The following is a 57,132-nucleotide window of genomic DNA, read 5'->3' as shown; positions in this document are numbered from 1 at the left end:
TCCCGGTCGCCGCGGTCCTCGCCGTGCTGCTGCTCTTCCTGGTCAGGCCCCCGCTGCTGCGGCTGCTCAAGCGCGGCGGCGATCCGACGCCGACCGGAGCCGACGCGCTGCTCGGCCTCGCCGGCAGTGTCGTCATCGCCGGGCCCGGCCCCGGCCAGGTGAAGCTCGTCAACGGCGAGACGTGGACGCTCAAGCTGTCCCCGCTCGTCGAATCCCGTCCGCTCGGTCTCGGCGAACGTGTCGTCGTCACCGCCATCGAGGGCGCGACCGCGGTCGTCGTCCCCGCCGAAAGGAGCTCCTCGTGAACACCGCAGCAGTCGTGACCACGGTGATCATCGCGGTCATCGTGCTCTTCGCCCTGGTGGTGCTGTTCAAGGCCATCCGCATCGTCCCGCAGGCCACGGCCGGGGTCGTCGAGCGCCTGGGCAAGTACCACCGCACCCTCCTCCCGGGCCTCAACCTGGTGATCCCCTTCATCGACCGGGTCCGCCCGTCCGTCGACCTGCGCGAGCAGGTCGTCTCCTTCCCGCCGCAGCCCGTCATCACCGAGGACAACCTGGTCGTCTCGATCGACACGGTCGTCTACTTCCAGGTGACCGACGCCCGGGCCGCGACCTACGAGATCGCCAACTACCTCGGCGCCGTCGAGCAGCTCACCACCACCACGCTCCGCAACGTGGTCGGCGGGCTGAACCTCGAGGAGGCGCTGACCTCCCGCGACAACATCAACGGCCAGCTGCGCATCGTCCTCGACGAGGCCACCGGCAAATGGGGCATCCGCGTCGGACGCGTCGAGCTCAAGGCGATCGACCCGCCGATCTCCATCCAGGACTCGATGGAGAAGCAGATGCGCGCCGAACGCGACCGCCGCGCGGTGATCCTCACCGCCGAGGGCACGAAGCAGTCGCAGATCCTGAACGCGGAGGGACACCGCCAGGCGGCGATCCTCGCGGCCGAGGGTGATGCGAAGGCCGCGGTCCTCCGCGCCGAGGGTGAGGCGAAGGCGATCACCACCGTCTTCTCCGCCATCCACGAGGGCCGCCCGGACAACGAGCTGCTCGCCTACGAGTACCTGCAGATGCTGCCCAAGATCGCGGAGGGCAGCGCCAACAAGCTCTGGATCGTGCCGAGCGAGCTCACCGAGGCGCTCAAGGGCATGGGCCAGGCGTTCGGCAAGAACTCCCCGACCCGTCCGGAGCGTGGGCAGGACGGCTCGGGCATGACTCCCCCGGCCCCGTCCTTCTAGGACGCCTGCACCATGACGACCACGCGGCCGCCGTTCCTCTCGGGACGGCGGCCGCGCGTCATCGCCCACCGCGGCTTCGCCCCCGGCGCCGAGGGCAACACCCTGGAGTCGTTCGAGCGCGCTCTCGCCGCGGGCGCCGACCTGCTCGAGACCGACGTCCGCGCCTCGCTCGACGGCGTCGCGGTGCTCGTGCACGACGAGGAGGTCGCGGACGAGCGCGGTGTCCGCCATCGGATCGAGACCACCCGCTGGGAGGAGCTGGCCGAGCTCGTCCTGCCCTCCGGGGAGAGGCTGCTCCCCCTCGCCGAGGCGCTCCGCCTGCTCCCGCACGCCCGCTTCAACATCGACGTCAAGGCGAGGACGGCCGTCGTCCCGGTGGTCGAGGCGGTCCGGGCCGCGGGTGCGCGGGACCGCGTGCTGATCACCTCCTTCTCGGAGTCGCGGCGCCGCGCGGCCGTGCGACGGCTCCCGGGGGTCGCGACCTCCGCCTCCGCCCCCCGCTTCGTCGCCGCCCTCGTCGGCGCGCACCTCGGGTCCCCGTCCCTCGTCCGGCGGGCGCTCCGCGGCATCGACGCCCTCCAGGTCCCCGAGCGCGCGGCCGGACTGCGGGTCACCGCGCCCCGGATCCTCGCCCGGCTGCGGATCACCGGCGCCGAGATCCACCTCTGGACGATCAACGATCCGCGGCGGATGCGCGCCCTCCTCGACCTCGGCGTCGACGGCCTCGTGACCGACCGGACCGACCTCGCCCGCCTCGCCGTGGACGGGATTCCGGGCCGCGACGACGACAGCCCGGAGCACGCCGGAAAAGCCCCGCTCACCTGACGATCCTCTGGCAAACGGGGGCCTCTCCGGACCACCCCCAGGTCCGCGGTCGACACTTGTCGGAGCACAGCGAGAGGAGACCACACAATGGCAGATCGAAGCTTGCGCGGGATGAGGCTCGGCTCACAGAGCCTGCAGAGCGAAGAAGGCGTCGTCTTCTCACCGCGATCGACGTTCACGTACCACTGCTCGGATTGCGGCCACGACACCGACATGGTGTTCTCGGCCGACGCCGAAGCGCCCGAGACCTGGGAGTGCCGCAACTGCGGCCACGAGGCCGTGCTGCTGGTGGATTCGAAGCCCGTCGTCGTCGACCGGGGCGAGCAGAAGGCACCGCGCACCCACTGGGACATGCTGCTGGAGCGCCGCACCCGTGCGGAACTCGAGGAGCTGCTCGAGGAGCGCCTCGCCTACCTCCGCGCCCGTCGCGGAGAGCACAAGATCGGCGCATAGCGCCCCAGGGTCCTGCTCGGCCGGCGTCCTCGCCGGCCGGCGGACCCTTCTTCGTACCCGGACGCGGTTCGCGCGCTAGCGCCGACGCCGCGGCGTGCGCGTCCGCAGCACGAACGACACCAGCCCGATGAGACTCGCGGCGAGGAAGTACCAGCCGAGGTTCCGCGCCCAGACCAGAGCCGGGGTCGTGACCGAGGCGAGCGGCACCTCGTCCACCATCGCACCCGGCTCGAACCACTCCAGCGAGTCGATCGTCGAGCCGTCGGGCGCGATGATCGCGCTCGTGCCGACCGTCGAGATGTTGACCACGCTGCGGCCCGTCTCGATCGCCCGCAGCCGCGCGATCGCCAGCTGCTGGACGCTCTCGTCCGTCCGCCCGAAGTCGGCGTTGTTGGTCTGCGCGAGCACCAGCTGCGCCCCGCCGTCGACCATGGCGTTCGTCAGTGAGTCGTCCGAGATGTCGAAGCAGATCGCGATGCCGGCCAGGATCCCGTTGATGTCGAAGACGTTCGAGCGGGTGCCGATCGAGTAGTCGCGACTGACCAGGTCGACCAGGTCGGGCGCGAACATCCGCCAGAAGGCGCGGTCCGGCATGTACTCGGCGAACGGCACCGGGTGCACCTTGTCGTAGATCTGGGTCGCGCCCTCCCCCGCCTTCCAGAGCAGCGAGCTGTTGTAGAAGACGTCGTCGGAGGGGTTCGTGATCGTCCCGACGATGAAGGGCGCGTCCATCCGGCTGCTGAGGTAGTCGAGGACGGCGGCCGACTGCGCGTTCCGCGTCGGATCGACGTCGACGCCGTTCTCCGGCCAGACCACCATGTCGACGTCCTCGTCGATGATCGGCAGCGTCGCGGAGGTGTGGTCCTCGAGGATCTCCCCGCGGTAGCTCTGCGAGAACAGACCCGCATCGGAGTCGCCCTGCACCGCAGCGATCCGCGTCGTCCCCTCGGTCGGCGCGGGCCAGGCCGGGAAGACGAGCGCGACGATCGAGAAGCCGGCGACGACGGCCGCGCGGCCCGAGGCCGGAACCGACGTCGTCCGCACCGCCTGCGCCAGCGTCGCCGCGAGGAACGCCACCACGAAGCTCAGGCCCGAGAAGCCGATCCAGGCGGCGAGGTCCGCGAGCGGCCCCATCGACTGCGAGAGCGCGAGCCGCCCCCAGGCGAACCCGCCGTACGGCCACTGGATCGTGATCGTCTCGCGGCCCACCCAGAGCGCGGCGACCAGCGCGGGCAGCCCGATCATCCGGCCGAGCGGACCGGTCCAGACCCGCTGGCCTCGCGTCAGCAGCATCGCCGTCAGCCCGGAGGAGAGCGCGAAGAAGATCGCCTGCAGCCCGGCCAGCGCCGCCCACGGAACGAGGCCGAGGTAGAGCGTCAGCCACTGGATGTGCACACCCCAGAAGACCGCGCCGCCGACCAGGCCAACCAGCGCGCCGCTCCAGAAGCCGCGGCCGGCCAGCGCGAAGAGGATCGCGGCGGTGCCGACGATCGCGAGCGGCCAGACGTCGGAGTCGGGGAAGCCGCGGTCGAGGGTCGCCCCGCCGAGAGCCGCGAGCGGGATCGCCAGCCATAGCGGTGCCGTGCGCCCGGTGGGCGCCGAGATCACCGCCCTCATGCGACCGTCGAGTAGGCGACGATGCCGTGCCGGACGAGCTCGAGCGCGGCGCGGGCGGCGCGCCCGACCTTGCCCTCGGCCACGAGCGAGAGCTGGTCGAGCAGGTCGATCGTCTGCTTCGCCCAGCGGACGAAGTCGCCGGCGGCCATGTCGGACTCGCGGAGGACCGCGTCGAGGGGCATCCCGCGCGCCCACATGTTCATCGGCAGCGCCAGGCTGGTCGAGATCGGGTTGCTGCCCGGGAGCCGGTGGTCGCGCTCGACGTCGTCGAGCTTCGCCCACAGCAGCTGCGTCTTCTCGAGCGCCTCGGGGAAGGTGCCGCGCGGGAGGTGCTTCTCGCCGAGGGTGCCCTCCTCGCGGCGGGGCTCGAAGACCAGGCAGCACGCCATCGCGGCGAGACCGGCCGGGTCGAGCTCGGTCCAGGCCTGCTTGCGCAGGCACTCGGCCACGAGCAGGTCGCGGTCGCCGTAGATGCGCTTGAGCGTCCGGCCGTTGGGAGTGAGGGACAGCTCGCCGGCCTCGTCGAGCCGGAAGTAGCCGAGCTCCCTCAGCACGTCCGTGATCCGGTCGAAGATGCGGGCGACCGCACCGGTCCGCGAGCGGATCTGCCGCTCGATCTCGTCGGTCTCCTTGCGCAGCTTCCACCAGCGCTCCGCCCAGCGGGCGTGCTGCTCGCGATCTGAGCAGGCGTGGCAGGGGTGCGCCTTCATCCGGCGGCGCAGATCGCTGAGCTGCCCCTGCCGCTTCTCGCGCTCGCTGTGCGACGCGGACTCGCCGCGGACGGCGCCGCGGCGCTCCAGCTCGCCGATCTCGCGGCGGATCGCGGCGTACTGCTCGAAGTCGCCGAGGTGGCACTGCATCGCGGCGACGTAGCCCTCGAGTGACGACTCCTGCTGGCGGACCCGGCGTGCCAGGTCGACGACGGAGCGGTCGGCCTGGAACTGCGCGAACGAGGACTCGAGGATCTCGCGCGTGCGAGCTCGGCCGAACTGGTCGATCAGGTTGGCCGCCATGTTGTAGCTGGGACGGAAGGACGAGTTGAGCGGGTAGGTGCGGCGCGAGGCGAGCGAGGCGACGGCCTGGGGGTTCATCCCGCCGCGCCACTGGATCACCGAGTGGCCCTCGACGTCGATCCCGCGGCGGCCGGCGCGACCGGTCAGCTGGGTGTACTCACCCGGCGTGATGGGCACGCGGGCCTCGCCGTTGAACTTCTCGAGCTTCTCGAGCACGACGGTGCGCGCGGGCATGTTGATGCCGAGCGCGAGCGTCTCGGTGGCGAAGACCACGCGGACCAGGCGGCGGAGGAACAGCTCCTCGACGACCTCCTTGAACGCGGGCAGCATGCCGGCGTGGTGCGCGGCGACGCCGCGCTGCAGCCCGTCGAGCCACTCCCAGTAGCCGAGGACCGCGAGGTCCTCGTCGCGGATCGTCCGGCAGCGCTCCTCGACGATCGCGCGGATCTCGTCGCGCTCGTGCCGCTCGGTGAGCCGGACGCCCGAGCGCAGCACCTGGCGGACGGCCTGGTCGCAGCCGTTCCGGCTGAAGACGAAGAAGATGGCGGGCAGCAGGTTCTTGCCGCGCAGGATCTCGACGACCTCGGAGCGCGGGACGAGGTCCTCGGTCCGCGTCTCGTGGAAGCGACCGCCGCCGCCACCGCGTCCGCGCCCGGAGCCGCGACCGCCGCGCTCGACGCGGGTGCCGCCCTGCGCGAGGCGCGCCAGCTCGGGATTCACGCGGTTGGTCGCCGCGCGCCCGGACGAGTCGAAGAGATCGAGCAGCTTGCCGCCGACGAGGACGTGCTGGTCGAGCGGCACCGGCCGCTCCTCGGAGACGATGACCTCGGTCTCGCCGCGGACGGTCTGCAGCCAGTCGCCGAACTCCTCGGCGTTCGACACGGTCGCGCTGAGCGAGACCAGCCGGACCGACTGCGGGAGGTGGATGATGACCTCCTCCCAGACCGCGCCGCGGAAGCGGTCGGCGAGGTAGTGCACCTCGTCCATTACGACGTAGGCGAGGTCGCGGAGCAGGTCGGAGTCCGCGTAGAGCATGTTGCGGAGCACCTCGGTCGTCATCACGACGATCCGGGCGCGCGCGTTGACGTTCGAATCGCCGGTGAGCAGGCCGACCTCGGACGCTCCGTAGTCCTCGACGAACTCCTGGAACTTCTGGTTGCTGAGCGCCTTCATCGGCGTCGTGTAGAAGACCTTGGCGTTCGGATCCTGCATCGCCAGGTGGATGGCGAACTCGGCGACCGCCGTCTTGCCGGCGCCGGTCGGTGCGGCGACGAGGACGCTCCGCCCGTCGTCGAGCGCGCTGCAGGCCTCGTACTGGAAGGGGTCGAGGTCGAACGCGAGGGTCGAGCGGAACGCCTCGACCCTCGCGTGGCCCTGTCGTGTGCGGAACGCCGCGAAGCGCTCGGCGGGAGTGGCGCCGGTCACGCCGGCAGGTCGGAGGGGCTGCCGTCGAAGACGATCTGCCGCTTGGCGACGCGCCTGTCGTGCAGGAGCGCGATGCCGCAGGCGGCGAAGAACAGGATCGTGATCGGGATCGCCAGCAGGAACATCGAGATCGGGTCCGCCGCCGGGGTGGCGATGGCCGTGAAGAGCACGATCACCATGATGGCGACGCGCCACGACTTGATCATCAGCGAGCCGGGCAGGATGCCGACGAAGTTCAGCAGCACCAGGAAGACCGGCAGCACGAAGGCGATGCCGACGACCAGCACGAGCTTGAGCACGAAGTCGTAGTACGTCTTCGCGCTCAGCACGCTCGCCGCGTCCGAGCCGGTGAAGCTCGTCAGCAGCTCGACGATGTGCGGGAAGACGAACCAGCCCGAGGCGCAGCCCGCGAAGAACAGCGGGATCGCGGTGAGGATGAAGCCCAGGCCGTAGCGGACCTCCTTGCCGGTCAGACCGGGGACGAGGAACGCCCAGATCTGGAACAGCCAGACCGGGCTCGCGATCACGATGCCGATGGTCATCGCGATCTGGAGCTTGAGGTCGAACGCGCCGGTGATCGTCTCGAAGTTGAGGACCGCGGTCTTGTTCTGATCGCGGGCGACCTCGGCGATCGGGGCCTTGAGGGCCTCGAGCACCCAGTCCGAGAGGAACCAGCCGGCGACACAGCAGACCGCGATCGCGATCGCCGCGATGAAGAGCCGGTTGCGAAGCTCGATCAGGTGGGACCCGAGGGACATGCGTCCCTCGGGGTTCTTCCCCGCTCGCTTCGTCCGTGGCTTCTTCGCTGCCACGGAGGTCATTACTTGAGCGGGGACTCGGGCGGCAGCGTCGTGCCGGTGCCGGTGGTCGTACCCGTGGCGGATCCCGTGGCGGTGGTCGAGCCCGAGGCCGTAGTCGAGTCCGTCGCGTCCTTGCGCTCGGTCCCGTCCTCGTCCTTCATGGTCTTGACCTCGCTCTTGAAGATGCGCATCGACTGCCCGACGCTGCGCGCGAGCTGAGGAAGCTTGGGCGCACCGAAGAGGAGGAGGATGACGGCGAGGATGATGAGGAGGTGCCACCCCTGGAGGCCAGCGAACATTGCAGTCTCACTTCACTTGTCGGTTGCGGTGTACCAGGAGCCTACCCCGTTCGACCCGGAGTGACCGGCGATCCTCGGCCCTCTCCCGGCGGGCGTCCCGGCGGGACTCGTGGCCGCGGCGGACCTCGTCGCGATCGGCGAAGAGCGAGGACGGCGGCCGGGTCGACGCCTCAGCGGCCTCCGGCACCTGCAGGGCGTCGAGCTTCGCGGTGATCTCCTCCAGCTGGCCGAGCAGCAGCCGGCCCTTCCGCCAGTAGGACAGCCCGAACAGCACGAGCACCGCCAGGGCGGCGATCGCGAGGGCGAGCCAGATCAGGATCCAGGACCACCAGGTCACGGGGTCTCCTCTCCGTTGGCCGTCAGCGCGGCGCGGGTCCACTCGGCGACGGCGGTGCGCGCTGCCTCGGGTGCGACGACGGTCACGAGCCCGGGCAGCGAGGCGACGAGGCGGGTGAGGCCGGCGAGGTGCGCGACGCGGATCCGGACGAGCACTCCCGGGCCCTCGTCTCCGGCGGGAACCGACGGGAACTCGGCGTCCGCAGCGTAGTCGCCCAGCAGCGCGACCGAGCCCGGGGCGACCCGGAGGTCGATCAGGAGGTCGGAGGCGGACGCCTCGAACAGCCGGTCGGGCAGCGTGACCTCGTTGCGGCGGCGGACGATCGGCGTCCCGGTGTCGGTGAGCGCGCGCATCCGGTCCACGCGGAAGGTGCGGACGCCCTCGCGCAGGTGGTCCCAGCCGCGCAGGTACCAGTCGCGGTCGACCGACTCCAGCAGGAATGGATCGACGAGGCGCGACTCCGTCTCGCCGCGGGCGCTGCGGTAGTCGAAGGCGAGCTGCGTCCCGCTCGCGAGCGAGGTGCGGATCGTGGCGAGCGAGGCGTCGGCGCCCACGCCGCGGGCGACCGCGACGGCGGTCGGGGCCGAGGAGGCGCCGCGGGCGAGCTTGCCCATCAGCGAGGCGATGCGGTCGTTGCCCTGGTTCTCGGGCAGGGCGGCCAGGTACTGCATCCCGGCGATGAGCGCCGCGGCCTCGCGCGCCGAGAAGCGCGGCGAGTCGTCGATGGCGACCTGCTGAGTGAGGACGATGTGGTCGTTCTCCTCGAAGTCGTCCCAGCTGATGTCGAAGAGGTCGTTGGACTGGTACTGCGAGGTCTCACCCGGGATGCCGGAGACGGCGATCAAGCGGACGGCGCGGCGGACCTCGTCCTCGGCGATCTCGAAGTGCGCGGCGACCTCGGCCACGCTCACCCGGCCGCGATCGAGCAGGTACGGGACGAGCGAGAGAAGGACGGCCAGGCGGTCCCGCGCCTGGAGCGAACGGGGCCTAGCCACGGGCGGCTCCCCCGTGCTCACCGGCGGAGTGGTTGCCGGCGGAGTGGTCGCTGAGGGAGCGGCGCAGGCGGTCGACGACCTTGCGGCGCAGCGGCTCCGGCTCGAGGACGACGACCTCGGGGCCGTAGCCGGCGAGCTCGTCCGCGAGGACGTCGGCGTCGGTGAAGTGCAGGCGCAGCAGGTCGGTGCCCTCCCCCGCCGCCTCGGCGCGCACGCCGAACCGGAGTGCCGCGTCGGAGTCCGGCGCGACCTGCAGGAGGGCGGTGCTGCGGGCGAGGATCTCGTCGAGCTGGGCGAGGGCGGTGGCGGCGTGGTCGCCCGGCTCGGCCGGGGCGGTGCGGCCGGTGGTCGCGACGGGTCCGACGATGCGGGAGAGGAGGAAGGTGCGGGTGCCCTCGGCGGTCTCGTCCCAGCCGTGCAGGTGCCAGCGGCCCTGGTGGTTCACGAGCGCACGCGGACGGACGGTGCGCGTCCGCGGCTCGTCGCCACCGGGCTTGAGGTAGGGGAAGCGGACGACCTGGCCGCGGTCGAGCGCCGCGTTGAGCGGCTCGAAGGAGGCCTCGCGCACCCGGATCGAGGGGCTGATGCCGATCACCGGGTCGACCGAGTCGACGCCGAGCGAGCGCAGCTTGATCAGGGCGCGGCGCGACTCCGCGGAGAGCGTGCCCTCGCGCCAGACCGCGCCGGCGAGGCGCAGCAGCGCCATCTCCTCCTGGTCGAAGGAGAGGTCGGCGGGGAGGTCGTAGCTGCGCTTGGCGATCCGGTAGCGGACCGTCTGGGTGTTGCCCGGGTCGCCGGGGGCGTCGACGGTCTCGATCGGGATCCCGAGCTCGCGCAGATCGTCCTTGTCGCGCTCGAACTGCCGCTCGAGCGAGGCACGGTCGCCCGGATCGGAACGCTGCCGATAGCCCTGCACCGTGGAGAGCACGTCGGCCTTCGTCAGCCCGTTCTCGGCGGCCACGAGCGCCAGCACCAGGTTGAACAGACGCTCCTCGGCCGGGATGCGGCTCGAGGTCGAAGCGTCGGCGGGCACGCCCTCCAGTCTAGGGCCGGGCCCCGCCGCCCCCGACGAGCCCCGAGCAGAGCACATGGCCGCGCCCGATCATGCTGGTCGAGTAGCCCCGCAGGGGCGTATCGAGACCCACGCCCTCAGCCCTGACAGCGCCGGATCTCGATACGCCCGCTCCGCGGGCTACTCGATCAGCAGAGGAGAGCCACACCCCGACCATGCTGGTCGAGTAGCCCCGCAGGGGCGTATCGAGACCCCGCCCCCGCCAGAAGGCCGCGCCTGCAGACCCGGCTCCGGGCAGAAGGTGATCCCGACGCGCCCCCACAGCGGGCTGCTCGATCAGCGAGGACCGAGCAGCGCGCTCAGTTGATCGCGAGGACGTCCGCCACGAAGACGATGGTCGAATCGGGGCTGATGCCGCTGGACTGCGGCGGGTTGTCCCCGTAGCCGTCCTCGGGCGGGATGATCGCGATGACCTGGGAGCCGACCGGCTGGCCGATCAGGGCCTTGGCGAAGCCGGGGATGACGCCGCCCTGGCCCTCGGTCGCGACGAAGGTCGCCGGGGCGCCCTTCTGCCAGCTGGAGTCGAAGATCTTGCCGTCGGCCCAGAGCCAGCCGGTGTACTGCACGACGACGGTGTCGCCGTCCTCGACGACCGCGCCGTCGCCCTTCTTGAGCTGGGCGATCTCGAGCGTCGTGGGCGCGTCGCCCGAGGGCTTGGCCAGACCGGGGACGCCGTCGGGGTCCAGCGTCACGGCGGGGAAGCCGTTCGGGACGGGCTGGGCCTCGCCGTTCGCGCGGGCCAGCGACGCCTTCTCGATGTCCGCGACGAGCACGAGGGTGTCGTCGGCCGAGATGCCGAGCTGGGCGGAGGAGTCGCCGAAGCCGTCCTCCGGGGCGATCGCGATCGCGACGCGTGAGCCGACCTGGCTGCAGAGCAGACCCTGGTTGAGGCCGACGAGCCCGGCGCCGCCCACCGTGAAGGTGGCCGTGCTCGCTCCGTCGTAGGGCGAGGCCTCGAGGACCGAGCCGTCGGCGCCGTTGACCAGCGTGTAGTCGATCGTGACGAGCTGGCCCTTCTCGAGCGGGTCGCCGGAGCCCTCGATCAGCGTGCTGACCTGGGTGCCGTCCGCCTTCAGCGGTGAGGGCACCGTCACGTCGGGCTGCTCGCCGAAGTCGCCGGTCGCCTTCACGGCCGACGACGAGGCGCCGGACGAGTAGGGGGCGTCGCAGTCGGCATTCGACGAGGACGCGGAGCATCCGGTCAGGGCGGCGACGATGCCGATGCCGGCGATGAGCGCGGTGGTCCTGCGCACGGGTCCTCGTTTCACGAAGTGGGAGTGGTGGGGCCCGAGTGCGAGACGATCGGGACGGCGGCTCGGCCCGGGGACCGGAAAGCCGGGATCAGCTTAGACGATGCCCTCGTCGTCGCCGGAGCCGGGCGCGGCACCGCCGTCGCCGTCCGCGTCGGCCTCGCCGAAGCCCCGCGCCCTCGAGAGCTCGGCGCTGGTGGCCGACTCCCGCACCCGCTTCCGCAGGCTCTTCGGGCTGACGGCCCGCTCTCCGAGCGCGCCGGGAGTCCAGGCCTCGACGTCCTCGTCGCTGAAGTCCGTCTTGGACGGGCGGCGCTTGAGCTCCGGCAGGACCGCACCGGGCGCGAGGCGACGGGCGGTGATCAGGAAGCCGGTGTGGCCGATCATCCGGTGGTCGGGGCGGACGGCGAGGCCCTCGACGTGCCAGCCGCGGACCATGGTCTCGTTCGACGCCGGGTTGGTGAACAGCCCCGACGCGCGGATCGCCTCGGCGACGCGCGAGAGCTGGGTGACGGTCGCGACGTAGCAGAGCAGGACGCCGCCGGGCGTGAGCGCGTCGGCGGCGACGTCGAGGCACTCCCAGGGCGCGAGCATGTCGAGGACGACGCGGTCGGCCTCGCCGGGGGCGACGGCGCCGGGCAGCTCCTCGACGAGGTCGCCGACGGTGACGCTCCAGTTGTCGGGCGTGTAGCCGAGGAAGGTCTCGATGTTGGCGCGGGCCACGTCCGCGAACTCCTCGCGGCGCTCGAAGGAGGAGAGCCGGCCGCCCGGGCCGATCGCGCGCAGCAGCCAGAGCGAGAGCGCACCGGAGCCGACGCCCGCCTCGACGACGCGGGCGCCGGGGAAGACGTCAGCGAGCGCGAGGATCTGCGCGGCGTCCTTCGGGTAGACGATCGCCGCTCCGCGCGGCATCGACATCACGAAGTCGGCGAGCAGCGGGCGGAGGGCGAGGTGCTCGACGCCGACGGTGTTGACGACGACGGAGCCATCGGGCAGCCCGATGACCGTGTCGTGCTCGATCCCGCCGCGGTGGGTGTGGAAGACCTTGCCCGGAACGAGGGTGATGGTGTTCATCCGCCCCTTCGGCCCGGTCAGCTGCACGCGGTCGCCCGCGCGGAAGGGTCCGGAATGCTGCAGTGCCTCACCGGTCATCGGCGGGCCTCCGTCTCGGTCGTGAGCGCGCGGGAGCGGTGCTCGGAGGACACCAGCGCGAGGTCCGCGACGGTTCGGCCCGCGAGGGTGGGCCAGAGGGAATAGGGGGCGTCGGCGTCGAGCTCGAGCTGGTGCGGCACGCCGATCGCGGCGGCGCCCGAGGCGACCGCGGAGGCGAGGCCGGCGTGCGAGTCCTCGATGGCGACGCAGGCGTCCACCTCGACGCCCAGGGTGCGCGCGGCGAGGAGGTAGGCCTCGGGGTGCGGCTTGCTCTGCTCGACCATGTCGCCGCTGACGACGGTGGCGAAGGCGGGGAACGGGAGGCGGTCGACGACGGCGTACGCCATCCGGCCGATCGACATCGTGACGAGCGCCTGCGGCACGCCCGCCTCGCGGACGGCGGCGAGCAGCTCGAGCGCGCCGGGGCGCCACGGGATGCTCTCGGCGAGCTGCGCGACGACCTCGTCGGTCATCCGGTCGATGATCGCCTCGATGGAGAGGTCGACGCCCTTGCCCTGCAGGATGCGGGCGGAGGCGGGGAGGCCGGAGCCGACCAGGCTCATCGCGTCCTCGTGCGTCCAGACGCCGCCGAAGGAGGCGACCAGCGCGTGCTCGGACGCCATCCAGTAGGGCTCCGTGTCGACGAGCGTGCCGTCCATGTCCCAGAGGACCGCGGCGGGAGCGCCCTCCGGGAGCGGGGGCTGCGGCCGGGACACGGGGAGGGAGGTGTCGGAAGTCACGAGCGACCATCGTACCGGCAGCCCCGATCGGGCCGACCGTACGCGCACAGCGGAAAGACGCGGGCCGGACGGAGGGGTCCGGGGCCGGGTCCTATCCTTGACGAACGGGTTCAGCGCACGCAGCGCTCCCCGGACATCGAGCCGAACACGGAGACCTCGCCTATGAACGTGATCAAGGGGAACGTCCTCGTCGTCGCCTTCGAGGGCTGGAACGACGCGGGCGACGCGGCCAGCGGAGCGGTTCGCCTGGTGAAGGACGCGGGCGAGTTCGTGCCCCTCTTCTCGGTCGACGCCGAGCAGTACTACGACTTCCAGTACACCCGCCCGATGCTGTCGATCGGCGAGGACGGCCGCCGCAGCCTCTCCTGGCCCGGCACCCAGATCTTCGGCCCGGCCGACACCTCGGTGGACGCGGAGAGCGCCCTCTACGTGATGATCGGCACCGAGCCCTCGCGCAGCTGGAAGAGCTTCGCGTCGGAGGTCGTCGACGCCATGCTCGCGATCGACATCTCCGCCGTCGTCTTCCTGGGCGCGATGCTCGCCGACGTGCCGCACACCAGGCCGATCTCGCTCTTCGCCTCCAGCGAGAACGCGGAGATGCGCGCCCAGTTCGAGCTCGAGCGCTCCACCTACGAGGGGCCGGTCGGCATCCTCAGCGTCATCGGCGAGGCCGCGCAGAAGGTCGGCATCCCGGCCGTCTCGCTCTGGGCCTCCGTGCCGCACTACGTGCACAACGCGCCGTCGCCCAAGGCCATGCTCGCGCTCCTCGAGAAGCTCGAGGAGGTCGTCGGACTGGCGATCCCCCGCGGCGATCTGGTCGAGGAGGCCGGCGAGTGGGAGCGCGGCATCGACGCCCTCGCCCTCGACGACGAGGAGATGGCGGCCTACATCGCCCAGCTCGAGCAGGCGCGCGACACCGTCGACTCCCCCGAGGCGAGCGGCGAGGCCATCGCCCAGGAGTTCGAGCGCTACCTCCGCCGCCGCGGCGACGGCCGCTCCGGCGAGGAGCCCTGGCGTCCGTAGCCCGCGCGCTGATCGGACGACCCGCGCAGCGCGTCCCCTTCATGCTGATCGAGTAGCCCGCGCAGCGGGCGTATCGAGCGGAGGGGGCGCCTCCGGCGCCATCGCAGGGCGGGGAAGAGACCGGCCTCCATGCGGTGGTGGGTCTCGATACGCCCCTGCGGGGCTACTCGACCAGCATGACTGCGGGCGTCTCTTCCAAGTAGATCCCCCGCCTCCTGTAGGCCGGGTCTCGATACGCCGCCTGCGGCGGCTACTCGACCAGCATGGGTGGCACGGATCCGCTTCATGCTGATCGAGTAGCCCGCGCAGCGGGCGTATCGAGATCCGGCGGGCCGAAGGCTCAGCCCAGGCGGACGCCGAGCAGCGCGTCGATCGCGTCGCTCAGGAGCGCGGGGTCGTCGACGCCGCCGGCCGTCGCCGCGTCGAGCACAGCGAGGGCGCCCGGGGTGTCGAGGTCCACCGCGAGCACGGCCCGCAGGCGCTCGAGCACGTCCGCGGCCGACGCCGGCCCGGTCGCGGCGAGCGACGCCTCCCACCGCGCGAGGCGCTCCTCGGCGGCGGGCAGGTCCTCGGGCAGCCACTCCCAGTCGGAGCGGTAGTGGTGCGCCAGCAGCGCCAGGCGGATCGCGCGCGGATCCGTCCCCTGCGCCCGCAGCCGTGACACGAGGACGAGGTTGCCGAGCGACTTGCTCATCTTCTCGCCCTGGTACGCGACCATGCCGGCGTGCGCGTAGGCGCGGGCGAGCGGTCGGCCGGACAGCGAGGCGGCGTGCGCGGCGCTGAACTCGTGGTGCGGGAAGACGAGGTCGCTCCCGCCGCCCTGCAGGGTGAACTCCGGGCCGAGGCGGTCGAGCGCGATCACCGAGCACTCGATGTGCCAGCCCGGCCGGCCCCGGCCGACGGCGGCGTCCCAGGCGGGCTCGCCCGCGCGCTCGGCACGCCAGAGCAGCGGGTCGAGCGGGTCGCGCTTGCCTGCGCGGTCGGGGTCCCCCCCGCGCTGCGCGAAGAGGTCCGCCATCGTCGCGGCGTCCAGGTTGCTCTCGCTGCCCAGGCGCCAGACGTCGCTCTCGCCGGCGGCGATGTCGTAGTAGAGGTCCTCGCCACCGTCGACGACGGCCTCGGGAGTGGCGACGCGGTAGGCGATGCCGGCGCTCTCGAGGCGGGCAACCGCCTCCGCGATCGGCGCGATCGTCTCGGTGACCCCGTCGTAGTGGTCCGGCGGCAGGATCCGCAGCGCGGTCATGTCGCCGCGGAACAGCTCGACCTGCTCCTCGGCGAGGTCGCGCCAGTCGACTCCGTCACGCGTCGCCCGCTCGAGCAGCGGGTCGTCGACGTCGGTCACGTTCTGCGCGTAGAGCACCGAGTACCCAGCGTCCCGCCAGAGCCGCTGCACCGTGTCGAAGGCGAGGTAGGTCGAGGCGTGGCCGAGGTGCGTCGCGTCGTACGGCGTGATGCCGCAGACGTAGAGGCGCGCGGTGCCGTCCGCGGCGACGAGCTCGACGGGCGCACCCGTCGCGGTGTCGTGCACGGCCGGCACGGGTCCGCGACCGGGCAGGGCCGGGACGACCGGCGCGTTCCAGGTGCGCATCTACGCGGCGAGGAGGCCCGTGCTCAGCGCGACCATGAGGACGACGCCGAGGACGATGCGGTAGATCACGAACGGCAGGAAGCTGCGGCGCGAGATGTAGCTCATGAAGAAGGCGATCACGACGAAGCCGACGACGAAGGCCACGATCGTCGCGACGAGGGTCTCGAGCCCGCCGACCTGGATCTGGTTGGGCAGGATCTCGGGGTCGCTGATGCTCTTGTACAGCTGGTAGAGCCCGCTGCCGAACACCGCGGGGATCGCGAGCAGGAAGGAGTAGCGCGCGGCGGCCTTCCGCTCGTAGCCCATGAAGAGGCCGGCAGTGATCGTGCCGCCGGAGCGCGAGACGCCGGGGACGAGGGCGAGCGCCTGCGCGCCACCGAAGATCAGGCCGTCGCGGCCGTTCAGATCGCGCAGTCGGCGCTTCTTCGCGCCCACGGCGTCGGCGACGCCGAGCAGGATGCCGAAGACGATGAGCGTGGTGGCGACGACCCAGAGCGAGCGGAGCGTGGTCTCGATCTGGTCCTGGAAGAGCAGGCCGAGCACGATGATCGGGAGGCTGCCGATGATGATCAGCCAGCCCATCCGGGCGTTCGCGTCGCTGCGCGGCACCTTGCCGACCAGCGAGCGGCACCAGCTCGACACGATCTTCACGATGTCGCGCCAGAAGTAGATGATGACCGCGGTCTCGGTGCCCAGCTGCGTGATGGCGGTGAACGCCGCTCCGGTGTCCTTGCCGTCCAGTCCGGGGAGCAGCTCGCTCACGATCCGGAGGTGGGCGCTGGAGGAGATGGGGAGGAATTCGGTCAGACCCTGGACGAGTCCCAGGATCAGCGCTTCGAGCAGGCCCATGCGTCACTTTCGAGGAGGGCTGGGGCGTCGTCGGCCAGCAGGCGGTCGGTGGTGGTCGTCGATCTGACCATCAGGATCGCAGGAGGAGATCGGTCAGGACCTTCCTGCCAAACACTAGTGCGTCGAGCGGAACCCGCTCATCGACCCCGTGGAACAGTGCCGGGAAGTCGAGCGCGCCCGGCAGCTGCAGGGGCGCGAAGCCGTAGCCGGTGATCCCGATCGTCGAGAGAGCCTTGTTGTCGGTGCCCCCGGACAGGAGGTACGGCAGCACCTCCGCCTCGGGGTCGAAGCGGCGGAGCGAGGCCGCCATGCTCTCCACGAGCGGACCGGCGAAGGGCACCTCGAGTCCGATGTCGCGGTGCTGGACCAGGATCTCGACGTGCTCACCCGCGAGGACCTTCAGGCGCTCGAGGACGGCGTCCTCCTCGCCGGGGAGCACGCGGACGTCGATGGTCGCCTCCGCGGTGTCCGGGATGACGTTGGCCTTGTAGCCGGCGGAGAGCATCGACGGGTTCGCCGTGGTGCGCAGCGTCGCTGCGATGAAGCGCGAGGCGGTGCCGGTGGCGAGCGCGAGCTCCTCCGGGGTGCTGCGCTGCGGGTCGTGGCCGAGGATGCGGGCGACCTCGCCGAGCAGCTCTCGGGTGGTGTCGGTGAGGCGGGTGGGCCACTCCTCGCTGCCGATGCGGGCGATCGCCTGGGCGAGACGGGTGACGGCGTTCTCGCCGTTGATCTGCGAGCCGTGGCCGGCCGTGCCGCGGGCGCGCAGCGTCAGCCAGAGCAGGGCCTTCTCACCGGTCTGCACGAGATAGGCGCGCTTGCCGCCGAGCTCGATCGAGTAGCCGCCGACCTCGCTGATCGCCTCGGTCGCGCCGGCGAACAGCTCGGGCCGGGTCTTGACGAGGTGGCCGGAGCCGCGGACGCCGCCCGCCTCCTCGTCGGCGAAGAAGGCGATGACGAGGTCGCGGGAGGGCTTCCGGCCACTGCCGAGGATGTCGCCGAGGGAGGCGAGGATCATCGCGTCCATGTTCTTCATGTCGACCGCGCCGCGGCCCCAGAGCATGCCGTCCTTGATGACGCCGCCGAAGGGGTCGACACTCCAGTTGTCCGCGATGGCCGGGACGACGTCGAGGTGCCCGTGCACGACGAGGGCGCCGCGCTCGCGGTCCTCCCCCGCGACCCGGGCGACGACGCTGGTGCGGCCGGGATCCGAGTCGATCAGCTCGGGCTCGAGGCCGAGATCGCGCAGACGGGCGGCCACGTACTCGGCGGCGTCGCGCTCGGGCTCGGCCTTCCCGTCGCCGTAGTTGCTGGTGTCGAAGCGGATGAGGTCCCGCGCGATGATCGCGGTCTCGTCGAGATCCGACTCGGAGGGGGCGGTGGCGCTGTCGGAGGACGTCATGCCCCCACGCTAGCGGGCGGGCTCCCGGCACCCCTCTCCCCCGGTGTCATCCGAGGCGTTCGAACCGTGCTAATGTCTTCTTCGGCCGCGGAAACGCAGGCCGGAAACAACACTCGTCCGGGTGGCGGAAATGGCAGACGCGCTAGCTTGAGGTGCTAGTGCCCGTATAGGGCGTGGGGGTTCAAGTCCCCCCTCGGACACCGGCAGAACCCCTCGATCTCACGGAGATCGGGGGGTTCTTCTCGTTGGTGGCGGCGGTTCGATCAGCCGTAAGCGCGAGAGATGCGGTCAGAGGTCGAGAAGGCCCTGCCCACGCTCGAAACGAGAGCGATCGGCGTGGTTCACGCGCTCGCCTCGAGCAGCGCCGATCGCTCCTCGTCGGGGATCAGTCCGGCGAGCGGTGACACGGAGCGCAGGTCGTGGGCGTGCTCCGTCTCCACGAGCAGGGCCTCGATCTGCGTGGAGAGCGGACTGCGAAGCAGCTCTGCCCACTCGTCCAGCCACCGGTGCGCGTCCCCGCGGACCTTGCCTCGCAGCTGCTCGAGCCGCGCTTCCGCCCGAGGACGGAAGTCCGGAGAGCGGTCGAGGAGCTCCAGCGCGGCGCGGTGGAGCTGGACGGAGCGAGCGATCTCACGACGCAGGGACCGATCACGGTCGCGACGATCCGCCTCGACCTCGGCCGCGACCGCCGCGTGGGAGGGGAGGGCGCGCCTCAGGAGACGGCGTGCGGCGAGCGCCGTCGTCCGGTCGGTCCGTCGCGCGAGCGCGGCGATGCTCAGCCCAAGCGGCACCGATCCCTCGCTGACGAACGACCACCGCTCATCGGGGACGTGATGCAGGATCACGGACGTCGCTGACGGGCCGGCTGCGGCGACTTCTTCTCGGAGCCGAGCCTTCAATCGGGTGGAGACGAGGATCTCGAGGCGGCTGGCGTCGCGCAGGCCCGCTCGAGGATCCGATGCTCCGACGGGGAGATGCTCCCGCTCCCCCCGCAGCTGGTCGATGAGTTCGGTGGGAAGCTCCAGCGACTCCGGCGGCAGAAGCTCCGCGGTCCACGAGCGCGTCACCGCCACGGGGTCCTCCGCGCTCTCGAGTCGCTGGATCATCCGGGCGATGCGACTCCGCTCGGACCTCGTCAGGGCCGGGTCCACCGCGCCCGAGAGCGCGGCGACGAGTCCCCACGCCATCCGGTCGCCGAGCGGGCGGGACACACGCGGGGCCGGGACATTCTGATCACCCCTGATGACATGCACGCCTCCGACCTTCTCGGCCCGGATGCGCCCCTCAGTGATGAGCTGCCGGATGCGCGCCGCACTGACACCGCGCTCTCGCGCGACATCGGCGACGGACTTCAACTCCTGCTCGGTCATGAGTAGAAGTCTATCGAGGACGCAAGGGAAGTGCACCGCACAATCCCGACGACCACCAGTGCGAAGAGATGCATTGAAGGTCAGATTCCTTGACCTTCGCCAGCCTCGCTCCTAGGCTCTCGCCGAGTGAGAAACTGAATGAAACAGTTTCCTTATCGGAAGCACGGGTCTCACCTCTCGCCCGGCGTCGTGCCGGACACCTCGATCGAACGGACGCGACATGACGACCACCTCCTTCACCTCCGGCTGGATCGTCCGGGCGCCGCGCGGGCCGTTCGCCGCCGTGCAGGGCGGGGTCGACGACTCCGTCGAGGTGACGCTGCCGCACGACGCACTCCGCGACGCCGAGCGCTCGCCGGACGCGGTGTCGAAGGGCGGCGCGGCCTACTACCCGGGCGGTGCCTACAGCTACGTCACGACGTTCGAGGTGCCGGCGGAGTGGGCGGGCAAAATCGTGCGGCTGGAAGTGCAGGGCGCCTACCGGCACGCGATGGTGTTCCTCAACGACGAGTTCGCGGGGAACCGCGCCGACGGCTTCGCGCGCTTCTTCGTGGAGCTGACCCCGTTCCTCCGGTTCGGTGAGACGAACACGCTGCGGATCGAGGTCCGCTCGGGGCAGGACTCGCGCTGGTACGCCGGCGCCGGGCTGCACCGGCCGGTGCTGCTGCACGTCGACGAGCCCGTGCACATCGAGCCGGACGGCGTGCGGATCACGACGGTGCGCGTGGAGGACGACCAGGCCGTCGTCGAGGTCGCGACGAGCATCGTCAACCGCGGGCTCACGACGTCGTCGCTCTCGATGTCGACCGAGCTCACCGGGCCGGCCGGCGACGTCGTGGAGAGCGCGACGACACCGGTCACCGTCGCCCCCGGCCGCACCGCCCTCGTGCGCCAGCGCCTCTACGTGCAGGAGCCGGCCCTCTGGAGCGTCGACTCCCCCGCCCTGCACAGCGCCCGCACGAGCATCGGGGTCGGCGACGACGTCGTCACCGTGCACGGCATCCGCACCGTCACCGTCGACCCGCGGAAGGGGCTGCGGATCAACGGCGAGAGCGTCCTGCTGCGCGGCGCCTGCATCCACAGCGACAACGGCGTGCTGGGCGCCGCCTCGATCGCCCGGGCGGAGGAGCGCCGGATCCAGCTGCTCAAGGAGGCCGGCTTCAACGCGATCCGCCTGGCGCACAACCCCGCCTCGCCGTCGATGCTCGACGCCTGCGACCGCCTCGGCATGCTCGTGATGGACGAGGCCTTCGACATGTGGGTCCGCGGCAAGACGCACCACGACCACTCGCTCGACTTCGCGCAGTGGTGGCGGGCCGACCTGGAGTCGATGGTGGCGAAGGACTACAACCACCCCAGCGTGATCCTCTACTCGATCGGCAACGAGATCGTCGAGGTCGGCACCCCGCACGGCGCGGTGCTGGCCCGCGATCTCGCGGAGCACGTGCGATCGCTCGACCCCACGCGGCCCGTCACGAACGGCGTGAACCCGACGCTGGCGGTGCTCGACGAGCTCGACAGCATCCTCGCCTCGGAGCAGGGGCTGAACGAGCTGATGGGCGAGGCCGGCGCCGGGATGATGGCGGCGATCGGCTCCTCCGACGCCGTCACCCGCCGCACGGCCGAGTCGAGCGCGACGGTCGACGTGCTCGGACTGAACTACGCCGACGGGCGCTACGCGAGCGACGCGGAGCTGTTCCCGCAGCGCGTGATCGTCGGGTCCGAGACGTTCCCCTCGCAGATCGGCGAGCTGTGGCCGAAGGTGCTGGCGAACCCGAACGTGATCGGCGACTTCACCTGGACCGGCTGGGACTACCTCGGCGAGGTCGGCATCGGCGCCACCTCCTACGCGGAGGACCCGGCCGCGAACGGCGCACTGGAGCGCGAGTACCCGTATCTGACGGCGTGGTGCGGCGACCTGGACATCACCGGGTGGCGGCGGCCCGCCTCCTACTACCGCGAGATCGTCTTCGGGCTGCGCTCGGTGCCGGCGATCGCGGTCGTCCGGCCGGAGCGGCACGGGCAGACGGTGACGATGCAGTCGCCGTGGGCGTGGAGCGACTCGGTCGACTCGTGGACCTGGCCCGGCTTCGAGGGCTCCCCCGTCACCGTCGAGGTGGCGGCGGACGCGGACGAGGTGGCGCTGCTGCTCGACGGCGTCGAGGTCGGGCGCTCGGCCGTCGGGGCGGTGCGGCCGATGCTCGCCTCGATCGAGACGGTGTACCGGCCGGGCACGCTGACGGCGGTCGCGTACCGGTCCGGGAGCGAGACGGGGCGCAGCTCGCTCGTGTCGGCGTCCGGGCCTGCGGTGCTGACCGCGACGGCGGACCGGACGTCGCTGCGCGCGGACGACACGGACCTCGCGTATGTGGCGATCGAGCTGCGCGACGCGGCCGGCGTGCTGATCACGGGCGCGGACCGGGTCGTCTCGGTCGCCGTCGAGGGTGCGGGCGTGCTCGCAGGCTTCGGCAGCGGGACACCGGCCACCACCGAGCGCTTCGACGCCACCTCGCGGACGACGTTCGACGGCCGCGCGCTCGCCGTGGTGCGTCCGACCAGCCCGGGGCCGATCACGGTGCTCGTCTCCTCCGTCGGACTCGACGACGTCCACATCGAGCTCTCCGCGAGCTGAACATCGCCGATTCGTGCCGGGAACAGAACCAGCGCTGAGGCGAAGCATGCTGATCGAGTAGCTCGCGGAGCGGGCGTATCGAGATCCACCGTCCTGCAAAGCGTGGGTCTCGATACTCCCCTCCGGGGCTACTCGACCAGCATGGAGGCGAGAAGCCAGTGCGGACCTGTACTCGCTAAGGTTGACGCATCCGTCAATCTGGAGGTCGAGATGACTGCAGCCCGGCTTCTGCGCTCCGCCCGCTGGGGAGCGCGCCTGTCTCAGCGGGAGCTCTCCGCCTCCTCCGATGTCGCCGAGGCCACGCTGTCCCGGATCGAGAACGATCGACGGCAGCCGTCGGTCGACCTCCTGGAGCGGCTGCTCTCCCGCACACAGCACTCGATCGTGCTCGTGCCCACCGTGCGCAAGGACGCCGCGACGATCGGTGCGATCATCTCCGAGGCGCTGGACGCAGGCGACATCAGGACTGCTTACCGGCAGCTCATCCAGCTCGCCGACAACCTCGCCGAGGTGCACGGCGCGCTCCGAGTCGGTCTGACCCTCGCCGAGCCCCCTCCCTTCGCTGAGCCCGGCTGGGGAGCAGCGCTCGCCGCCATCGCCGCATACCGTCTTGATGAGGCGGACCTCCCCCACGCCGAGTGGATCGACGCCCCGTCCCGCTTCCTGGCGGCGCCGTGGCAGCCGCCGACCGGCGGAATCCGGACCCGGGTGGACGCCTCGCGGGTACCGGAGGAGTTCGCCCGGCGCAACGTCCTCATCGAGGCCGAGACGCTGGTGAGCGCCTGATGGACCAGTTGAGCCGCGAGGACATCGTCGAGGGGCTGTCCGATGTGGTCGAGATCCTCGCTCGGTCACAGCGGCCTGCCGGGATCCGGATCGTCGGCGGTGCCGCGATCGCGTTCTGGTTCGGTGACCGGCGACTCACCGATGACGTCGATGCGCGTCTGACTCCTGCCGAGGACGTGCTGGCAGCCGCCGAGACGGTCGGCAGGAGTCGCGGGTGGCCGTCCCGCTGGCTGAACCCCGACGCCTCGATCTTCTTCCCCGACTACGGAGAGACCGTCGAGTGGACGACGATCCACTCGGCCGACGAGGTCGTCGTCGAGATCGCCTCCACTCGCGCACTCCTCGCGATGAAGCTCCGGGCGAGTCGCCCCGGACGTGATGACGACGACATCGCCCGGCTCCTCGCCCTCCACGCGATCGACTCGATCGAGGAGGCGGAGGAGCTGCACCGCGCTCTTCCCGGGCGACGAACTGACGGATCGAGCACTTCTGCTGCTCGAGGACATCCTCCGCGGCGGGGTACCGGCGCCGGATCTTCTGACGCTTCCCACCCTGGGCCGCACGAAGGACACCGACGGCTCATCGTGACGGCCGGCCATTGACGAGCCTGAAGACCTCCATGCTGATCGAGTAACCCGTGGAGCGGGCGTATCGAGATCCGCCTTCACCGGAAGCGGAGTCTGCAGACCCACTGTTCTGATGACGGTGGGTCTCGATACGCCCCTCCGGGGCTACTCGACCAGCATGGGTGAGCAGCCCGACGGGGACGGTGTCAGGCGGCGAGGACTCCGACGGGCGACCAGCCGAGGGCCGGGGCGATCGAGTCGGCGACGGTCTGCAGGAGGCGTGCGTTGTACTCGACGCCGAGCTGGTTGGGGACGGTGAGGAGCAGGGTGTCCGCCTCCTGGACGGCGACGTCGGCGGCGAGCTCCTCGGCGAGGCGGTCGGGCTCGCCGGTGTAGCTGCGGCCGAAGCGGGCGCGGACGCCCTCGAGGGAGGCGACCTGATCGCGCTCGCCGCGGCCGCCGAAGTAGAGGCGGTCGAGGTCGGTCGTGATCGGGAGGACGCTGCGCGACACGGAGACGCGCGGGGTCCGCTCCCAGCCGGCCTCCGCCCACGCCGAGCGGTACTCGCGGATCTGCCGCGCCTGCAGCTCGTCGAAGGGAATGCCCTCCTCCTCGAGCAGGAGGGTGGAGGACTGCAGGTTCATGCCCTGCTCGGCCGCCCAGCGCGCCGTGACGAAGCTGCCCGCACCCCACCAGATACGGTCCTCGAGGCCCGGCGAGCGCGGCTCGATCGCGAGCGGGCTCGACATCCCGGTGCGCGCGGGGTCGGTCTCGGCGACGGCGGCGCCCGAGAGCGCCTCGCGGAAGAGCTGCACCTTGCGGCGGGCGAGGTCGGCGTCGGAAGTGCCCTGCGAGGGGACGTAGCCGAACGCCTCGGAGCCGCGGAGAGCCGTCTCCGGCGATCCCCGGCTCACGCCGAGCTCGAGCCTGCCGCCGGAGATGAGGTCGGTCGCGGCCGCCTCCTCCGCCATGTAGAGCGGGTTCTCGTAGCGCATGTCGATGACGCCGGTGCCGATCTCGATCCGCCTGGTGCGGGCGGCGATCGCGGCCAGGAGCGGGAACGGCGACGCCAGCTGCGGCGCGAAGTGGTGGACGCGGACGTACGCGCCGTCGATGCCGATCTCCTCGGCCGCCTCCGCGAGCTCGATGGTCTGCAGGAGGACGTCGCGCGCGGTGTGCGTCAGCGACCCCTCGACGGACTGGTAGTGGCCGAAGGAGAGGAAGCCGATGCGCGAGACCATGCCTGCTCCAGCGTCGGACGCGTCCCGGCTATTCCCGGCGGCGAGCGCCGTGCGCCCACCGCTCCGCTCAGCTCGCCTCGAAGTCGGCGGAGACCGAGGCCGAGACCTCGATGTCCTCGGGCTTCAGCGCGAGCTCCTCCTGGCCCTTGAAGGCCATCGCGCGGCTCATCACGGCCGAGCCGCCCTCGATCCGGGTGTGCGGGCGCAGCCCGGGCTCGAAGAGGGTGAGCACCCGGGGCTCCCCCAGGCCGAGGGCGGAGGCGTAGGCGGCGGCGCGCTCGCGGGCGTCGCGGACCGCGGCCACCCGCACCTCGCGCTCGGCGCTCGCGCGCCGGGCGGCGGTGACGTCCCAGTCGACCCCGGCGACGGTGATGCCGGGCGCCTCCGAGACGGAGGCGACCCAGCGCCCGAGGGCGTCGAAGTCGCGGTACTTCACCCGGACACTCGCGGCGGCGACGTGGAACTGCTCGGTGACGTCGGAGTCCTTGAGGTACCGCTGGATGGTCGAGACCGAGACCTGGTCGGCCGACCACCAGGTCGCCGCGCCGGAGGCCTGCTCGGCGCGGGCCTCCTCGCGCACGCGAGCGTGGAGGGCGGTCACCTCGTTCAGCGCCTGGGAGCGCGAGCGCGACTCGCGGCGGATCTCGAGGCGGACGGTGCCGCGCTCAGCGGGGTGGAAGTGCTGGGCGATCCCGGCGACGGTGATGGTGACCATGGCCTCATCGTGCCCCATCGGGCTGCGTCGGGGGTGCGGACCCGGGGATCGGAGCTGCGGACCGGGAGGTCAGCGGTGCAGGCCCAGGGCGCCGCGGAGGCGGTCGGCGAGCGAGAGCTCGATCGCGAGGTTGCTGAGGAGCTGGTCGCGGTGGGCGCCGCGCGCGGGCGGGACGACGGTGCCGGTGCGCGGGTCGGTGCCGCCGCGCAGGGCCCGCTCGCAGTCGGCGATCGTCTTCTCGATCAGCTCGAGGCGACGGGCCAGCCGGTCCGACTGGTAGTGCTCCCGTGAGATCGGGCCGTCGAAGGGGTGGCGGGTGGTGGGGGTCGTGAGGGTCGCGGTGGCGATTGCTGCTGCACTCATGCTGATCCGATCCGTCGGGGGCGCGTAGTGGGCGCCGTTCGTGTGGGAGATAGATCAGCACGGGAGGCGACGCTCGCCACGATCGATGACGTGATGCGCACAGTGCTGGCACGAATCGTGCCGCTATCTGGCACGATTCGTTTTCCGTGGCGCGATTCGTCCATTCGGGCCACCTCGGCCCCTGGGGCGCCGTCAGTCGCTGAAGACGGCCAGCTGCTCGTTGCCGACGATCGCGAGGGTCCGGACGAGGCGGGTGTACCGCTCGACGAGCTCCTCGACGGCGGCACCCTGGCCGACCAGCGCGGCGATGCTCTCGGCGGGGAAGAGCGAGACGATCTCCATCGCGACCGCCCTGCCGTGCTCGAAGGAGAGGGCGCGCGCGTACTCCAGGGCACGGGTCAGCTGCGGGCGGTCGCCGTCGGAGGTGATCGCGGCGGGATCGGCGTCGGCGGCGTGCGCGAGGACGGCGACGAACACCCGGGCGATCTCGTCCACCCGCAGAGCTCGGACCAGCGTGAGCAGGCGCGAGGATACCCGCGACACCCCGCGCGCCAGCAGCTCGCCGCTGAGGGCGCGGACCTCGATCACGTCGCCGCCGACGAAGTCGCCGGAGACCCGCTTGATGCCGGACGCGAACAGGCTCGAGCCGGAGGCGATGCTGCGCTCGGCCTCGAGGTTGATCTCGACCCGGCCGCGCGAGGTCGCGACGCCCGAGATCCAGCGCTGCTCCACCGCGGGGTGCGCGTGGACGGCGCGGACGAGGGTGCCGGGGCCGGGGCCGTCGATGGCGCCGAGGATGACCTCGGGAGTGCGGGCGCCGGCGATGCGGGTCGAGACGCCGTTGTGCGCGGCGAGCTCGGCAGCCTTGAGCTTCGAGCGGATGCCGCCGCGGCCCGTCCCGCCCTTCTGCACCCCGATGCCGCGCAGCTCCGTGATCCCCAGCTCCTCGAGGTGCACGCCCTCGGCGATGCTGCCGGCGAAGACACCGGGGACGTCGGTGAGCAGCAGCAGCAGATCCGCGCCGAGGAGCATCGCGAGGCCGCCGGCGACGCCGTCGTTGTCGGAGCCGGCGGAGTCGATGGTGTCGTTGCCGTTGACGATCGGCACGACGCCCGCGTCGAGCGCGTGCCGGATCGCCTCCGCGACGTGCGCCATCTGCCGGGGCGATGCGAGGTCGGACTCGCCGATCAGGATCTGCGCGACGAGCGAGCCGGAGAGCTCGGCCACCGAGCGGTAGAAGCCCATCAGCACGGTCTGGCCGACGGCGGCGGCGAGGCGCGGGCTGATCGGCGCGTCCTGCGAGCGGGCGAAGAGCGCCCGGCCGGAGGAGACGGCGCCGGAGGAGACGAGGACGACGTCCCAGCCGAGCGCGCGCGCGCCGAACGCGCTCTCGAGGGCGCTCGCGAGGAGCACGGGGTCCGGGCCGGACTGCTTGGTCACCGAGCTCGAGCCCATCTTGACCACGAGGGTCCGCCGCCGTGCCGGGAGGGAGGAGGGGTTCTCGGCGGCGGCTTCGGGCAGGGCGTCGGACATGGCTCCCATGGTAGGGGCGCACTCACGACGGGCCCGCCGCATTTCCCTAGTGCTGGTCGGTTTTCGGCGTATCCTTCTCGCGGAGCCGACGAGGGCTCCCCTTCGGAAGGACGCCCCCATGACATCGACGTCATCCCCCGCCGGTGAGCCGCTCGACGAGCAGGTCGACCGCCGTTACCTCGACCCCCTGCGCCCCGTGGCTGAGCGGGTCGAGATCCTCCTCGGTCAGATGACGCTCGAGGAGAAGGCCGGGCTCTTCTTCCAGACCATGGTCGTGATAGGCGAGGGCGGAGCGCTCGCCGAGGACGGCGCGTTCGGTCTGCCCTCGACCGCGACGATGGCGCTCGAGAAGCGGATGTCGCACTTCAACCTGCTCGGCGGCGGGACCGCCACGGCGCGCGAGCTCGCCGAGTGGCACAACCGGGTCCAGGAGCTGGCGTCGTCGAGCCGGCTCGGGATCCCCGTGACCCTCTCCACCGATCCGCGCCACTCCTTCACCGACAACCCCGGCACCGGGGCGCAGGCGGAGGCGTTCTCGCAGTGGCCGGAGCCCCTCGGCCTCGCCGCGATCGGCGACGAGGACCTGGTCGAGCGCTTCGGCGACATCGCCCGCCGGGAGTACCTCGCCGTGGGCCTGCGGGTCGCGCTGCACCCGCAGATCGACCTGGCGACCGAGTCGCGCTGGGCGCGGCAGGTCGGCACGTTCGGCGAGGACGCCGAGCTCACCGGGCGGCTCGGCGCCGCGTACATCCGCGGCTTCCAGGGCGAGTCGCTCGGGGCGCAGTCGGTCGCGACGATGACCAAGCACTTCCCCGGCGGCGGACCGCAGAAGGACGGCGAGGACCCGCACTTCCCCTACGGGCGGGAGCAGGTCTACCCGGGCGGCAACGCCGAGTACCACCTGCAGCCCTTCGTGAAGGCCTTCGAGGCGGGCACGAGCCAGATCATGCCGTACTACGGGATGCCGGTCGGGACCGAGCACGAGGAGGTCGGCTTCGGCTTCAACCGCTCGGTGATCACGGGGCTGCTGCGCGAGCGGTTCGGCTTCGACGGCATCGTCTGCACGGACTGGGGGCTGCTCTCGGACTCCGACATCATGGGCGACCACCACGTGGCGCGCGCGTGGGGCGTCGAGCACCTGTCGGTGCCGGAGCGGATGGCGAAGGCCCTCGAGGCCGGTGTCGACCAGTTCGGCGGGGAGTCGATCCCGGAGACGCTGGTCGCCCTGGTCCGGGACGGGACGGTCGCCGAGGAGCGGCTCGACGTGTCCGTGCGGCGGCTGCTGCGGGAGAAGTTCGTGCTCGGGCTGTTCGACGCGCGCGCGGTGGATCCGGCTGCCGCCGAGGTGGTCGTCGGCTCGGCGGAGTTCCGCGCGGCGGGCGAGGCCGCCCAGCGCGCGGCGATCACGATCCTCGCGCAGGACGGCGTCCTGCCGGCGCGGCAGGGGCTGCGGCTGTACGTCGAGGGGATCGATCCGGTCGTCGCCGCGGGGTACGGCACCGTCGTCGGGTCTCCGGAGGAGGCGGAGCTCGCGGTGATCCGGCTGCAGGCGCCCTTCGAGCAGCGCGCGACCGCGTTCGAGAACGTCTTCCACGCCGGCTCGCTCGACTTCCCGGACGAGGTCGTGGAGCACGTCCTGTCCGTGGCGGCTCAGGTGCCGACGGTCGTCGACGTGTTCCTGGACCGGCCGGCGATCCTCACTCCGCTGCTCGACTCCGCGGCGGCGCTGCTCGGTGACTTCGGCGCGTCGGGGGCCGCGGTGCTCGACGTCGTGTTCGGAGTGTCGGAGGCCCGTGGAACACTGCCGATGGACCTTCCGCGCTCGATGGCCGCCGCGGCGGCCCGCCGACCGGACGTGCCGTTCGACACCGCGGATCCGCTGTTCCGGTTCGGTCACGGACTGCGCGTGACGGGGTCTGCGGAGGGCTAGCGCGGCGAGCCCCGGGCTCCTCCACAGGGGGCGATCCGGGGCCTTCTCCACCGGTCCGGCAGCCGCTGCGGCGGATGTCGGTGGCGATTGACATACTCGAACACATGTTCGAACATGGGTTGATGAGCCCCCCTTCACAGCACCCCTCACCGGGGGTCGCCGACACCGCGGAACCGCTGCTGCGGCAGCTCGCGTCGGTGAAGGAGCTGCAGTCGCGGATCCGCGACATGCAGGCGACGACGCTCGAGTCGAAGAGCCTGGCGACGCTGCCGGCCTTCGCCTCGGTGCTGCCGGGCGGCTCGCTCAAGCAGGGCGCCGCCTACTCGGTCGAGGGCTCGATGAGCCTGGCCATGGGTCTGCTGGCCGGGCCGTCGTCCGAGGGTGCCTGGTGCGGCGTCGTCGGCGTCCCCGAGTTCGGCGCCGAGGCGGCGGCCGGCCTGGGGATCGACCTCGAGCGGCTCGTGCTCGTGCCCTCCCCCGCCGAGCACTGGCTCACCGTCACCGCGGCCCTGGTCGACGTCCTCACCGTCGTGCTGACCCGCCCGCCCGCCTCCGTCTCCTCGGCCGACGTCTCCCGGCTGGGCGCACGGCTGCGGCAGCGCGGGGCGGCGCTCGTCGTCCTCGGCGAGTGGCCCCAGGCCGAGGCGCGGCTCAGCATCCGCAGCAGCCGCTGGGAGGGGCTCGGCGCCGGCCACGGCTACCTGCGCACCCGCGAGGCGCTCGTCGACGTCGTCGGCCGCGCCGGGACGCGGGTGCGCACCGTGCGGATGAGCATGCCCGGCACCGGGCGCCCCTTCGGCGTGCTGGGCGGGCCCTCGCATCTGCAGGAGCGCACCCTGCACGAGCGGGCGGTCTGAGATGACCCGTTCCGCAGGCGCTCTCGAGCTTCGCCGCACGATCCTGGTCTGGTGCCCCGACTGGCCCCTGCTCGCCGCCGCGGCGGACGCCGGGCTCGACGCGGAGACCCCGCTCGCGCTCACCGAGAAGAGCCTCGTCTTCGCCTGCTCCCCCGGTGCGCGAGCGGAGGGCGTGCGCCGCGGCATGCGGATCCGCGAGGCCCAGTCGCGCTGCACCGGGCTCGCCGTGCTCCCCTACGACCCGGTGCTCGATCACCGCGCCTTCGAGCCGCTCGTCCAGGCGCTGGAGGAGATCACCCCGGGCGTGCAGCTGATCCGGCCCGGTCTCTGCGCGATCCGCGCCCGCGGGCCGCGCCGCTACTACGGCAGCGAGCAGTCGGCGGCCGAGGCCGTGCTCCAGCGGCTGTCCGAGCTGGGCGTGCCGATGGCGCGGGCCGGGATCGCCGACGGACTCTTCGCGTCCGAGCTCGCGGCCAAGCACTCCGGCACTGCGGTCGCGATCGTGCCGGCCGGAGAGAGCGCCGCGTTCCTCGCGCCCCTGCCGCTCGACGCCCTCGAGACCGAGGCCGTCGGCGCGCGCACCCGCACGACCGGCAAGGGCGAGGACCTCATCGCCCTGCTGCGCCGGCTGGGAGTCCGGACGCTCGGCGCCTTCGCGCAGCTGCCGCGGGACGACGTCTCCGCGCGCTTCGGCCCCGAGGGGGCGCGCGCGCACGTGCTGGCCTCGGGCGCCGAGACCGAGACGGTCGTCCCGCGGCTCCCGCCCGAGCGGCTCGACCGGGTGCTCGAGTTCGAGCCGCCGCTGGACCGGATCGACCAGGCGGCTTTCGCCTTCCGCGTCCCGGCGGAGGAGTTCGTGGCCGGGCTCACCCGGGCGCAGCTGGTGGCGACCGCGATCAGGATCGAGGTCGTCAGCGACCGCGGTGAGGTGTCCTCCCGCAGCTGGCTGCACCCGCGCTGGTTCACCCCCGGCGACGTCGTCGACCGCGTGCGCTGGCAGCTGCAGGGCAACGGCGCGATCGACGCCGGGCTCGGCTCGCCGATCGCCCGGCTGTCGGTCGAGCCGGAGGCGGTCGACGCGATCGGGAACCACGAGCAGGGACTCTGGGGCACGGCTCCCGAGGAGCGGGTGCACCACGGTCTCAGCCGCGTGCAGAGCATGCTCGGCCACGAGGCCGTCGTCACCGCATCGGTGGGCGGCGGCCGGTCGCTGCGCGACCGCCAGCACCTGATCCCCTGGGGGGACAGGGAGCCGGGCGACGCCCGGCCGCGCGGGCTGCCCTGGCCGGGGGCGCTGCCGCCGCCGCTGCCGCCCACGGTCTTCGCCGAGCCGGCGGCCGTCCTGGTGCGGGGGCCCCGCGGCGAGCAGGTCTCGGTCGACGACCGCGGCTCCCTCACCTCCGTCCCCGCCTACTTCGCGCCCGGCTCCTCGCAGGCCCGCCTGCAGCCGGTGACGGGGTGGGCCGGCCCCTGGCCGATCGACGAGCGCTGGTGGGACGCGCGGACGGCCGTCCGCTACGACCGCTTCCAGATCGTCGACTCCGACGGGGTCGCCTGGCTGCTGCTCTGCCTCGACGGCGAGTGGGCGGCCGAGGCCCGCTACGACTGACTCCCCCGGCCGCTGACGGCCGCGATCCGATCCTCCCGAGCACGACGACCGAAGGAGCCCCCGATGGGCTGGAACAACCCCCCGATCCCCTGGTCGGAGTTCGAGCGCCGCCTCTCCAGCACGACCCGGAGCGACGGCACGACCGTCCGCGGCGACGGCGGCGACAGCCCCGCCTGGTCGCACAAGCGCCCCGCCTACACGCCCGGAGCCGACGTCCGTCCGCCGGACGAGAAGGTGCCCTACGCCGAGCTGCACGCGCACTCGCACTTCAGCTTCCTCGACGGCGCCAGCAAACCGGAGGAGCTGATCGAGGAGGCCGTCCGGCTCGGCATCGACACCCTCGCCCTCACCGACCACGACGGGCTCTACGGGATCGTCCGGATGGCGGAGGCCGCGCAGGACCACGGCGTCCGCACCGCTTTCGGCGCCGAGCTCTCGCTCGGGCTCCGCGCCCCGCAGAACGGCGTCGCCGATCCCGAGGGCACGCACCTGCTCGTCCTCGCCCGCCGGGAGGAGGGCTACCACCGGCTCGCCCGCGCGATCACCACCGCCCAGCTCGCCGGCGCCGAGAAGGGCAAGCCCAGCTACGACCTCGAGGAGCTCGCCCGGGCCGCCGACGGCCACTGGATCGTGCTGACCGGCTGCCGCAAGGGCGCCGTCCGGCAGGCCCTGGTCGCGAGCGGCGAGGCGGCGGCCGAGGAGGAGGTGCGCGAGCTCGTGGCCCTCTTCGGCGCCCGCAACGTCCTCGTCGAGCTCTTCGACCACGGCGACCCGCTCGCCTCCCAGCACAACGACCAGCTCGCCGGCATCGCCGAGCGGCTGCAGCTGCGGCTCGTCGCCACCGGCAACGTGCACTACGCCCGGCCCGAGGACCGCCCCCTGCAGACGGCGCTGGCCGCGGTCCGCGCCCGGCGGAGCCTCGACGAGATGGACGGCTGGCTGCCCGCCGCCGGCGGCGCCCACCTGCGCTCCGGCGCCGAGATGGCCGAGCGCTTCTCCCGCTACCCCGGCTCGGTCGAGAACACGGTGCTGATCGCCGACGAGATCGCCTTCGAGCTCGGCCGGGTCCGCCCCCGGCTGCCCCGGCAGGACGTGCCCGAGGGGCACACCCCGATGAGCTGGCTGCGCCACCTCGTGCAGCTCGCGGTGCCGGCGAAGTACCCGGGTGCCGACTCCGACGTGCACGAGCGCCTCGAGAAGGAGCTCGCCGTGATCGAGGCCAAGGACTTCCCCGGCTACTTCCTCATCGTCCACGACATCGTGCACTTCGCGAAGGGCAGGGGGATCCTCTGCCAGGGCCGCGGCTCGGCCGCCAACTCGGCGGTCTGCTACGTCCTCGGGATCACCGCGGTGGACTCGATCTTCTACGGGCTGCCCTTCGAGCGCTTCCTCTCCAGCATCCGCGACGAGGAGCCCGACATCGACGTCGACTTCGACTCCGAGCGGCGCGAGGAGGTCATCCAGCACGTCTACGAGAAGTACGGGCGGCTGAACGCGGCGCAGGTCGCGAACGTCATCACCTACCGGCCGAAGTTCGCCGTCCGCGACATGGCGAAGGCGCTGGGCTACAGCGCCGGGCAGCAGGACGGCTGGTCGAAGCAGATCGAGCACTGGGGCTCGATCACCGAGAGCCCCGAGCACGACATCCCGGACGACGTCGTCGCGCTGACCAAGAAGGTGCTCGGCACGCCCCGGCACCTGGGCATCCACTCCGGCGGCATGGTGCTCACCGACCGGCCGGTCGGCGAGGTCTGCCCGATCGAGCCCGCCCGGATGGAGAAGCGCACCGTCCTGCAGTGGGACAAGGACGACTGCGCCTGGATGGGCCTGGTCAAGTTCGACCTGCTCGGGCTGGGGATGCTCGCTGCCCTGCAGTACACCTTCGACCTCGTCGCCGAGCACGTCGGCGAGAAGTGGGACCTCTCGACGATCCCGCGCGAGGAGAAGGGCGTCTACGACCAGCTCTGCCGGGCCGACTCCATCGGGGTGTTCCAGGTCGAGAGCCGAGCGCAGATGGGCACCCTCCCCCGGCTCCAGCCGCGGCGCTTCTACGACCTCGTGATCGAGGTGGCACTGATCCGCCCCGGTCCGATCCAGGGCGGCGCGGTGCACCCCTACATCCGGCGGAAGCTCGGCGAGGAGCCGATCACCTACCAGCACCCCCTGCTGGTCACGCCGCTCAAGCGCACGCTCGGCGTGCCCCTGTTCCAGGAGCAGCTGATGCAGGTCGCGGTGGCGGTCGGCGACTGCAACGCGGAGGACGCGGACCTGCTGCGCCGCGCGATGGGCTCCAAGCGCGGCACCGAGAAGATCGAGTCGCTCCGGGAGCGGCTCTACGAGGGCATGGCCCGCAACGGGATCACCGACGAGGTCGCCGACGACATCTACCGACGGATCCAGGCCTTCGCCAACTTCGGCTTCGCCGAGAGCCATGCGATCAGCTTCGCGCTGCTGGTCTACGCCAGTGCCTGGCTGCGCCTGCACTACCCGGCCGCCTTCACCGCGGCCCTGCTCCGGGCTCAGCCGATGGGCTTCTACGCCCCGCACACCCTGGTCGCCGACGCCCGCCGGCACGGTGTCCGCGTCGAGTCCCCCGACGTCAACCGCTCGCTGTCGCACCCCGGGCTCGAGGCGCTCGACGGGCCGCCGGCCCCACGGCGGGGCGACGCGCCGCACGGGCAGGCCTCCTGCCTCTCCGCCGAGCAGGCGCCGACGGGCCTCTTCGACCGGTCGCAGCACTTCGACACCGACGACCACCGCCGCGACGCCGGCTTCGTCATCCGCCTGGGTCTCGCCGGGGTGAAGGGCATCGGCACCGCGCTGGCCGAGCACATCGTCGCCGAGCGCGAGCGCGGCGGGCCCTACGCGAGCATGGCCGACCTCTCGCGCCGCGTGGGACTGAACGCGACCCAGCTCGAGGCGCTCGGCGCCGCGGGATCGTTCGACTCGCTCGGGCTCCAGCGCCGCCAGGCGCTCTGGGAGGCGGGCTCCGCCGCCGCCGACCGCCAGGAGTTCCTCCCCGACTCGATCGTCGCCGTCCAGCCTCCGCTGCTGCCGATGCTCTCGGCGCAGGAGCGGGTCGTCTTCGACTTCTGGGCCACCGGCATCTCACCCGACGACCACCCGCTCCGGCACCTGCGCGAGAGCCTCACCCGGCGGGGAGCGCGCTCCACGGCCGATCTTCCCGGCACCCCCTCGGGCACCCGGATCGAGGTCGGCGGGGTCGTGATCCACCGCCAACGTCCCTCCACAGCCGCCGGAGTGACCTTCATGAACCTCGAGGACGAGCACGGGATCCTCAACGTCATCTGCTCCGTCGGAGTATGGAACCGCTACCGGCGCACCGCGCGCGAGGCTCCCGCACTCCTCATCCGCGGGATCCTCGAGCGCTCCGACGAGGGGGTGACCAACCTCCTCGCCGACCGCTTCGAGGCGCTGTCGGTCACCGCCCGGACCACCGCCCGCAACTTCCGATGACCGCCCGTCGGACCACGACCGCCCCAGCACCGCGAGCGCTTCCGCGCCCGCATCACCCGCGAGAAAGCGACACCATGACGAACACGGACCACGCCCTCCACCCCTCGGCGCTCGACGTGCCGCTGCGCGACGACCGGGACCTGCGCGAGCGCGTCTCGTCCCTCATCGGGCCCGCCTACCGGCGTGCGCTCTGGCCGATCCTGCTCGACCGGGCCGGCTACCAGCTGCCGATCCTCTACCCGGTGGACGGACTCCCCGTGCACCCCGACGAGGAGAAGACCGAGCGGATCGTCGCGACCCTCGCGAAAGCGGTCGCGCATCACGATGTCGGCTCGCTCGCCTTCGCGCTCGAGCGCCCGGGCCGGGCGTTCCTCGGCGAGACCGACCGGGTGCTCGCCCGCCAGCTGAGCGCCGCCTGCCACCGGCGGGCCATGCCGCTGCGTGCCCTGCTGCTCGTGCACGACGACGGTGTGCGGATCATCGCCGACGCCGAGCACTCCGTGCCGGCCCGCTGACAGGTCTCCGGCGGGCGGCGGCGTGCACGGGCTCGGGCGCGATGGATGAGAGGAACGAAACGCGCGCCGGTCCGAGTCGACTCGGACCGGCGCGCGGCGGACCCCTACTCGGCGTCGCTGAGCGTGATCAGCAGCGAGGACGCGCCGAGGTCGACCTCGGTGTCGCCGGGCTGGACCGCGTACTGGCCCACGGCGAGGAGCGACTCCGCCACCTCGGGCAGCGGGACCCGAGCCGACGACTCGCCGACGTTGATCGCGATCGTCACCCGGCCGCGACCGAGGGTGAGCCAGCGCTCGTCCTCGTCGAGCTCGACGCGCACCGAGCCGAAGCGCGGGTCGGTCAGCTCGGGGAAGCGGCGGCGCAGCGCCGCCAGCTCGCGGTAGACGGCGAGGATGCGAGCACCGCGCCCCTCCTCCGCCTCGGACCAGTCGAGCTTGGAGCGCTCGAACGTCTCGGGGTCCTGCGGGTCGGGTACGACCTCCGGGTCCCAGCCCATCTTCGCGAACTCCGCGATGCGGCCCTTCGCCGTCGCCTCACCCAGATCCTTCTCCGGGTGCGAGGTGAAGAACTGCCACGGGGTGGACGCCGCCCACTCCTCGCCCATGAAGAGCATCGGGGTGAACGGGCCGAGCAGCGTCAGCGCCGCGGCGATCGCCAGCCGACCCTCGTCGAGGGTCGCGGTCAGCCGGTCGCCGATCGCCCGGTTGCCGATCTGGTCGTGGTTCTGGCTGCAGACCACGAGGCGCCAGGTCGGCATCCGCTCGGTGTCGATCGGGCGGCCGTGGTGCCGGCCGCGGAACGTGGAGAGGGTGCCGTCGTGGAAGAAGCCGCGGGTGAGGACCTTGCCGAGCGCGCCGAGCGGCGCGAAGTCCTCGTAGTAGCCGGTCGTCTCGCCGGTGAGGGCGACGTGCACGGCGTGGTGGAAGTCGTCGCTCCACTGCGCGTCGAGCCCGTAGCCGCCCGCCTCGCGCGGGGTGATCAGCTTCGGGTCGTTGAGGTCCGACTCCGCGATCAGGGTCAGCGGGCGCCCGACGTCGGCCGAGAGCACCGCGACCTCGGCGGCCATCTCCTCGAGCACGTGCACGGCGCGCTCGTCCGAGAGCGCGTGCACCGCGTCGAGGCGCAGGGCGTCGACGTGGTAGTCGCGCAGCCACATCAGCGCGTTGTCGAGGATGTAGCCGCGGACGACGTCCGAGCCCTCCCCGTCGAGGTTGATCGAGCTGCCCCAGGTGTTGGCCTTCTCGTTCTTCAGGTACGGGCCGAACTCGGGCAGGTAGTTGCCGCTCGGGCCGAGGTGGTTGTAGACCACGTCCTGCACGATGCCCAGTCCCGCGCGGTGCGCCGCGTCGACGAAGCGCTGGTACGCCTCCGGTCCGCCGTAGGCCTCCGAGACGGCGTACCAGAGGACACCGTCGTAGCCCCAGTTGTGCGTGCCGTTCACCGCGTTGACCGGGAGGATCTCGATGAAGTCGACGCCGATCGAGCGCAGGTGCTCCAGCCGGCCGGCGGCCGAATCGAGCGTGCCCTCGGGGGTGAAGGTGCCGATGTGCAGCTCGTAGATCAAGGCCCCCGCCAGCTGGCGGCCCGTCCAGGCCTGGTCGGCCCACTCGAACGCGCTCGGGTCGTAGCTGCGGGAGAGCTCGTGGACTCCGCGGGGCTGGCGGCGCGAGCGCGGGTCTGGGAACGGCCCCTTGCCGTCGACCAGGTAGCCGTAGTCGACCTCGCCGGTCGCGGCGACCGACCCGGAGACCCGCCACCAGCCCTCGTCGCCGAAGCGGGCCATCGCGACCGTCCCGCCCGCACCCAGGGCGAGCTCGACGGAGGACGCGTCGGGTGCCCACACGTCGAAGCGCTCGGGTCCGGAGACGGGCAGGGCGTAGCGGTAGGGCGTCGTGCTGATCACGGGGTTCTCCAGGGTCGTTCGAGCGGGTCGGGAGGGAGGACGGGCGCCGGGTCAGGCGACCGGCGCGAGCAGGGCGACCGGGTAGCCGCCGCCGAGGATCTCCGCGACGGCGGTCGGCCCGCCGGCGAAGGTGCGCCCGGTGAGGACGTCCACGACCGGGTGCCCGGGCAGGACGATCAGGGTCTCGCCCCAGCCGCCCTCGGCCGCGAGCCGCGCGGGCAGGCGGGTGGCGACCGTCAGCGCACCGCCGCGGTCGAAGGCGATCGCGTGCTCGGCGGCCGGCCCGATGGCGGGGACGGCGGCGTAGCGCGTGAACAGCTCCGGCCGATCGCGGCGCAGGCGCAGGGCCCGCGAGGTGACGAGCAGCTTGGCCGCGCCCTCCGCGTCGATCTCCGGCAGCCAGCCGCCGTCGATCCGCTCGAGGAGCGCCCGGCGCTCGGCGAAGTCGACCGGGCGGCGGTTGTCGGGGTCGACGAGCGACGTCTCCCACAGCTCGCTGCCCTGGTAGACGTCCGGGATGCCCGGCGCCGTCAGCTGGACGAGCTTGGCCGAGAGGCTGTTCGACCAGCCGTCGGCCGAGACGCGCGCCACGGTGTCCTCGATCAGGCGGCGCACGGCCGCGTCGTCGAAGGCGGCATCGACCGCCGAGTGCATCCGCTTCTCGAACGCCTCGTCCGGTGCCGTCCACTTCGTCGAGCTGCCGGCCTCGCGCGACGCCTTCTCGGCGTAGGCGTGCAGGCGCTCGCGGGACGCGGGCCAGGTGCCGACGATCGCCTCCCAGAGCAGGTGCTCGACCGGTCCGTCGCCGAACCCGGCTTGCTCGTGCAGCGAGCGGAGCGTCTCGGCCCAGGCCTCGGCGTCCTCCGCGAGGGCGGTGATCCGGGCGCGGGTGTCCTCGCCGCGCTTGGTGTCGTGCGTCGACAGCGTGGTGAGCGAGGCGGGGAAGGACGCCTGGCGGACGCCCTGGCGTCGGTGGAACTCCTCCAGGTCGATCGCGAACTCGTCCGGGTCGGCGCCGACCTCGTTGAGCGAGGTGAGGCGGCTGTAGCGGTAGAACGCCGTGTCCTCGACGCCCTTCGCCATCACCATGCCGGAGGTCTGCTGGAAGCGGACCGACACGGGGGTGCCGGTCTCCTCGAGCAGTGCGGCGACCTCGTCGATCGTCGCGGCGATCTCGGGGCGGCGGTGCCGCGCGTCGAGCCGTGCGTGCTCGAGGTGCTCGCCGCCGTAGGGCAGGTAGCTGCGGTAGACCGGGAAGGTCGCGAGCAGCTCGGCGATCGCGTCGTCCGCGCCGTCGACCTGCGGGATGAGCCGGGCCAGTCGGAGCACCTCGGAGCGGAGGATGCCGTCGGCGATGGCGCGCTTGGTGTCGTGGATCAGGTCGGCCCAGTCCACCGGCTCGCCGCCGTCGCCCAGCTCCGCGTCCAGGCCCTCGAGCACCGGACGGGCGTCGGGGTCGACGAGGATGCGGTCGATGTCGGCGAGCGCGTCGTAGCCGGTGGTGCCCACGGTCGCCCAGTGCGCGGGCAGCTGCTCGTCGCCCTCGAGGATCTTCTCGACCCAGACCGGGGCGCCGTCGATGGCGCGGGCGAGGTCGTCCAAGTAGCCGCCCGGGTCGGCCAGGCCGTCCGGGTGGTCGACGCGCAGGCCGTCGGCCAGGCCCTCGGTGAACCAGCGGACGATCTCGCGGTGCGAGGCCTCGAAGACCTCGGGCCGCTCGACCGTGATCGCAGCGAGCGTGTTGACCGCGAAGAAGCGGCGGTAGTTCAGCTCGGCGTCGGCACGGCGCCAGTTGACCAGCTCGTAGCTCTGCCGGGCGTGCACGGTGCGTCCGGAGTCGCCGGGCTCGGCTGTGCCGGGAGCGATCGGCAGGCGGTTCTCGTAGTAGTGCAGCTCGTCGCCGACGACCTCGAGCGCATCGAGCTCGCTGTCACTGTCGCCCTCCGAGGCCCCGTCGCCGAGGATCGGCACGCGCAGCTTGCCCGCACCCGCCGCCCAGTCGATGTCGAACGCCTCGGCGTAGCGGGAGTCGCGGCCGTGCTTCAGCAGGTCCCACCACCACGCGTTCTCCACCGGCGTCGCGACGCCCATGTGGTTCGGCACGATGTCGATGAGGACGCCGAGGCCCTCCTTCCTCGCCGCCTCGGAGGCGTGGGCGAGGCCCTCGCCGCCGCCGCGGGCCGGGTCGACCTGCGAGTGGTCGACGACGTCGTAGCCGTGGTCCGAGCCGGGCTCGGCGGTCAGCAGCGGGGAGAAGTACAGCCAGTCGGCGCCGAGGGAGCGCACGTAATCGGCCACCGTCGCGGCCTCGTCGAGATCGAAGCCGGAGCGGATCTGGAGTCGGTAGGTGGAGGCGGGCAGTCGCAACGTCAGACTCCTGTCGAGGGTGCGGTCGCGGAGTCGGTCGACTCCTCGTGGGGGCTGGTGTGGCCCGTGGTGGTGATGATCGGGATGGCCGAGGTGGCGGCGAGCGAGGCCAGCGAGGCGGCGACCGAGTGGTCGACCTCGGGCTCGGGGGCGCTGTGCTCCTGCAGGATCACGAGCGACTTCGCCTGCACGGTGAGCAGCGCGCCGGCGGGACGCGGGACCGAGTCGGCCTCCGCTCCGGCGGTGTCGACCAGGACGGCCCACTCCACGGCGTACTCGTCGCTCGGGATGGTGAACTCCACGTCCACGTCGTCGGCGTTGAAGTAGAGCAGGAAGCTGTCGTCGACGACCGGCTGGCCGCGCTCGTCGCGCTCGCGGATCCCGTTGCCGTTGAGGTAGATGCCGACCGAGCGGTCCAGGCCCGAGTCCCAGTCCGACGGCGTCATCTCGGTGCCGTCGGCCTTGAACCAGACGATGTCCGGCAGCGGCTCGCCGGTGCCGCGCAGGACGGGGCGCCCGTCGAAGAAGCGGCCGCGGCGGAAGGTCGGGTGCTCGGCGCGGAGACGGATCAGCGCCGCCGTGAACTCGACCAGCGGCCGGTCCGCCTTCTCCCAGTCGATCCAGGTCAGCTCGCTGTCCTGGGCGTAGGTGTTGTTGTTGCCGTTCTGGGTGCGGCCGAGCTCGTCGCCGTGCAGGATCATCGGCACGCCCTGCGAGATCAGCATCGTCGCGAGGAAGTTGCGCTGCTGGCGGGCGCGGAGGCCGAGGACCTTCGGGTCGTCGGTGGGGCCCTCGGCGCCGTGGTTCCAGGAGCGGTTGTGCGACTCGCCGTCGTTGCCGTCCTCGCCGTTGGCGTCGTTGTGCTTCTCGTTGTAGGAGACGAGGTCGCGCAGGGTGAAGCCGTCGTGCGCGGTGACGAAGTTGATCGAGGCGACCGGGTAGCGGCCGGAGCGCGCGTAGAGGTCGGCCGAGCCGGTGAGCCGCGAGGCGAACTCGCCCAGGGTCGAGGGCTCGCCGCGCCAGAAGTCGCGGACGGTGTCGCGGTACTTGCCGTTCCACTCCGTCCACTGCGGCGGGAAGTTGCCGACCTGGTAGCCGCCGGGGCCGACGTCCCACGGCTCGGCGATCAGCTTGACCTGCGAGACCACCGGGTCCTGCTGGACGAGCTCGAAGAAGGTGGAGAGCCGGTCGACGTCGTAGAACTCGCGGGCCAGCGCCGAGGCGAGGTCGAAGCGGAAGCCGTCGACGCGCATCTCGGTCACCCAGTAGCGCAGCGAGTCCATGATCAGCTGCAGCGAGTGCGGGTGGCGCACGTTGAGGGTGTTCCCGGTGCCGGTGTAGTCCATGTAGTAGCGCTTGTCGTCGTCGACCAGGCGGTAGTACGCCTCGTTGTCGATGCCGCGGAACGACAGCGTCGGGCCGAGGTGGTTGCCCTCCGCGGTGTGGTTGTAGACCACGTCGAGGATGACCTCGATGCCGGCGGCGTGCAGGGCCTTCACCATGCTCTTGAACTCCTGGACCTGCTGGCCCAGGTCTCCGGTGGCGGTGTAGGTGTTCTGCGGCGCGAAGAAGCCGATCGTGTTGTAGCCCCAGTAGTTCGAGAGGCCCTTCTCGATCAGCGTCGAGTCGTTGACGAACTGGTGCACCGGCATCAGCTCGAGCGCGGTGATGCCGAGGTGCTTGAGGTGCGCGATCACGGCGGGGTGCGCGACGCCGGCGTAGGTGCCGCGCAGCTCCTCCGGCACGTCGGGGTGGCTCTTGGTGAGCCCCTTCACGTGCGCCTCGTAGATCACGGTGCTGTCGTACGAGGTGCGCGGACGGCGGTCGCCGGCCCAGTCGAAGAACGGGTTGATGACGACGCCCATCATCATGTGCGGCGCCGAGTCCTCGTCGTTCGTCGAGTCCGGGTCGCCGAAGGTGTACGAGAAGAGCGACTGGTCCCAGTCGATCTCGCCCGAGACGGCCTTCGCGTAGGGGTCGAGCAGCAGCTTGTTCGGGTTGCAGCGGTGCCCGGTGGCCGGGTCGTACGCGCCGTGGACGCGGTAGCCGTAGCGCTGGCCGGGCTGGACCTGCGGGAGGTAGCAGTGCCAGACGTAGGCGTCCGACTCGAGCACCTCGACGCGCGTCTCGGTGCCGTCCTCCTCGAAGAGGCACAGCTCGACGCGCTCGGCGGCCTCGCTGAAGAGGGCGAAGTTCGTGCCGCTTCCATCGAAGGTGGCGCCCAAGGGGTAGGCGGTTCCGGGCCAGGTCTCCACGAGACTCCTCTGAGTTCTGGTCTCGGGCGATCCGGGGGAGGCCGACGGGCGGTCTGCGGATGCCCGACGTCGGGGGTGATGGTCCGTCACCTTCGCGACGGACCGACTGCCCAGCTTAGCGAGAGGCTCCTCCCGCGCTTCCGGGGAGGCCACGCTCAGACAGTACGGACCCCGCCGATCCGCGGCGAGGGCTGGACCGCCCGCCGCGCATCCAGTAGAGATCCGCCGTTCTCGCGGCTCAGTGCGAGCCGATCCTCTTGCGCAGCAGATCGATCCGCGCCTGGAGCTGCGTCACGCTCGCCTGCGCGACCGCCGGCCCGCCGCAGAGCCGGCGCAGCTCGGTGTGCACCTGGCCGTGGGTCTCCCCCGTGTTGCGCGCCCAGAGCCCGACGAGCGAGTTCAGCAGGCTGCGCTGCTCCTTCAGCGTGCGGTAGAGCGGCGCGGGGATCTCGCTCTCCTTCGCCTCCGCCGGGGCCTGGGCGCCGTGCGCGCCGGCGCGGCCGCCCGCGCGCTTCGCCTGGCGCTGCTGGCGGTGCTGCAGCAGCTCGCGCACCTGCTCGGGCTCGAGCAGTCCGGGCAGGCCGATGAAGTCGAGCTCCTCCTCGCTCTCGACCTCCACCTCCATCCCGAACTCCGCGCCCTCGTACATCACGCGGTCGAAGGTGGCGGCCGAGCCGAGCGACTCGAAGCGGCCCTCCTCGAGCAGGTCGGAGGACGCCTTCGCCTCGCGCTCCGCGTCGGCCATCAGGTCGGCCTCGGGGTACTCCTCGTCGTCCGAGACGCGGCGGTCGAGGGCGTGGTCGCGCTGCTGCTCCATCGAGCCCGCGAGCGCGAGCAGCCCCGGCACGTTCGGCAGGAAGATCGAGGCGGTCTCGCCGCGGCGCCGGGCCCGGACGAAGCGCCCGATCGCCTGCGCGAAGAACAGCGGAGTGGAGGCGGAGGTGGCGTAGACGCCCACGGCCAGGCGCGGCACGTCCACACCCTCCGACACCATCCGCACGGCGACCATCCACCGGCTGTCGCCCTTCGAGAACTCCTCGATCCGGTCGCTCGCCTCCTTCTCGTCGGAGAGGACGACGGTGACGGGCTGCCCGCTGATCTCGCGGAGCATCGCCGCGTAGGCGCGGGCCGCGTAGTGGTCGGTCGCGATGACGAGACCGCCGGCGTCGGGGATCCCGCGGCGCACCTCGGTCAGCCGGGTGTTCGCCGCGCGCAGGACGGAGGGGATCCACTCGCCCTTGGGGTCGAGCGCCGTCCGCCAGGCCTGCGAGGTGATGTCCTTGGTGTTGCCCTCGCCGAGCCGCGCCTCCATCTCGTCGCCGGCCTTCGACTTCCAGCGCATCTGACCCGCGTAGACCATGAAGAGCACCGGCCGGACGACGCCGTCGGCGAGCGCGCGGCCGTAGCCGTAGGCGTAGTCGGTCAGCGAGGTGCGGATGCCCTCCTGGTCGGGCAGGTAGCTGACGAACGGGATCGGCGCGGTGTCCGAGCGGAACGGGGTCCCGGTGAGCGAGAGCCGGCGGGCGGCCGGCTCGAAGGCCTCGCGGATCGCGTCGCCCCAGCTCAGCGCGTCGCCGCCGTGGTGCACCTCGTCCAAGATGACCAGCGAGCGGCCGGAGAGGGTCAGCTCGCGGTGCAGCTCGGGCCGCACGGCGACCTGCGCGTAGGTGACGGCGACGCCGTGGTAATGCTTGGCGTGCCGGCCCATCCGGTTGGTGAAGGTGGGGTCGAGCCGGATGCCGACGCGGTGCGCCGCCTCGGCCCACTGGCGCTTGAGGTGCTCGGTCGGGGCAACGACGGTGATGCGGTCGACGGTGCGGTTGTGCAGCAGCTCGGCGGCCAGGCGGAGGGCGAACGTCGTCTTGCCGGCGCCGGGCGTCGCGGCCGCGAGGAAGTCGCGCGGCTCGTGCTGGAAGTAGGCCTCGAGGGCCTCCGCCTGCCAGGCCCGCAGCTTGTTCGCGGTGCCCCACGGCGCCCTCCCGGGGAACGACGGGGACAGGTGCTCCGCGGCGGAGGTGCCGACCTGATGACCGAAGTTCGAGGGACTGTTCACGTGGACCGAGGCTAGCCGACACCTCCGACGCCGGGCGCCGGTCCACGTTCCCGCGGGCGACGACCCGGCGTGTCGGGATCGTCCGGGCGACGGACCCCCTCCGCCCGCTCGGAGCGCAGAATGGAGGGATGGTCGAGCAGCGTCATCCGTGGTCCCGCTACGTCGCCCTGGGCGACTCCTTCACCGAGGGGATCGGCGATCCCGAGCCCTCCAGCCCCGGCGGTCACCGCGGCTGGGCCGACCGCGTCGCGGAGGTGCTCGGCAGTCAGAACGACGACTTCGCCTACGCGAACCTGGCCGTGCGCGGGCGGCTGCTGCAGCAGATCGTCGACGAGCAGATCGAGCCGGCTCTCGCGCTGCGCCCGGACCTGATCACCATCTCCGCGGGCGGCAACGACGTCATCCGTCCCGGCACCGACCCGGACGACATCGCCCGCCGCTTCGAGGAGGGACTGGCGCGGCTGCGCTCCGACGGCGCGACGGTGGTGCTCTTCACCGGCGTCGACGTCAGCTTCTCCCCCGTCTTCGCGCGGATCCGCGGCAAGGTGGCCATCTTCAACGAGAACCTCCGCGCGCTCGCCGAGCGCTACGACTGCATCGTCGCCGACCAGTGGTCGCTGCAGGAGATCCAGGACGTGCGGATGTGGGCGCCGGACCGCCTGCACCTCAACCCGCACGGCCACCACGAGGTGGCGCGGATGGTGCTGAAGGCCCTCAACGTCGAGAACACCCTCCGCCCGTTCGCTCCGGAGCCGGCGCCGACGCCGACCTGGCGGGCCGCCCGCCGCGAGGACGCGAAGTGGGCCCGCGAGTACCTCGTCCCCTGGGTGCTGCGCCGGGTGCGCCACCAGTCCTCCGGCGACTTCATCACCGCCAAGCGCCCGGACGCCGGCCCCTACCTGCAGCGCCCGCCCGAGTCGATCCCCGGCACCCCCGTCCCCGGCAACGCGACCCCCGAGGAGGTCGCCGCCGACATCGCGACGGCCGGCGTCCGCATCGTCGTCGACGACGACTGACCCGCGCCGGATCTCGATACGCCCTCTCCGAGGGCTACTCGACCAGCAGGAAAGCGGCGTCTCGAGACCCGCCTACTCGAACAGCTCGCCCGGATTCGTCACGCGCCAGCCGAAGCCCGGGTCCGCGATCGTCCCGTCCGCGACGAGCGGCACCGGGTACGCCTGCCCGTTCACGTCCACGTTCACGGTGCCGACCTCCTGCCCGTCCGCGACGACCTCTACCGGATCGAGCGACACGCTCGTGGTGACCGTGGTCGCGCCCCAGACCAGGAGCGACTGCGCCTCGCTGGTCTCCGCCACCGCCGACTCGCCCCAGGCGCTGGTGTAGCTGCCGAAGTCCTGCCCCTCCTCGGTCAGCGTCACCGTGCGGAAGCCCGCCTCGACCGTCGGGATCAGCGTCAGCACGTCCGCCGCCAGCTGCGGGTGCGTCCGCGCCCCCACCACGACGCCGACCATCGTGACCGGTCGGCCCTCGACCGTCGCGTCGAGCGAGAACAGCAGGCACGCGCCCGCCTCGTCGGTCGTGCCGGTCTTGATCCCGTCCACCCCGGCCTGCCCGAGGAGCTTGTTCGTGTTCTCGACCGTCCCCACTCCCGGGATCACCGCGGAGGGCATCGCCACGATCGGCGCCAGAACCGGATCGCCGATCAGCAGCTCGCCGAGCACCACCATCTCGAGGGTCGTACTCACAGTGGCCGGCGACAGCCCGCTGGTGTCCGCGACCACGGTGCCGGTCAGTCCGCGCTCGTCGAGCCAGGTGCGGGCGGCGGCGAGGTAGCCCTCCTCCGAGCCGAAGGCCCAGACGGCGAGCGACTTCGCGTAGTTGTTGGCCGAGGGCAGCATCAGCACGGTCAGCGCCTCGCGCTCCGTGAGCTCCAGCCCGGCCGACACCGGAGCGACCGAGCCGTTCTCGGCGACCGAGTCGTTGTAGTAGCCGACGTCCGTGCTCGTGAACGCGATCGTCTCGCCGTCGGTCCCCTCCGCGATCGGCTTCGCCGACAGCACCACCAGCGCCGTGACCACCTTCGCGATGCTGCCGATCGGCAGCTGCCCGGTCTCGCCGTAGCTGGAGAGCATCCCGCCGGCCGCCGGCCCCTGCACGCCCACCGCCGAGATCGCCCCGGCCCCGTAGGACGGCCAGGCGACCGCGGGCGCATCGATCACCGTCGACGGCGTCTCCTGAACGACGGCCGTCGCGACGGGCAGCTCGGCACCGGCCGCGTTCGCCGCGTAGGCGCCGCCGGCGCTGACGACCGCCGCCGCGAGGACGACGCCGATCACCGCGAGCGGTCGCGGGCGCCGACGCCGGGGAGCGACAGCTGCCGTCTCCGGGGTGACGCTGCCCACGACGTCGATCGGCGAGCGGTCGGGGCCGGAGGGAGAAGTCACCCGGTCATCGTAGGCGGACCCCCGCCGGACACCGCGGAGGCTGCGCGGGACGCCCGCTCTCGGCTCAGCTCCCCCGCGTCAGCGCCCAGAGCGCGACGGCGCTCGCCGACGCCACGTTCAGCGAATCCACCCCGTGCAGCATCGGGATGGTCACCACGGTGTCGGCCGCGTCCAGCGCCGCCCGGCTCAGTCCGTCCCCCTCGGCACCCAGCACGATCGCCACGCGCTCGGGCCGGTCGGCCGCGTACTCGTCCAGCGGCACCGCGTCGGGCGCGAGGGCAAGCGCGGCGACCGAGAACCCCGCGGCGAGCAGCTCGGTCCGCGCCGGCCCCCACTCCGGGATCCGCGTCCACGGCACCTGCAGCACCGTGCCCATGCTCACCCGCACGCTCCGCCGGTAGAGCGGGTCCGCGCAGCGCGGGCTCACGAGCACCGCGTCGGCACCCATCCCGGCCGCCGCGCGGAAGACGGCGCCGACGTTCGTGTGGTCGACGAGGTCCTCGAGGATGACGACGAGCCGCGCGTCCTCGAGCAGCGACGCCATCGACGGCAGCACCGGCCGCCGCATCGACGCGAGGGCGCCGCGGTGCAGGTGGAACCCGGTCAGCTCCTCGATCATCGCGTCCGGCCCGACGAACACCGGCACGTCCGGGAAGCGCTCGAGCACCTCCGCCGCGTCCGGCAGCCGCTTCTCCTGCACCAGCACCGACTTCGGCACGTGCCCGGCGTCGAGCGCGCGGACGATCACCTTCGACGACTCCGCGATGTAGAGCCCGCCCTCGGGCTCGAGCACCCGGCGCAGCGCCACGTCGGTCAGGCGGTGGTAGTCGGCCAGGAGCGGGTGGTCGAGGTCCTCGATGTGCACGATCGGCATCCCGGAACCCTAGGGCACGGCGCGGTCTAAACTGGCCGATGGAGTGCCCGCGTGCGCGGGTGTCCGAAGGAGGCGTGGATGGAGTCGGGTCCGACACCGATCGCCGACGGCAGCAGTGCCGATCAGGCCGACGAGCAGCAGACCGACCTGCAGCGGGCCGACGAGCAGCGCTCCGCCGCCCTCGACCGCACCGTCGAGCTCCTGGCCGGCCGCCGCATCGCCGCCGTCACCGGCGCGGGCGTGAGCACCGACTCCGGCATCCCCGACTACCGCGGCGCGGGAGCCCCCGTCCGCAGCCCGATGACCTACTCCCAGTTCGTCGCCGACCCCGACTACCGCCGCCGCTACTGGGCCGGCAGCCAGCTCGGCTGGCGCCGCTTCACCGCCACCCTGCCGAACGACGGCCACCGCGCCCTCGCCCGGCTCGAGGAGCGCGGCCTGCTCACCGGTGTCGTGACGCAGAACGTGGACGGCCTGCACGTGCGCGCGGGCTCGCAGCGCGTGGTCGACCTGCACGGCTCCGCCGACCGCGTCCGCTGCATGACCTGCGGCCAGTACTTCGCCCGCGACGCGATCGCCGAGCGCATCGAGGCGCTCAACCCCTGGCTCGACGACCCCGACATCTCCTCGCTGAACCCCGACGGCGACGCCGAGGTGCACGACGTCTCGGCGATGACCGTCCCCGAGTGCACGGTCTGCGGCGGGATCCTCAAGCCCGACATCGTCTTCTTCGGCGAGTTCATCCCGACCGAGCGGTTCGAGGAGGCGCGCGCCATCGTCGCGGGCGCCGACGCGCTGCTCGTGGCGGGCTCGTCGCTCGTCGTCAACTCCGGCATCCGCTTCCTCGAGATCGCCCGGCGCGCGAAGATGCCGATCGTGATCGTCAACCGCGGCACCACCAAGGGCGACTCGCGGGCCGGCATCAAGATCGACGGCGGCACGAGCGAGGTCCTCCGCGCCCTCGCCGAGCGCCTCCCGTCGCGCTGACCCACCGCTCCCCCACCACCCGAGAGGCCCTCGTGACCCAGCTCACCCTCGTCCGGCACGGCCAGACCGACTGGAACGCCGCCCGCCGCATCCAGGGCGCGAGCGACATCCCGCTCAACGACACCGGCCGCTCGCAGGCTCGCGCCGCCGCCCGGCTGCTGCGCGAGCGCGACTGGGACGTCGTCGTCGCCAGCCCGCTGCAGCGCGCGCACGAGACCGGGGCGATCATCGCCCGCGGTCTCGGCCTGCCCGAGCCCGAGGTCGTCGAGGGCGTGGCCGAGCGCTCCTACGGCGAGGCCGAGGGCATGACCGGCGACGAGCTCCGCGAGCTCTTCCCCGGCGGCATCGAGGGCGCCCGCATCCCCGGCTGCGAGACCCGCGCTCAGGTCGTCGAGCGCGCCACGGCCGCGCTGCTCGAGATCGCCGAGCGGTTCCCGGAGCAGCGCGTGATCGTCGCGACGCACGGCGCCGTCATCGGCAGCCTGCTCCGCGCCCTCAGCGAGGACGAGCTGCCCGCCCAGGGCACCACGGTGGGCAACGGCTCGCGGCACGACTTCGCGATCGTCGACGGCGCCCTGCAGATCGTCGCGGTCGACGACTCCGGCGACGTCGTCGTGGTCGACGCCGATCTGCAGTCCGACCTGGACGACGTGCTCAGTCCGAGCGCACCCGCCTGACGCCGCGTCCGGCGCCGCTCAGCGCCCGACGCTCGTCAGCAGCTCCAGCAGCACCCGCGCGGAGTCGCGCCACGAGTACGCGGCCGCCCGCTCCCGCGCCCTCGCCGACAGCTCCCGCCAGCGCTCCGGGTCCTCGAGCGAGCGCACGCCCTCGGCGATGCCCTTCGCGCTGGACGGATCCACGTAGACCGCGGCGTCGCCGCCGATCTCGCGGAAGATCGGGATGTCGCTGACGACGACCGGGGTGCCGAGCGCCATCGCCTCGACCAGCGGGATCCCGAAGCCCTCGTCCCGGCTCGCGGTCACCAGTGCCGTGGCACGCGCGAGCGCCTCGCGGTAGGAGGCGTCGTCCGCTCCCTGGTGGAAGACCAGCTTCGCCGTCGGCGCGAGCGAGCGGAGGGTCTCCACCGTCTCGTCGCTCGCCCGGCTCATCAGGTGCAGCTCGTAGTCGGGCAGCAGCCGCATCGCCCGCGCCAGCGACTCCACGTTCTTGTAGGGCATGAACGAGCCCATGTAGACGAGCGAGCGCGCATCGGAGCGGTCGGGCAGCGCCGCCGCGAGGGCCGCGCTCGCCTCGTCCGGCGCCGTGGCCGCGTTCGGCACCACGACGACCGGGCGGGTCGTCAGCCGGTGCGTGCGCAGCAGCCCGCGGGTCGTCTCGGACACCGTCACGATCGCGTCGGCGCGCTGCAGCAGGCGCCGCTGCGGCCACCACGCCAGGTGGTAGAGCCGCCAGAGCCCGCGCACCGGCAGCGGCAGGTCGCGCGGCGGCGTGCGATGGCGGTAGTAGATCAGGTCGTGCACGGTGAGCACGAGCCGGTAGCGCCGGCCGAGCGAGCCCATCGTCTGCATCGGCGAGAACACCACGTCGGGCCGCAGCCGGTTGACCAGCAGCGCCACGAACGGCTCGAACGGCCCGGTCGGCGAGGTGACCTTCTCCCACGGCAGATCCGGCAGCATCGCCCGCTGCCGGCGGTCGCTGATCAGCATCGTCACGTCGTGCAGCTTCGCCAGCTCGGCCACGATCTCGGCGGTGTAGCGGCTGATGCCGTCGTGGCGCTCGAGCCGGGTGTACCGGCAGTCGACGACGATCCTCATCGGTCGATCCCCTCGTCCAGGGCCGCGCGGAGGACGGCGGCCGCCTCGTCCGGCGTCTCGTAGTGGATGAGGTGCCCGACCCCGTCGATCACGTGCAGGCGGGCGTGCGGCAGCGCCTCGAGCAGTCGGTACTGCGCGGCCAGCGGGGTGATGTCGTCCTGCGCCGCGGCGATCAGCAGCGTCGGCACCGCGATCCGCGCGGCGTACTCGCCGACGTCGTGCGAGACCGAGGCGCGGAACGCCTCCAGCACCGTGTCGCGCGACGCGAACGCGCTGAAGTAGCGGTCGTGCTGGTCGTGCACGAAGCGGCGCAGCGGCCCGTCCTTGGTCTTCACCATCGCGAGGCTCATCACCCGCACGATCAGCGGGTCGCCGAGCAGGCGCAGCCCGAGCGGGCGGGGCAGCACCGCGCCGAGGCGGTAGTAGAGCACCGCGAGCCGGGTCAGCACGCCGCGGGGCCCCGCGAGGGCGGGCGCGGCGATCGGATTGACGAGCACGAGCAGCGGCGTCTCCAGCCCGCCCGCGACGGCCGCCGCGGAGACGATCGAGCCGAAGGAGTGCCCGAGCACGACCGCCCGCCCGCGCAGCCCGAGCGCGTCCAGGAACTCGCCGAGCCAGGCGGCGTAGCCCTCGACGTCGTGTGCGTGCGCCGTCATCGGCGGCGACGCGCCGAAGCCGGGCAGGTCGGGCGCGATCACGCGGGCGTCCGCTCCGCCGGCGAGCAGCCGCGCGATCACCGGCTCCAGCCCGTGGTGCTCGCCGCGGAATCCGTGCACCAGGACCAGCACGGTCCCGGCGTCGGGGTCGCCGTAGCTCCAGTAGGCGGTGGTGGCCCCGGCGACGTCGACAGCGCTCTCGCTGATGGCGAGTCGCCCGAGGTCGGCGGCGTAGGGGGAGGCTATGGTCATGACGGTCCCCATCGTAGGGAAAGCCCGTCGAACTTCCCGCCGCAACGCCTTGCGGGCCCTCGATCCGAGCCGCAAGCATGAAGGCGCGTTCGCACGCGACGCACCGCCCGTCCCCCGTCCTCCGCTCCGATCCCGGCGCGGCGCCGGTCATCCGCTCAGGCAGCAGCAGAAGGAGCACCGTGAGCTTCACGTCCCCGATCCAACTCCCCGGGCTCGCCCTCGATCCGCAGTGGTACCGCAGGGCCGTGTTCTACGAGGTCATGATCCGGTCGTACTACGACTCGAACGGAGACGGCGCCGGCGACATCAACGGCCTGGCGTCCAAGCTCGACTACCTGCAGTGGCTCGGCATCGACGCGCTCTGGCTGCCGCCCTTCTACATGTCGCCGCTGCGCGACGGCGGCTACGACGTCTCCGACTTCAAGGCGATCCTCCCCGAGTTCGGCACCATGGAGGACTTCCGCGAGCTGGTCCGCAAGGCCCACGAGCGCAACATGCGCATCGTGATGGACTTCCCGCTCAACCACACCAGCGACCAGCACGAGTGGTTCCAGCAGTCGCGCTCCGACCCCGAGGGCCCCTACGGCGACTTCTACGTCTGGAACGACACCGACGACAAGTACCCGGACATCCGGATCATCTTCGTCGACACCGAGGACTCCAACTGGGCCTTCGACGCCGAGCGCCGCCAGTTCTACTTCCACCGCTTCTTCTCGCACCAGCCCGACCTCAACTTCGAGAACCCGGCCGTCCACGAGGCGATCCACGACGTCGTCAAGTTCTGGCTCGACCTGGGCGTCGACGGCATCCGGCTCGACGCGATCCCCTACCTCTACGAGTCCGACGAGGGCAACGGCGAGGGCGAGCCGCCCACGCACGACTTCATCAAGAACCTGCGGACGATGGTCGACCGCGACTACCCCGGCCGCATCCTGATCGCCGAGGCGAACCAATGGCCGCGCGAGGTCGCCGCGTTCTTCGGCACGGAGGAGGAGCCGGAGTGCCACATGGCCTTCGACTTCCCGGTCATGCCGCGCATCTTCTACTCCCTCCGCGCGCAGACCGCGAACGAGCTGAAGAAGGTGCTCTCCGAGACCTTCGACATCCCCTCGGGCGCCGCCTGGGGCGTCTTCCTGCGCAACCACGACGAGCTCACCCTCGAGATGGTCTCCGAGGAGTACCGCCAGGCGATGTACGGCTGGTACGCCTACGACCCGCGGATGCGCTCCAACATCGGCATCCGCCGCCGGCTGGCGCCGCTGCTCGACAACTCGCGCGCCGAGCTCGAGCTGATCAACGCCCTGCTCTTCTCGCTGGCCGGCAGCCCGTTCCTCTACTACGGGGACGAGATCGGCATGGGCGACAACATCTGGCTGAACGACCGCGACGCCTCGCGCACGCCGATGCAGTGGACCCCGGACCGCAACGCCGGCTTCTCGGCCGCCGACCCGGGCAAGCTCGTCCAGCCGATCGTCCAGTCGCTCGTCTACCACTACAACCAGGTCAACGTGGAGGCGCAGCTCGCCCAGTCGCGCTCGCTGCTGCACTGGATGCGGAACGTCCTGCACGTGCGCCGCGGCCACCCCGCCTTCGGCCTCGGCTCGATGCGCGTGCTCGAGACCGACCACGAGTCGGTGCTCGCCTTCGTCCGCGACTACGCCGGCTCCGGCACCGCGATGGGCGACCAGCCGGAGGAGGTGCTCTGCGTCTTCAGCTTCAACCACAACCCGGTCTCGGTGACGATCACCGACCCCGAGAACCCCGGCTCGACGCTCACCGACCTCTTCGGCGGCGGCCGCTTCCCCGGCTTCTCCGAGGACGGCGCGCTGACGATGACGCTCGGCACCCAGGGCTTCTTCTGGCTGCACGTCGCGAAGGCGGGCCAGACCCGCGAGGGACTCACCCGCTGACCCGGCCCTCGCCCGCTCGACCGCGCAGCACGCCGCGGGGCCTCCCGACGATGTCGGAGGCCCCGCCTAGGCTGTCGGCGTGAGCACCACCGAGACGAACCAGGCACCGACGCTCTTCGACGAGAGCCTCCTCGACGAAGCCGGGTCCACCGGCGCATCGGCAAGGTCGTCGGAGGCGCCGGCCGGCTCCGACGGCGCCCGCTGGTACGACCGTCTCGCCGTCTTCGACCTCGAGACCACCGGCATCGACGTCCGCACCAGCCGCATCGTGACCGCGCACGTCGGCGTCATCGACGCCGACGGCACCCCGGTGGAGGGCACCACCTGGCTCGCCGATCCCGGCGTCGAGATCCCGGCCGGCGCCAGCGCCGTGCACGGCATCAGCACCGAGCACGCCCGCAAGCACGGCCGCCCCGCCGGCGAGGTCGTCGCCGAGGTGTCAGAGGCGCTGCGCTCGCTCCTGGCCCGCGGGATCCCGGTCGTCATCTACAACGCCCCCTACGACCTCTCGCTGCTCGCCTTCGAGGCGCGCCGCTGGGGCGTCCCGGTGCTGATCGACCCGAGTCCCGTCATCGACCCGCTCGTGATCGACAAGGCCGTCGACCGCTACCGCAAGGGCAAGCGCACCCTCGTCCAGGCCGCGCTGCACTACGGCGTCCCGCTGACCGAGGCGCACGACGCCGGCGCCGACGCGATCGCCGCGGGCCGCGTCGCCCAGGCCCTCGGCCGCGCCTTCGCCGAGGAGCTCGGCGGCGGTGCCGAGGCGCTGCACGCCCTGCAGATCGACTGGTGCCGCACGCAGGCCGAGTCGTTCCAGGAGTACATGCGCCGCGTCCGCGACGAGAGCTTCGTCGCCGACGGCGCCTGGCCGGTCCGGCACTGAGCGTCCGGTACCGACCTCTCGCACTGACGCTTCGGCTCAGGTGAGCGTGCGGCCCTCCGCGAGCAGCGCCACGTACTCCGCGATCCGCCGCTCCCGCGTCTCCGGCCGCTTGAGCTGCGACAGCCGGAACAGGAACGCGAAGCGCTTCTGCCCGCCGACCGTCGCGAAGAAGGCGGCGGCCGCCGGATCCGCGGCCAGTGCCGCCGTGAAGTCGTCCGGCACCTCCGCATCGCGCTGCCGGTAGGCGGCGTCCCAGCGTCCGTCCGCCCGCGCCCGCTCCACCTCGGCGAGCCCGGCCGGCAGCATCCGGCCCTCCTCGAGCAGCCGCGCCACATGGTCGCGGTTCACCTTCGACCACGGGCTCGCCCGGCGCCGCGGGGTGAACGCCTGCAGCTTGAACTGCTCGTCGAAGGCACCCGCCTGCCCGTCGATCCAGCCGTGGCAGAGTGCGACGTCGAGCGCCTCCGCGTAGGTGATGCCCGGGTCGACGGCCGCGTTCTTCCGCAGCTTCAACCGCACGCCGCCCGGGTCCGGCTCACCGCGGAGGTAGGCGTCCCACTCCTCGGGCGTCGTGAGCGGCAGGATCGGCTTGTCGGCGAAGGACACCATCCCCGGACGCTACCGCCTCCCGGCCCGCCGCGTCACGGGCCCTGGACCCGTGCCGCCGTCACGAGGACATGCCGCGACCCCGTCGCGCAACCGCTCGACCGCCGCCCCGCGCTGCGCTGGGATCGGAGGACAGCGGGACCACCCGAGTCCCCGGCGAGGAGCAGTCATGCCCACCATCCGCACGGTCACCGTCCTCGGCAGCGGAGTCCTCGGCTCCCAGATCGCGTTCCAGGCCGCCTTCCACGGCTTCGCCGTCACCAGCTACGACGTCACCGACGAGGTGCTCGACGCCGCGCGCGAGCGCTTCCGCGGGCTCGCCGGCGTCTACGAGTCGGCCCAGGTCTCCGGGGGGATCCCCGGCGGCGCCGCCGCGGCCCTCGAGTCGCTGCGCCTCACCTCCGACCTCGCCGAGGCCGTCGCCGACGCCGACCTCGTGATCGAGGCCGTCCCCGAGGACCTCGCGCTCAAGCAGGAGCTCTACGGTCGCCTCGGAGCGCTCGCCCCCGAGCGGACGATCTTCGCCACGAACTCCTCGACCCTCCTGCCCAGCGACCTGAAGGAGTCGACCGGCCGCCCGGACCGATTCCTCGCCCTGCACTACGCGAACCACATCTGGGTGCAGAACACCGCCGAGATCATGGGCACCGCCGACACCGACCCTGCCGTGATCGACGCGGTCGTCGCGTTCGCTGTCGAGAGCGGACTCGAGCCGATCCGCCTGCAGAAGGAGAAGGCCGGCTACCTGCTCAACTCGCTGCTGGTGCCGCTCCTGAACGCCGCGAGCGGCCTCCTGATGGGCGGCTACGCCGACCCCGAGACCATCGACAAGACCTGGCGGATCGGCACCGGAGCCCCGCTCGGCCCCTTCCAGATCTTCGACGTCATCGGCCTCAACACCGCCTACCACGTCGCCGTCGCCGCCCCCGACGAGGCCTCCCAGGCCTTCGCCGCCCACCTCAAGACCGAGTACCTCGACAAGGGCAGGCTCGGGACCGCCACCGGCGAGGGCTTCTACCGCTACTGATCCGCGCGGCGACCATTCGCGGGCGGTTCAGCAAGCGGGTGAGATTCGCGCTCCATGCTGGTCGAGTAGCCGCGCAGCGGCGTATCGAGACCCGGCGACCAGCGCGCGGGCAGTGGTGGATCTCGATACGCCCGCTCCGCGGCCTACTCGATCAGCATGGAAGGGCGGGGCCGTGCAAGCGAGACGAGCGCGCCGCACATGCTGGTCGAGTATCCCCGCAGGGGCGTATCGAGACCCGCCCACCCCGAGGACGTCGGCCTCTTCCCCGCCCTGCGCTTTTGCCGACGACGAAGGGCCCCCGACCGCGAGGTCGAGGGCCCTTCGGAGGCGGGAGGCCGGAGCCTACTTGCCGAAGTTCTTGTAGCGCGAGTTGAACTTCTCGACGCGGCCGGCCGAGTCCATGATGCGCTGCTTGCCCGTGTAGAACGGGTGCGAGGCGGACGAGATCTCGACGTCGATGACGGGGTACGTGACGCCGTCGAGCTCGATCGTCTTGCTGCTGGTCGCCGTCGAGCGGGTGAGGAAGGTCTCACCGGAGGCGAGGTCGCGGAACACGATGGCCTCGTACTTGGGGTGGATGTCGGTCTGCATGATCGTGTCCTGTCGCTTGTGGTCCTGAACCGCGCCTGTCGTCGACGGGTGCGGGTGGATGAGTGGCGGGCGCACCGCGAACGGGCCCGAACCAGCTACCGAGAATAGCAGACGGCCGCCGCCACGGGGAGGTGCGGCACGCGGTCGCGCGAGCCCGCGCTCAGCGGGCGCGGGCCGAGTAGCGCCCGTTCTCGTGCGTCAGCGCGATGTCGAGCCCGAACGCGTCCGCGAGGGTCGCCTCGGTGAGCGCCTCGGCCAGCGGGCCGGCGGCGACGACGGCGCCGTCGCGCAGCAGCAGCGCGTGCGTGAACCCGGCCGGGATCTCCTCGACGTGGTGGGTCACCATCACGATCGCGGGCGAGGCCGGGTCCTGCGCGAAGCCGCCGAGCAGCTGCACGAGCTCCTCGCGGGCGCCGAGGTCGAGGCTGCCGGCCGGCTCGTCGAGCAGCAGCAGCTCCGGGTCGGTCATGATCGCGCGGGCGATCTGGACGCGCTTCTGCTCGCCGTCCGAGAGCGTGCCGAAGGTGCGGTCGGCGAGGTGGTCGAGCTTCCACTCCACGAGGACGCGGCGCGCGCGGCGCTCGTCGATCTCGTCGTAGCCCTCGTTCCAGCGCCCCGTGACCGCGTACGCGGCGGTCATCACGACGTCGAGCACCGTCTCGCCCGCGGGCAGGCGGCGCGCCATCGCGGTCGACGCGTAGCCGATCCGGGGGCGCAGCTCGAAGACGTCGACGCGGCCGAGCGTCTCCTCGAGCAGGTGCGCGGAGCCGGTCGACGGATAGTTCTGCGCCGCGGCGATCTGCAGGATCGAGGTCTTCCCGGCTCCGTTGGAGCCGAGGATCACCCAGCGCTCCTCCTCGAACACGGTCCAGTCGACGTGATCGAGGATCCGCTTGCCGTTCCGGACGAA

Annotated in this window: 49 protein-coding genes and 1 tRNA gene (2 of these 50 only partly in view); 21 read left to right on the top strand and 29 right to left on the bottom strand. The window is 72.1% G+C overall.

Translation table 11 applies throughout. The features are described 5' to 3' along the window. From EDF36_RS11770 to EDF36_RS11755, 4 genes are all read left to right on the top strand, one after another. A protein-coding gene (locus EDF36_RS11770) for an NfeD family protein (RefSeq protein ID WP_123704197.1) crosses the window boundary here: on the top strand, positions 1-305 show its 3' portion. Its footprint begins 163 nt before the window's first position; the window shows 305 of its 468 coding nt (coding positions 164-468); its start codon lies off the left edge, out of view; its stop codon occupies positions 303-305. 23 nt (positions 306-328) lie between these two features. Beyond that, positions 329-1,246, top strand: coding sequence for an SPFH domain-containing protein (locus tag EDF36_RS11765; RefSeq protein WP_397459902.1), 918 nt, complete (start codon positions 329-331; stop codon positions 1,244-1,246). A gap of 12 nt (positions 1,247-1,258) precedes the next feature. Further along, positions 1,259-2,071: a glycerophosphodiester phosphodiesterase family protein gene (locus EDF36_RS11760; RefSeq protein WP_123733130.1), complete on the top strand. Its 813-nt coding sequence runs from the start codon at positions 1,259-1,261 to the stop codon at positions 2,069-2,071. Between the two features lie 87 nt (positions 2,072-2,158). Then, complete coding sequence (locus tag EDF36_RS11755; RefSeq protein WP_123446336.1) at positions 2,159-2,524, top strand: RNA polymerase-binding protein RbpA; 366 nt, start codon at positions 2,159-2,161, stop codon at positions 2,522-2,524. 75 nt (positions 2,525-2,599) lie between these two features. On the opposite strand, the gene lnt is transcribed toward EDF36_RS11755, so the two are convergent. From lnt to EDF36_RS11705, 10 genes are all read right to left on the bottom strand, one after another. Continuing rightward, positions 2,600-4,141, bottom strand: coding sequence for an apolipoprotein N-acyltransferase (gene lnt / locus EDF36_RS11750; protein WP_123733129.1), 1,542 nt, complete (start codon positions 4,139-4,141; stop codon positions 2,600-2,602). After that, positions 4,138-6,579: an RNA helicase gene (locus EDF36_RS11745; protein ID WP_123733128.1), complete on the bottom strand. Its 2,442-nt coding sequence runs from the start codon at positions 6,577-6,579 to the stop codon at positions 4,138-4,140. The genes lnt and EDF36_RS11745 overlap by 4 nt, the downstream gene beginning before the upstream one ends. After that, complete coding sequence (gene tatC, locus EDF36_RS11740) at positions 6,576-7,337, bottom strand: twin-arginine translocase subunit TatC (protein ID WP_123446333.1); 762 nt, start codon at positions 7,335-7,337, stop codon at positions 6,576-6,578. The genes EDF36_RS11745 and tatC overlap by 4 nt, the downstream gene beginning before the upstream one ends. Before the next feature lie 62 nt (positions 7,338-7,399). Continuing rightward, positions 7,400-7,678, bottom strand: coding sequence for a Sec-independent protein translocase subunit TatA (gene tatA, locus EDF36_RS11735; RefSeq protein WP_123733127.1), 279 nt, complete (start codon positions 7,676-7,678; stop codon positions 7,400-7,402). A gap of 7 nt (positions 7,679-7,685) precedes the next feature. Then, the gene (locus EDF36_RS11730) at positions 7,686-8,015 is read right to left on the bottom strand and encodes a hypothetical protein (protein WP_123733126.1); all 330 of its coding nucleotides are present in this window, start codon (positions 8,013-8,015) and stop codon (positions 7,686-7,688) included. Continuing rightward, positions 8,012-9,010: a YafY family protein gene (locus EDF36_RS11725; protein WP_123733125.1), complete on the bottom strand. Its 999-nt coding sequence runs from the start codon at positions 9,008-9,010 to the stop codon at positions 8,012-8,014. The genes EDF36_RS11730 and EDF36_RS11725 overlap by 4 nt, the downstream gene beginning before the upstream one ends. Continuing rightward, the gene (locus EDF36_RS11720) at positions 9,003-10,043 is read right to left on the bottom strand and encodes a YafY family protein (protein WP_260300687.1); all 1,041 of its coding nucleotides are present in this window, start codon (positions 10,041-10,043) and stop codon (positions 9,003-9,005) included. Before EDF36_RS11720 ends, EDF36_RS11725 begins: the two co-directional genes overlap by 8 nt. 338 nt (positions 10,044-10,381) lie before the next feature. Further along, positions 10,382-11,335: an FKBP-type peptidyl-prolyl cis-trans isomerase gene (locus tag EDF36_RS11715; RefSeq protein ID WP_123733123.1), complete on the bottom strand. Its 954-nt coding sequence runs from the start codon at positions 11,333-11,335 to the stop codon at positions 10,382-10,384. A 93-nt stretch (positions 11,336-11,428) separates the two neighbouring features. Next, positions 11,429-12,484: a tRNA (adenine-N1)-methyltransferase gene (locus EDF36_RS11710; RefSeq protein WP_123704217.1), complete on the bottom strand. Its 1,056-nt coding sequence runs from the start codon at positions 12,482-12,484 to the stop codon at positions 11,429-11,431. Beyond that, entirely contained in the window at positions 12,481-13,224 is a 744-nt protein-coding gene (locus tag EDF36_RS11705) for an HAD family phosphatase (RefSeq protein ID WP_260300686.1), read from the bottom strand. Before EDF36_RS11705 ends, EDF36_RS11710 begins: the two co-directional genes overlap by 4 nt. Before the next feature lie 162 nt (positions 13,225-13,386). Here EDF36_RS11705 and EDF36_RS11700 point away from each other — a divergent pair, with 162 nt between their 5' ends. Next, a complete protein-coding gene (locus EDF36_RS11700; RefSeq protein WP_123704219.1) occupies positions 13,387-14,247 on the top strand; it encodes a proteasome assembly chaperone family protein in 861 nt (286 codons plus the stop codon). Between the two features lie 340 nt (positions 14,248-14,587). On the opposite strand, the gene mshC is transcribed toward EDF36_RS11700, so the two are convergent. The 3 genes from mshC to EDF36_RS11685 all read right to left on the bottom strand — a co-directional run bounded on the left by mshC (position 14,588) and on the right by EDF36_RS11685 (position 18,083). Further along, positions 14,588-15,835, bottom strand: coding sequence for a cysteine--1-D-myo-inosityl 2-amino-2-deoxy-alpha-D-glucopyranoside ligase (gene mshC / locus EDF36_RS11695; protein ID WP_123733122.1), 1,248 nt, complete (start codon positions 15,833-15,835; stop codon positions 14,588-14,590). Beyond that, positions 15,836-16,684: an undecaprenyl-diphosphate phosphatase gene (locus tag EDF36_RS11690; RefSeq protein ID WP_123704223.1), complete on the bottom strand. Its 849-nt coding sequence runs from the start codon at positions 16,682-16,684 to the stop codon at positions 15,836-15,838. It abuts the gene before it with no gap. Positions 16,685-16,754: 70 nt separating this feature from the next. Then, positions 16,755-18,083, bottom strand: a complete 1,329-nt coding sequence (locus EDF36_RS11685; RefSeq protein WP_123733121.1) for a M20/M25/M40 family metallo-hydrolase — start codon at positions 18,081-18,083, stop codon at positions 16,755-16,757. A gap of 115 nt (positions 18,084-18,198) precedes the next feature. Here EDF36_RS11685 and EDF36_RS11680 point away from each other — a divergent pair. Next, a tRNA-Leu gene (locus EDF36_RS11680) sits at positions 18,199-18,283 on the top strand. 141 nt (positions 18,284-18,424) lie between these two features. On the opposite strand, the gene EDF36_RS11675 is transcribed toward EDF36_RS11680, so the two are convergent. Next, positions 18,425-19,189 carry a hypothetical protein gene (locus EDF36_RS11675; RefSeq protein WP_221181642.1) on the bottom strand — a complete coding sequence of 255 codons (765 nt, stop codon included), beginning with the start codon at positions 19,187-19,189 and terminating at the stop codon, positions 18,425-18,427. A gap of 141 nt (positions 19,190-19,330) precedes the next feature. Between EDF36_RS11675 and EDF36_RS21800 the strand changes: the two genes are divergently transcribed. The 4 genes from EDF36_RS21800 (at position 19,331) to EDF36_RS21280 (ending at position 23,473) form a co-directional block, all read left to right on the top strand. Next, the gene (locus EDF36_RS21800) at positions 19,331-19,459 is read left to right on the top strand and encodes a hypothetical protein (protein ID WP_260300685.1); all 129 of its coding nucleotides are present in this window, start codon (positions 19,331-19,333) and stop codon (positions 19,457-19,459) included. A gap of 214 nt (positions 19,460-19,673) precedes the next feature. Then, positions 19,674-22,085: a glycoside hydrolase family 2 TIM barrel-domain containing protein gene (locus EDF36_RS11670; RefSeq protein WP_123733119.1), complete on the top strand. Its 2,412-nt coding sequence runs from the start codon at positions 19,674-19,676 to the stop codon at positions 22,083-22,085. Positions 22,086-22,295: 210 nt separating this feature from the next. After that, the gene (locus tag EDF36_RS11665) at positions 22,296-22,871 is read left to right on the top strand and encodes a helix-turn-helix domain-containing protein (RefSeq protein WP_185020450.1); all 576 of its coding nucleotides are present in this window, start codon (positions 22,296-22,298) and stop codon (positions 22,869-22,871) included. Then, positions 22,871-23,473, top strand: coding sequence for a hypothetical protein (locus EDF36_RS21280; protein WP_185020449.1), 603 nt, complete (start codon positions 22,871-22,873; stop codon positions 23,471-23,473). The genes EDF36_RS11665 and EDF36_RS21280 overlap by 1 nt, the downstream gene beginning before the upstream one ends. 170 nt (positions 23,474-23,643) lie before the next feature. On the opposite strand, the gene EDF36_RS11655 is transcribed toward EDF36_RS21280, so the two are convergent. The 4 genes from EDF36_RS11655 to proB form a co-directional block, all read right to left on the bottom strand. Further along, complete coding sequence (locus EDF36_RS11655; RefSeq protein ID WP_123733117.1) at positions 23,644-24,678, bottom strand: LLM class flavin-dependent oxidoreductase; 1,035 nt, start codon at positions 24,676-24,678, stop codon at positions 23,644-23,646. Positions 24,679-24,745: 67 nt separating this feature from the next. Continuing rightward, entirely contained in the window at positions 24,746-25,393 is a 648-nt protein-coding gene (locus tag EDF36_RS11650) for an SIMPL domain-containing protein (RefSeq protein WP_166674092.1), read from the bottom strand. Positions 25,394-25,462: 69 nt separating this feature from the next. Further along, the gene (locus EDF36_RS11645; protein ID WP_123704236.1) at positions 25,463-25,756 is read right to left on the bottom strand and encodes a hypothetical protein; all 294 of its coding nucleotides are present in this window, start codon (positions 25,754-25,756) and stop codon (positions 25,463-25,465) included. 192 nt (positions 25,757-25,948) lie between these two features. After that, positions 25,949-27,289, bottom strand: coding sequence for a glutamate 5-kinase (proB, locus tag EDF36_RS11640; protein ID WP_166674093.1), 1,341 nt, complete (start codon positions 27,287-27,289; stop codon positions 25,949-25,951). Between the two features lie 118 nt (positions 27,290-27,407). On the opposite strand from proB, the gene EDF36_RS11635 reads away from it, so the two are divergent. The 5 genes from EDF36_RS11635 to EDF36_RS11615 all read left to right on the top strand — a co-directional run bounded on the left by EDF36_RS11635 (position 27,408) and on the right by EDF36_RS11615 (position 35,677). Beyond that, positions 27,408-29,219 (top strand): glycoside hydrolase family 3 protein, encoded by a 1,812-nt coding sequence (locus EDF36_RS11635; protein WP_123733116.1) that lies wholly within the window; start codon positions 27,408-27,410, stop codon positions 29,217-29,219. Positions 29,220-29,341: 122 nt separating this feature from the next. Then, positions 29,342-30,076 carry a hypothetical protein gene (locus EDF36_RS11630; protein ID WP_123733115.1) on the top strand — a complete coding sequence of 245 codons (735 nt, stop codon included), beginning with the start codon at positions 29,342-29,344 and terminating at the stop codon, positions 30,074-30,076. Position 30,077: 1 nt separating this feature from the next. Further along, positions 30,078-31,685 (top strand): DNA polymerase Y family protein, encoded by a 1,608-nt coding sequence (locus EDF36_RS11625; protein ID WP_123733114.1) that lies wholly within the window; start codon positions 30,078-30,080, stop codon positions 31,683-31,685. Positions 31,686-31,748: 63 nt separating this feature from the next. Beyond that, a complete protein-coding gene (locus tag EDF36_RS11620; protein WP_123733113.1) occupies positions 31,749-35,162 on the top strand; it encodes an error-prone DNA polymerase in 3,414 nt (1,137 codons plus the stop codon). A 74-nt stretch (positions 35,163-35,236) separates the two neighbouring features. Then, complete coding sequence (locus tag EDF36_RS11615) at positions 35,237-35,677, top strand: hypothetical protein (RefSeq protein WP_123704248.1); 441 nt, start codon at positions 35,237-35,239, stop codon at positions 35,675-35,677. A 104-nt stretch (positions 35,678-35,781) separates the two neighbouring features. Here EDF36_RS11615 and treZ read toward each other — a convergent pair whose 3' ends face one another. The 4 genes from treZ to EDF36_RS11595 form a co-directional block, all read right to left on the bottom strand. Beyond that, a complete protein-coding gene (gene treZ / locus EDF36_RS11610; protein ID WP_260300684.1) occupies positions 35,782-37,581 on the bottom strand; it encodes a malto-oligosyltrehalose trehalohydrolase in 1,800 nt (599 codons plus the stop codon). A 51-nt stretch (positions 37,582-37,632) separates the two neighbouring features. Then, the gene (gene treY, locus EDF36_RS11605; RefSeq protein WP_123733112.1) at positions 37,633-39,948 is read right to left on the bottom strand and encodes a malto-oligosyltrehalose synthase; all 2,316 of its coding nucleotides are present in this window, start codon (positions 39,946-39,948) and stop codon (positions 37,633-37,635) included. Positions 39,949-39,950: 2 nt separating this feature from the next. Beyond that, positions 39,951-42,203 carry a glycogen debranching protein GlgX gene (gene glgX, locus EDF36_RS11600; RefSeq protein ID WP_123733111.1) on the bottom strand — a complete coding sequence of 751 codons (2,253 nt, stop codon included), beginning with the start codon at positions 42,201-42,203 and terminating at the stop codon, positions 39,951-39,953. 238 nt (positions 42,204-42,441) lie between these two features. Next, positions 42,442-44,256 carry a DEAD/DEAH box helicase gene (locus EDF36_RS11595; protein ID WP_123733110.1) on the bottom strand — a complete coding sequence of 605 codons (1,815 nt, stop codon included), beginning with the start codon at positions 44,254-44,256 and terminating at the stop codon, positions 42,442-42,444. Between the two features lie 128 nt (positions 44,257-44,384). Between EDF36_RS11595 and EDF36_RS11590 the strand changes: the two genes are divergently transcribed. Further along, positions 44,385-45,272, top strand: a complete 888-nt coding sequence (locus tag EDF36_RS11590; RefSeq protein WP_123704257.1) for an SGNH/GDSL hydrolase family protein — start codon at positions 44,385-44,387, stop codon at positions 45,270-45,272. Positions 45,273-45,344: 72 nt separating this feature from the next. On the opposite strand, the gene EDF36_RS11585 is transcribed toward EDF36_RS11590, so the two are convergent. Both EDF36_RS11585 and EDF36_RS11580 read right to left on the bottom strand, forming a co-directional pair. Further along, the gene (locus EDF36_RS11585) at positions 45,345-46,661 is read right to left on the bottom strand and encodes a D-alanyl-D-alanine carboxypeptidase family protein (RefSeq protein ID WP_123733109.1); all 1,317 of its coding nucleotides are present in this window, start codon (positions 46,659-46,661) and stop codon (positions 45,345-45,347) included. Positions 46,662-46,725: 64 nt separating this feature from the next. Continuing rightward, a complete protein-coding gene (locus EDF36_RS11580) occupies positions 46,726-47,535 on the bottom strand; it encodes an RNA methyltransferase (RefSeq protein ID WP_123733108.1) in 810 nt (269 codons plus the stop codon). A 78-nt stretch (positions 47,536-47,613) separates the two neighbouring features. On the opposite strand from EDF36_RS11580, the gene EDF36_RS11575 reads away from it, so the two are divergent. Both EDF36_RS11575 and EDF36_RS11570 read left to right on the top strand, forming a co-directional pair. Continuing rightward, entirely contained in the window at positions 47,614-48,522 is a 909-nt protein-coding gene (locus EDF36_RS11575; protein WP_123733107.1) for a Sir2 family NAD-dependent protein deacetylase, read from the top strand. Positions 48,523-48,554: 32 nt separating this feature from the next. After that, complete coding sequence (locus tag EDF36_RS11570; protein WP_260300683.1) at positions 48,555-49,199, top strand: histidine phosphatase family protein; 645 nt, start codon at positions 48,555-48,557, stop codon at positions 49,197-49,199. Positions 49,200-49,217: 18 nt separating this feature from the next. Here the strand turns inward: EDF36_RS11570 and EDF36_RS11565 are convergent, their stop codons facing one another. Continuing rightward, positions 49,218-50,297: a glycosyltransferase family 1 protein gene (locus tag EDF36_RS11565; RefSeq protein WP_123733106.1), complete on the bottom strand. Its 1,080-nt coding sequence runs from the start codon at positions 50,295-50,297 to the stop codon at positions 49,218-49,220. After that, a complete protein-coding gene (locus EDF36_RS11560) occupies positions 50,294-51,205 on the bottom strand; it encodes an alpha/beta fold hydrolase (RefSeq protein WP_123733105.1) in 912 nt (303 codons plus the stop codon). The genes EDF36_RS11565 and EDF36_RS11560 overlap by 4 nt, the downstream gene beginning before the upstream one ends. Before the next feature lie 179 nt (positions 51,206-51,384). Here EDF36_RS11560 and treS point away from each other — a divergent pair, with 179 nt between their 5' ends. Together treS and EDF36_RS11550 are read left to right on the top strand one after the other, a co-directional pair. After that, positions 51,385-53,115 (top strand): maltose alpha-D-glucosyltransferase, encoded by a 1,731-nt coding sequence (gene treS / locus EDF36_RS11555; RefSeq protein WP_123733104.1) that lies wholly within the window; start codon positions 51,385-51,387, stop codon positions 53,113-53,115. A gap of 79 nt (positions 53,116-53,194) precedes the next feature. After that, a complete protein-coding gene (locus EDF36_RS11550) occupies positions 53,195-53,998 on the top strand; it encodes a 3'-5' exonuclease (protein ID WP_123733103.1) in 804 nt (267 codons plus the stop codon). Between the two features lie 36 nt (positions 53,999-54,034). Here EDF36_RS11550 and EDF36_RS11545 read toward each other — a convergent pair whose 3' ends face one another. Then, on the bottom strand, positions 54,035-54,607 hold the full coding sequence (locus EDF36_RS11545; RefSeq protein ID WP_123733102.1) for a YdeI family protein: 573 nt from the start codon (positions 54,605-54,607) through the stop codon (positions 54,035-54,037). 166 nt (positions 54,608-54,773) lie between these two features. Here EDF36_RS11545 and EDF36_RS11540 point away from each other — a divergent pair, with 166 nt between their 5' ends. Then, the gene (locus tag EDF36_RS11540; RefSeq protein ID WP_123733101.1) at positions 54,774-55,631 is read left to right on the top strand and encodes a 3-hydroxyacyl-CoA dehydrogenase; all 858 of its coding nucleotides are present in this window, start codon (positions 54,774-54,776) and stop codon (positions 55,629-55,631) included. A 342-nt stretch (positions 55,632-55,973) separates the two neighbouring features. Here EDF36_RS11540 and EDF36_RS11535 read toward each other — a convergent pair whose 3' ends face one another. Beyond that, positions 55,974-56,222 (bottom strand): type B 50S ribosomal protein L31, encoded by a 249-nt coding sequence (locus EDF36_RS11535; protein WP_123446296.1) that lies wholly within the window; start codon positions 56,220-56,222, stop codon positions 55,974-55,976. A gap of 160 nt (positions 56,223-56,382) precedes the next feature. Next, a protein-coding gene (locus EDF36_RS11530; RefSeq protein ID WP_123733100.1) for an ABC transporter ATP-binding protein crosses the window boundary here: on the bottom strand, positions 56,383-57,132 show its 3' portion. The gene runs 33 nt beyond the window's last position; 750 of the gene's 783 nt are visible here — the last part of the coding sequence; its start codon lies off the right edge, out of view — the gene reads right to left on this strand; its stop codon occupies positions 56,383-56,385.

Source organism: Rathayibacter sp. PhB152, from assembly GCF_003751395.1.
GTDB lineage: Bacteria > Actinomycetota > Actinomycetes > Actinomycetales > Microbacteriaceae > Rathayibacter > Rathayibacter festucae.
This window is presented reverse-complemented; position numbering and strand designations above follow the sequence as displayed.

Excerpts from the sequence above, each read along its gene's own strand:
- EDF36_RS11760 (WP_123733130.1), top strand. The coding sequence starts at position 1,259 with ATGACGACCACGCGGCCGCCGTTCCTCTCGGGACGGCGGCCGCGCGTC.
- EDF36_RS11755 (WP_123446336.1), top strand. The coding sequence starts at position 2,159 with ATGGCAGATCGAAGCTTGCGCGGGATGAGGCTCGGCTCACAGAGCCTG.
- lnt (WP_123733129.1), bottom strand. The coding sequence starts at position 4,141 with ATGAGGGCGGTGATCTCGGCGCCCACCGGGCGCACGGCACCGCTATGG.
- tatC (WP_123446333.1), bottom strand. The coding sequence starts at position 7,337 with ATGTCCCTCGGGTCCCACCTGATCGAGCTTCGCAACCGGCTCTTCATC.
- tatA (WP_123733127.1), bottom strand. The coding sequence starts at position 7,678 with ATGTTCGCTGGCCTCCAGGGGTGGCACCTCCTCATCATCCTCGCCGTC.
- EDF36_RS11710 (WP_123704217.1), bottom strand. The coding sequence starts at position 12,484 with ATGACCGGTGAGGCACTGCAGCATTCCGGACCCTTCCGCGCGGGCGAC.
- EDF36_RS11700 (WP_123704219.1), top strand. The coding sequence starts at position 13,387 with ATGAACGTGATCAAGGGGAACGTCCTCGTCGTCGCCTTCGAGGGCTGG.
- mshC (WP_123733122.1), bottom strand. The coding sequence starts at position 15,835 with ATGCGCACCTGGAACGCGCCGGTCGTCCCGGCCCTGCCCGGTCGCGGA.
- EDF36_RS11690 (WP_123704223.1), bottom strand. The coding sequence starts at position 16,684 with ATGGGCCTGCTCGAAGCGCTGATCCTGGGACTCGTCCAGGGTCTGACC.
- EDF36_RS11685 (WP_123733121.1), bottom strand. The coding sequence starts at position 18,083 with ATGACGTCCTCCGACAGCGCCACCGCCCCCTCCGAGTCGGATCTCGAC.
- EDF36_RS11675 (WP_221181642.1), bottom strand. The coding sequence starts at position 19,189 with ATGATCCAGCGACTCGAGAGCGCGGAGGACCCCGTGGCGGTGACGCGC.
- EDF36_RS21800 (WP_260300685.1), top strand. The coding sequence starts at position 19,331 with ATGCACGCCTCCGACCTTCTCGGCCCGGATGCGCCCCTCAGTGATGAG.
- EDF36_RS11670 (WP_123733119.1), top strand. The coding sequence starts at position 19,674 with ATGACGACCACCTCCTTCACCTCCGGCTGGATCGTCCGGGCGCCGCGC.
- EDF36_RS11665 (WP_185020450.1), top strand. The coding sequence starts at position 22,296 with ATGACTGCAGCCCGGCTTCTGCGCTCCGCCCGCTGGGGAGCGCGCCTG.
- EDF36_RS21280 (WP_185020449.1), top strand. The coding sequence starts at position 22,871 with ATGGACCAGTTGAGCCGCGAGGACATCGTCGAGGGGCTGTCCGATGTG.
- EDF36_RS11655 (WP_123733117.1), bottom strand. The coding sequence starts at position 24,678 with ATGGTCTCGCGCATCGGCTTCCTCTCCTTCGGCCACTACCAGTCCGTC.
- EDF36_RS11650 (WP_166674092.1), bottom strand. The coding sequence starts at position 25,393 with ATGGTCACCATCACCGTCGCCGGGATCGCCCAGCACTTCCACCCCGCT.
- EDF36_RS11645 (WP_123704236.1), bottom strand. The coding sequence starts at position 25,756 with ATGAGTGCAGCAGCAATCGCCACCGCGACCCTCACGACCCCCACCACC.
- proB (WP_166674093.1), bottom strand. The coding sequence starts at position 27,289 with ATGTCCGACGCCCTGCCCGAAGCCGCCGCCGAGAACCCCTCCTCCCTC.
- EDF36_RS11635 (WP_123733116.1), top strand. The coding sequence starts at position 27,408 with ATGACATCGACGTCATCCCCCGCCGGTGAGCCGCTCGACGAGCAGGTC.
- EDF36_RS11630 (WP_123733115.1), top strand. The coding sequence starts at position 29,342 with ATGAGCCCCCCTTCACAGCACCCCTCACCGGGGGTCGCCGACACCGCG.
- EDF36_RS11625 (WP_123733114.1), top strand. The coding sequence starts at position 30,078 with ATGACCCGTTCCGCAGGCGCTCTCGAGCTTCGCCGCACGATCCTGGTC.
- EDF36_RS11620 (WP_123733113.1), top strand. The coding sequence starts at position 31,749 with ATGGGCTGGAACAACCCCCCGATCCCCTGGTCGGAGTTCGAGCGCCGC.
- EDF36_RS11615 (WP_123704248.1), top strand. The coding sequence starts at position 35,237 with ATGACGAACACGGACCACGCCCTCCACCCCTCGGCGCTCGACGTGCCG.
- EDF36_RS11590 (WP_123704257.1), top strand. The coding sequence starts at position 44,385 with ATGGTCGAGCAGCGTCATCCGTGGTCCCGCTACGTCGCCCTGGGCGAC.
- EDF36_RS11580 (WP_123733108.1), bottom strand. The coding sequence starts at position 47,535 with ATGCCGATCGTGCACATCGAGGACCTCGACCACCCGCTCCTGGCCGAC.
- EDF36_RS11575 (WP_123733107.1), top strand. The coding sequence starts at position 47,614 with ATGGAGTCGGGTCCGACACCGATCGCCGACGGCAGCAGTGCCGATCAG.
- EDF36_RS11565 (WP_123733106.1), bottom strand. The coding sequence starts at position 50,297 with ATGAGGATCGTCGTCGACTGCCGGTACACCCGGCTCGAGCGCCACGAC.
- EDF36_RS11560 (WP_123733105.1), bottom strand. The coding sequence starts at position 51,205 with ATGACCATAGCCTCCCCCTACGCCGCCGACCTCGGGCGACTCGCCATC.
- EDF36_RS11545 (WP_123733102.1), bottom strand. The coding sequence starts at position 54,607 with ATGGTGTCCTTCGCCGACAAGCCGATCCTGCCGCTCACGACGCCCGAG.
- EDF36_RS11540 (WP_123733101.1), top strand. The coding sequence starts at position 54,774 with ATGCCCACCATCCGCACGGTCACCGTCCTCGGCAGCGGAGTCCTCGGC.
- EDF36_RS11535 (WP_123446296.1), bottom strand. The coding sequence starts at position 56,222 with ATGCAGACCGACATCCACCCCAAGTACGAGGCCATCGTGTTCCGCGAC.